This window comes from Streptomyces sp. NPDC058653, from assembly GCF_042716895.1.
Lineage (GTDB): Bacteria > Actinomycetota > Actinomycetes > Streptomycetales > Streptomycetaceae > Streptomyces.
The window spans coordinates 77,738-132,304 of the sequence record NZ_JBHXRM010000019.1 but is presented as its reverse complement, the minus strand read 5'-3'; the positions used below and the strand labels follow the sequence as shown (position 1 = coordinate 132,304).

The 54,567-nt window shown below is 71.1% G+C and carries 53 protein-coding genes and 3 pseudogenes (2 of these 56 only partly in view); 19 read left to right on the top strand and 37 right to left on the bottom strand.

Annotated features, from left to right (window positions below; all coding sequences use genetic code 11):
- The 4 genes and pseudogenes from ACFWU9_RS18550 to ACFWU9_RS18535 all read right to left on the bottom strand — a co-directional run.
- A protein-coding gene (locus tag ACFWU9_RS18550; RefSeq protein WP_384319574.1) for a BTAD domain-containing putative transcriptional regulator crosses the window boundary here: on the bottom strand, positions 1-194 show its beginning. The gene continues 1,792 nt to the left of window position 1, outside the view; 194 of the gene's 1,986 nt are visible here — the first part of the coding sequence; its start codon is at positions 192-194; the stop codon falls past the left edge of the window.
- A gap of 151 nt (positions 195-345) precedes the next feature.
- Positions 346-594: a helix-turn-helix domain-containing protein gene (locus ACFWU9_RS18545; protein WP_384319572.1), complete on the bottom strand. Its 249-nt coding sequence runs from the start codon at positions 592-594 to the stop codon at positions 346-348.
- A gap of 238 nt (positions 595-832) precedes the next feature.
- Positions 833-1,312 (bottom strand): annotated as a pseudogene (locus ACFWU9_RS18540) (AraC family transcriptional regulator); the annotation flags it as partial.
- 186 nt (positions 1,313-1,498) lie between these two features.
- Entirely contained in the window at positions 1,499-2,083 is a 585-nt protein-coding gene (locus ACFWU9_RS18535) for a TetR/AcrR family transcriptional regulator (protein WP_384319570.1), read from the bottom strand.
- A gap of 118 nt (positions 2,084-2,201) precedes the next feature.
- On the opposite strand from ACFWU9_RS18535, the gene ACFWU9_RS18530 reads away from it, so the two are divergent.
- Positions 2,202-2,867, top strand: a complete 666-nt coding sequence (locus ACFWU9_RS18530; protein WP_384319568.1) for an NADPH-dependent F420 reductase — start codon at positions 2,202-2,204, stop codon at positions 2,865-2,867.
- A 24-nt stretch (positions 2,868-2,891) separates the two neighbouring features.
- Here the strand turns inward: ACFWU9_RS18530 and ACFWU9_RS18525 are convergent, their stop codons facing one another.
- Entirely contained in the window at positions 2,892-3,119 is a 228-nt protein-coding gene (locus tag ACFWU9_RS18525) for an alpha-hydroxy-acid oxidizing protein (protein ID WP_384319567.1), read from the bottom strand.
- 197 nt (positions 3,120-3,316) lie between these two features.
- Positions 3,317-4,414, bottom strand: coding sequence for an N-acetylmuramoyl-L-alanine amidase (locus ACFWU9_RS18520; protein WP_384319565.1), 1,098 nt, complete (start codon positions 4,412-4,414; stop codon positions 3,317-3,319).
- Between the two features lie 499 nt (positions 4,415-4,913).
- On the opposite strand from ACFWU9_RS18520, the gene ACFWU9_RS18515 reads away from it, so the two are divergent.
- Together ACFWU9_RS18515 and ACFWU9_RS18510 are read left to right on the top strand one after the other, a co-directional pair.
- On the top strand, positions 4,914-5,861 hold the full coding sequence (locus tag ACFWU9_RS18515) for a hypothetical protein (protein WP_384319593.1): 948 nt from the start codon (positions 4,914-4,916) through the stop codon (positions 5,859-5,861).
- A 101-nt stretch (positions 5,862-5,962) separates the two neighbouring features.
- Positions 5,963-7,216, top strand: a complete 1,254-nt coding sequence (locus tag ACFWU9_RS18510; RefSeq protein ID WP_384319563.1) for a lactonase family protein — start codon at positions 5,963-5,965, stop codon at positions 7,214-7,216.
- Positions 7,217-7,249: 33 nt separating this feature from the next.
- Here the strand turns inward: ACFWU9_RS18510 and ACFWU9_RS18505 are convergent, their stop codons facing one another.
- Both ACFWU9_RS18505 and ACFWU9_RS18500 read right to left on the bottom strand, forming a co-directional pair.
- The gene (locus ACFWU9_RS18505) at positions 7,250-7,582 is read right to left on the bottom strand and encodes a DUF6191 domain-containing protein (RefSeq protein WP_384319561.1); all 333 of its coding nucleotides are present in this window, start codon (positions 7,580-7,582) and stop codon (positions 7,250-7,252) included.
- Between the two features lie 32 nt (positions 7,583-7,614).
- Positions 7,615-8,715 carry an alkene reductase gene (locus tag ACFWU9_RS18500; protein ID WP_384319559.1) on the bottom strand — a complete coding sequence of 367 codons (1,101 nt, stop codon included), beginning with the start codon at positions 8,713-8,715 and terminating at the stop codon, positions 7,615-7,617.
- Positions 8,716-8,797: 82 nt separating this feature from the next.
- Here ACFWU9_RS18500 and ACFWU9_RS18495 point away from each other — a divergent pair.
- Positions 8,798-9,145 (top strand): annotated as a pseudogene (locus tag ACFWU9_RS18495) (MerR family transcriptional regulator); the annotation flags it as partial.
- Between the two features lie 164 nt (positions 9,146-9,309).
- On the opposite strand, the gene ACFWU9_RS18490 reads toward ACFWU9_RS18495, so the two are convergent.
- Together ACFWU9_RS18490 and ACFWU9_RS18485 are read right to left on the bottom strand one after the other, a co-directional pair.
- Positions 9,310-10,614, bottom strand: coding sequence for an aromatic acid exporter family protein (locus ACFWU9_RS18490; RefSeq protein ID WP_384319557.1), 1,305 nt, complete (start codon positions 10,612-10,614; stop codon positions 9,310-9,312).
- Between the two features lie 86 nt (positions 10,615-10,700).
- On the bottom strand, positions 10,701-11,183 hold the full coding sequence (locus ACFWU9_RS18485) for an RrF2 family transcriptional regulator (RefSeq protein WP_384319555.1): 483 nt from the start codon (positions 11,181-11,183) through the stop codon (positions 10,701-10,703).
- Between the two features lie 113 nt (positions 11,184-11,296).
- Here ACFWU9_RS18485 and ACFWU9_RS18480 point away from each other — a divergent pair, with 113 nt between their 5' ends.
- The gene (locus tag ACFWU9_RS18480) at positions 11,297-12,040 is read left to right on the top strand and encodes an SDR family oxidoreductase (RefSeq protein ID WP_384319553.1); all 744 of its coding nucleotides are present in this window, start codon (positions 11,297-11,299) and stop codon (positions 12,038-12,040) included.
- A 93-nt stretch (positions 12,041-12,133) separates the two neighbouring features.
- Here ACFWU9_RS18480 and ACFWU9_RS18475 read toward each other — a convergent pair whose 3' ends face one another.
- The 3 genes from ACFWU9_RS18475 to ACFWU9_RS18465 all read right to left on the bottom strand — a co-directional run bounded on the left by ACFWU9_RS18475 (position 12,134) and on the right by ACFWU9_RS18465 (position 14,860).
- Positions 12,134-13,522, bottom strand: coding sequence for an MFS transporter (locus ACFWU9_RS18475; protein WP_384319551.1), 1,389 nt, complete (start codon positions 13,520-13,522; stop codon positions 12,134-12,136).
- Positions 13,519-14,202, bottom strand: coding sequence for an ArsR/SmtB family transcription factor (locus ACFWU9_RS18470; protein WP_384319549.1), 684 nt, complete (start codon positions 14,200-14,202; stop codon positions 13,519-13,521). Before ACFWU9_RS18470 ends, ACFWU9_RS18475 begins: the two co-directional genes overlap by 4 nt.
- Before the next feature lie 115 nt (positions 14,203-14,317).
- Positions 14,318-14,860, bottom strand: a complete 543-nt coding sequence (locus tag ACFWU9_RS18465) for a MarR family winged helix-turn-helix transcriptional regulator (RefSeq protein WP_384319547.1) — start codon at positions 14,858-14,860, stop codon at positions 14,318-14,320.
- A 40-nt stretch (positions 14,861-14,900) separates the two neighbouring features.
- On the opposite strand from ACFWU9_RS18465, the gene ACFWU9_RS18460 reads away from it, so the two are divergent.
- Positions 14,901-15,839, top strand: a complete 939-nt coding sequence (locus tag ACFWU9_RS18460; RefSeq protein ID WP_384319545.1) for a DMT family transporter — start codon at positions 14,901-14,903, stop codon at positions 15,837-15,839.
- Between the two features lie 44 nt (positions 15,840-15,883).
- Here ACFWU9_RS18460 and ACFWU9_RS18455 read toward each other — a convergent pair whose 3' ends face one another.
- On the bottom strand, positions 15,884-16,663 hold the full coding sequence (locus ACFWU9_RS18455) for an SDR family NAD(P)-dependent oxidoreductase (RefSeq protein WP_384319543.1): 780 nt from the start codon (positions 16,661-16,663) through the stop codon (positions 15,884-15,886).
- Between the two features lie 276 nt (positions 16,664-16,939).
- On the opposite strand from ACFWU9_RS18455, the gene ACFWU9_RS18450 reads away from it, so the two are divergent.
- Positions 16,940-17,620 (top strand): alpha/beta hydrolase, encoded by a 681-nt coding sequence (locus tag ACFWU9_RS18450; protein WP_384319591.1) that lies wholly within the window; start codon positions 16,940-16,942, stop codon positions 17,618-17,620.
- Positions 17,621-17,667: 47 nt separating this feature from the next.
- Here the strand turns inward: ACFWU9_RS18450 and ACFWU9_RS18445 are convergent, their stop codons facing one another.
- From ACFWU9_RS18445 to ACFWU9_RS18435, 3 genes are all read right to left on the bottom strand, one after another.
- On the bottom strand, positions 17,668-18,216 hold the full coding sequence (locus ACFWU9_RS18445; RefSeq protein WP_384319541.1) for an AAA family ATPase: 549 nt from the start codon (positions 18,214-18,216) through the stop codon (positions 17,668-17,670).
- 48 nt (positions 18,217-18,264) lie between these two features.
- Complete coding sequence (locus ACFWU9_RS18440; RefSeq protein WP_384319539.1) at positions 18,265-18,636, bottom strand: VOC family protein; 372 nt, start codon at positions 18,634-18,636, stop codon at positions 18,265-18,267.
- A gap of 193 nt (positions 18,637-18,829) precedes the next feature.
- On the bottom strand, positions 18,830-19,087 hold the full coding sequence (locus ACFWU9_RS18435; protein ID WP_384319537.1) for a type B 50S ribosomal protein L31: 258 nt from the start codon (positions 19,085-19,087) through the stop codon (positions 18,830-18,832).
- Positions 19,088-19,264: 177 nt separating this feature from the next.
- Between ACFWU9_RS18435 and ACFWU9_RS18430 the strand changes: the two genes are divergently transcribed.
- On the top strand, positions 19,265-19,858 hold the full coding sequence (locus ACFWU9_RS18430; protein ID WP_384319535.1) for a GNAT family N-acetyltransferase: 594 nt from the start codon (positions 19,265-19,267) through the stop codon (positions 19,856-19,858).
- Between the two features lie 86 nt (positions 19,859-19,944).
- On the opposite strand, the gene ACFWU9_RS18425 is transcribed toward ACFWU9_RS18430, so the two are convergent.
- Together ACFWU9_RS18425 and ACFWU9_RS18420 are read right to left on the bottom strand one after the other, a co-directional pair.
- Entirely contained in the window at positions 19,945-20,709 is a 765-nt protein-coding gene (locus ACFWU9_RS18425) for a polysaccharide deacetylase family protein (RefSeq protein WP_384319589.1), read from the bottom strand.
- A gap of 212 nt (positions 20,710-20,921) precedes the next feature.
- A complete protein-coding gene (locus tag ACFWU9_RS18420; RefSeq protein WP_384319532.1) occupies positions 20,922-21,737 on the bottom strand; it encodes an SDR family NAD(P)-dependent oxidoreductase in 816 nt (271 codons plus the stop codon).
- 243 nt (positions 21,738-21,980) lie between these two features.
- Between ACFWU9_RS18420 and ACFWU9_RS18415 the strand changes: the two genes are divergently transcribed.
- Together ACFWU9_RS18415 and ACFWU9_RS18410 are read left to right on the top strand one after the other, a co-directional pair.
- Complete coding sequence (locus tag ACFWU9_RS18415) at positions 21,981-23,096, top strand: galactosyldiacylglycerol synthase (protein WP_384319530.1); 1,116 nt, start codon at positions 21,981-21,983, stop codon at positions 23,094-23,096.
- Positions 23,097-23,294: 198 nt separating this feature from the next.
- Positions 23,295-24,425 carry a lectin gene (locus ACFWU9_RS18410; protein WP_384319528.1) on the top strand — a complete coding sequence of 377 codons (1,131 nt, stop codon included), beginning with the start codon at positions 23,295-23,297 and terminating at the stop codon, positions 24,423-24,425.
- A gap of 102 nt (positions 24,426-24,527) precedes the next feature.
- Here ACFWU9_RS18410 and ACFWU9_RS18405 read toward each other — a convergent pair whose 3' ends face one another.
- Positions 24,528-27,833, bottom strand: coding sequence for a LamG-like jellyroll fold domain-containing protein (locus tag ACFWU9_RS18405; RefSeq protein ID WP_384319526.1), 3,306 nt, complete (start codon positions 27,831-27,833; stop codon positions 24,528-24,530).
- A gap of 343 nt (positions 27,834-28,176) precedes the next feature.
- Between ACFWU9_RS18405 and ACFWU9_RS18400 the strand changes: the two are divergent.
- Positions 28,177-29,312, top strand: a pseudogene (locus tag ACFWU9_RS18400) (aminoacyl--tRNA ligase-related protein).
- A gap of 343 nt (positions 29,313-29,655) precedes the next feature.
- On the top strand, positions 29,656-30,531 hold the full coding sequence (locus tag ACFWU9_RS18395; protein WP_384319524.1) for an alpha/beta fold hydrolase: 876 nt from the start codon (positions 29,656-29,658) through the stop codon (positions 30,529-30,531).
- Positions 30,532-30,543: 12 nt separating this feature from the next.
- Here ACFWU9_RS18395 and ACFWU9_RS18390 read toward each other — a convergent pair whose 3' ends face one another.
- Positions 30,544-31,326 (bottom strand): methyltransferase domain-containing protein, encoded by a 783-nt coding sequence (locus ACFWU9_RS18390; protein ID WP_384319522.1) that lies wholly within the window; start codon positions 31,324-31,326, stop codon positions 30,544-30,546.
- 28 nt (positions 31,327-31,354) lie between these two features.
- Between ACFWU9_RS18390 and ACFWU9_RS18385 the strand changes: the two genes are divergently transcribed.
- The 3 genes from ACFWU9_RS18385 (at position 31,355) to nhaA (ending at position 34,677) form a co-directional block, all read left to right on the top strand.
- Entirely contained in the window at positions 31,355-31,807 is a 453-nt protein-coding gene (locus ACFWU9_RS18385) for a MerR family transcriptional regulator (protein WP_384319520.1), read from the top strand.
- 116 nt (positions 31,808-31,923) lie between these two features.
- Positions 31,924-32,658, top strand: a complete 735-nt coding sequence (locus ACFWU9_RS18380; protein ID WP_384319518.1) for a 2OG-Fe(II) oxygenase — start codon at positions 31,924-31,926, stop codon at positions 32,656-32,658.
- Between the two features lie 123 nt (positions 32,659-32,781).
- Positions 32,782-34,677, top strand: coding sequence for a Na+/H+ antiporter NhaA (gene nhaA / locus ACFWU9_RS18375; protein ID WP_384319516.1), 1,896 nt, complete (start codon positions 32,782-32,784; stop codon positions 34,675-34,677).
- Positions 34,678-34,731: 54 nt separating this feature from the next.
- Here the strand turns inward: nhaA and ACFWU9_RS18370 are convergent, their stop codons facing one another.
- From ACFWU9_RS18370 to ACFWU9_RS18360, 3 genes are all read right to left on the bottom strand, one after another.
- A complete protein-coding gene (locus ACFWU9_RS18370) occupies positions 34,732-35,742 on the bottom strand; it encodes a D-cysteine desulfhydrase family protein (protein WP_384319514.1) in 1,011 nt (336 codons plus the stop codon).
- A gap of 87 nt (positions 35,743-35,829) precedes the next feature.
- Entirely contained in the window at positions 35,830-36,321 is a 492-nt protein-coding gene (locus tag ACFWU9_RS18365) for a DNA-binding protein (RefSeq protein ID WP_384319512.1), read from the bottom strand.
- 70 nt (positions 36,322-36,391) lie between these two features.
- Positions 36,392-37,198 (bottom strand): polysaccharide deacetylase family protein, encoded by an 807-nt coding sequence (locus ACFWU9_RS18360; protein ID WP_384319510.1) that lies wholly within the window; start codon positions 37,196-37,198, stop codon positions 36,392-36,394.
- Positions 37,199-37,593: 395 nt separating this feature from the next.
- Here ACFWU9_RS18360 and ACFWU9_RS18355 point away from each other — a divergent pair, with 395 nt between their 5' ends.
- On the top strand, positions 37,594-37,905 hold the full coding sequence (locus ACFWU9_RS18355) for a YkvA family protein (RefSeq protein WP_384319508.1): 312 nt from the start codon (positions 37,594-37,596) through the stop codon (positions 37,903-37,905).
- Between the two features lie 52 nt (positions 37,906-37,957).
- Entirely contained in the window at positions 37,958-38,722 is a 765-nt protein-coding gene (locus ACFWU9_RS18350) for a YqjF family protein (protein WP_384319506.1), read from the top strand.
- Between the two features lie 133 nt (positions 38,723-38,855).
- Here ACFWU9_RS18350 and ACFWU9_RS18345 read toward each other — a convergent pair whose 3' ends face one another.
- The 11 genes from ACFWU9_RS18345 to ACFWU9_RS18295 all read right to left on the bottom strand — a co-directional run bounded on the left by ACFWU9_RS18345 (position 38,856) and on the right by ACFWU9_RS18295 (position 51,056).
- The gene (locus ACFWU9_RS18345) at positions 38,856-39,602 is read right to left on the bottom strand and encodes a carbonic anhydrase (protein ID WP_384319504.1); all 747 of its coding nucleotides are present in this window, start codon (positions 39,600-39,602) and stop codon (positions 38,856-38,858) included.
- A gap of 110 nt (positions 39,603-39,712) precedes the next feature.
- Complete coding sequence (locus tag ACFWU9_RS18340; RefSeq protein WP_384319502.1) at positions 39,713-40,354, bottom strand: alpha-ketoglutarate-dependent dioxygenase AlkB family protein; 642 nt, start codon at positions 40,352-40,354, stop codon at positions 39,713-39,715.
- Positions 40,355-40,598: 244 nt separating this feature from the next.
- The gene (locus ACFWU9_RS18335; protein WP_384319500.1) at positions 40,599-41,543 is read right to left on the bottom strand and encodes an esterase/lipase family protein; all 945 of its coding nucleotides are present in this window, start codon (positions 41,541-41,543) and stop codon (positions 40,599-40,601) included.
- A 191-nt stretch (positions 41,544-41,734) separates the two neighbouring features.
- Positions 41,735-43,033, bottom strand: a complete 1,299-nt coding sequence (locus ACFWU9_RS18330) for an acyl-CoA dehydrogenase (RefSeq protein ID WP_384319498.1) — start codon at positions 43,031-43,033, stop codon at positions 41,735-41,737.
- Positions 43,034-43,174: 141 nt separating this feature from the next.
- A complete protein-coding gene (locus ACFWU9_RS18325; protein ID WP_384319496.1) occupies positions 43,175-43,633 on the bottom strand; it encodes an RrF2 family transcriptional regulator in 459 nt (152 codons plus the stop codon).
- Positions 43,634-43,698: 65 nt separating this feature from the next.
- Positions 43,699-45,057, bottom strand: a complete 1,359-nt coding sequence (locus ACFWU9_RS18320) for an LLM class flavin-dependent oxidoreductase (protein ID WP_384319494.1) — start codon at positions 45,055-45,057, stop codon at positions 43,699-43,701.
- 73 nt (positions 45,058-45,130) lie between these two features.
- Positions 45,131-45,634, bottom strand: a complete 504-nt coding sequence (locus ACFWU9_RS18315; protein ID WP_384319492.1) for a flavin reductase family protein — start codon at positions 45,632-45,634, stop codon at positions 45,131-45,133.
- A gap of 311 nt (positions 45,635-45,945) precedes the next feature.
- The gene (locus ACFWU9_RS18310; protein ID WP_384319490.1) at positions 45,946-47,172 is read right to left on the bottom strand and encodes an ROK family protein; all 1,227 of its coding nucleotides are present in this window, start codon (positions 47,170-47,172) and stop codon (positions 45,946-45,948) included.
- A 202-nt stretch (positions 47,173-47,374) separates the two neighbouring features.
- Positions 47,375-48,181, bottom strand: a complete 807-nt coding sequence (locus tag ACFWU9_RS18305; RefSeq protein ID WP_384319587.1) for a nucleotidyltransferase domain-containing protein — start codon at positions 48,179-48,181, stop codon at positions 47,375-47,377.
- 83 nt (positions 48,182-48,264) lie between these two features.
- The gene (locus ACFWU9_RS18300; RefSeq protein WP_384319488.1) at positions 48,265-49,818 is read right to left on the bottom strand and encodes an SDR family oxidoreductase; all 1,554 of its coding nucleotides are present in this window, start codon (positions 49,816-49,818) and stop codon (positions 48,265-48,267) included.
- Positions 49,819-49,901: 83 nt separating this feature from the next.
- Entirely contained in the window at positions 49,902-51,056 is a 1,155-nt protein-coding gene (locus ACFWU9_RS18295) for a DUF475 domain-containing protein (protein WP_384319486.1), read from the bottom strand.
- A gap of 175 nt (positions 51,057-51,231) precedes the next feature.
- Here ACFWU9_RS18295 and ACFWU9_RS18290 point away from each other — a divergent pair, with 175 nt between their 5' ends.
- Positions 51,232-52,134: a SigB/SigF/SigG family RNA polymerase sigma factor gene (locus ACFWU9_RS18290; RefSeq protein ID WP_384319484.1), complete on the top strand. Its 903-nt coding sequence runs from the start codon at positions 51,232-51,234 to the stop codon at positions 52,132-52,134.
- A gap of 46 nt (positions 52,135-52,180) precedes the next feature.
- Here ACFWU9_RS18290 and ACFWU9_RS18285 read toward each other — a convergent pair whose 3' ends face one another.
- Positions 52,181-53,416: a PP2C family protein-serine/threonine phosphatase gene (locus ACFWU9_RS18285; RefSeq protein ID WP_384319482.1), complete on the bottom strand. Its 1,236-nt coding sequence runs from the start codon at positions 53,414-53,416 to the stop codon at positions 52,181-52,183.
- Positions 53,417-53,532: 116 nt separating this feature from the next.
- Between ACFWU9_RS18285 and ACFWU9_RS18280 the strand changes: the two genes are divergently transcribed.
- The gene (locus ACFWU9_RS18280; RefSeq protein WP_384319480.1) at positions 53,533-54,051 is read left to right on the top strand and encodes a MarR family winged helix-turn-helix transcriptional regulator; all 519 of its coding nucleotides are present in this window, start codon (positions 53,533-53,535) and stop codon (positions 54,049-54,051) included.
- A gap of 126 nt (positions 54,052-54,177) precedes the next feature.
- On the opposite strand, the gene ACFWU9_RS18275 is transcribed toward ACFWU9_RS18280, so the two are convergent.
- Positions 54,178-54,567, bottom strand: the 3' portion of a protein-coding gene (locus tag ACFWU9_RS18275; protein WP_384319478.1) for a response regulator. It continues 60 nt past the right edge of the window; only the last 390 of its 450 coding nucleotides appear in the window; its start codon lies off the right edge, out of view — the gene reads right to left on this strand; the stop codon is at positions 54,178-54,180.

Genomic DNA, 54,567 nt, shown 5'->3' with positions numbered 1-54,567 from the left:
CCTTCGCCGGCGAGTGCCTTACGGAGGCGGGAGACGTATGAATGAAGTGTGGCCTGCGCGGAGTTGGGCGGCGAGGACTCCCATAAGGAACGGATGATCCTGGGAACCGGCACTACTCTGCCGGCATTGATCAGCAGCAGTGCGAACAAGGCGCGCTGCTTGGGCGATCCCAGCTGTCGCGCTTTTCCCCCCATGCTCACCGCCATCTTTCCGAGCACTCTGACCGGGGCGGGGCGCCGGCTGCCAAGAGCAGCCGCAACCATGCGTGGATACATGTTTCGGTTGTTCTCCGTCGATGGATCCAAGCGGAAAATACGGTACGGGACCAGTGCGAACCTCTCCTCCTCACCGCGTGACGCGGTCGCTGTGATCACCAGCCTCGCCCGGCCCGGTGGCCGTCGCATTGCCCGTCCGTGCACGGTTGTTGAACCTGAGCGCCGCGGCGTTGTCCCCGTACGTGGTCTTGAACAATCGGCTGAAGTGGGCGGGATCGGCGGACCCCCAGCGGGCGGCGACGCCGGCGACCGTGCCGCCGGTGCGGGCCAGGTCCGCGTGGGCCCGCTCCAGGCGGCGCCGGCGGATGAGGGCCGACACCGTGAGCGGGCTGGTCCTCGAAGAGCCTGTGCGGACGGCGTACGGACATGTGGTGCGCGGCGGCGACCTTCACCGGGGACAGGTCCCGGTGGGCGAGCCTCACCTCGATGAAAGCGGCGATCCGGGTGCGCGGCACGTCGTCCGGGGCAGGACCGGAGTCGCCCAACTGCGCCGAGAGCGCCACCGCGATCAGTTCGATCACCGCCGCGGCCGACCTGGCCGCCTCGTCGGTACGGAACCCGCTCACCGACCGCGCCATGTCCCGCGCGAGCGAGGACACCGGCGCCGCGGGGCCCCGGTCGCCGGGAATGCGCGCCCCGGCGAGCCGGGCGGCGTCGTTCGGTCCGAGCCGCGGCGGGTGCCGGGGTACCAGCAGGATCACGCTCGTGGTCACGGTGCCGGCGAACCGGACCGGCCGCACGGGGTCGATCAGCACCAGGTCGCCAGGTCCGAGCACCGAGCTGCTGCCGCCCTGGTCGGCGCGTACGTGTCCGCGCGTCACCAGGTCGATCCGCCACAGCTCCTCGTCGGCGGGGCGGGCGGAGCGCGCGTCCCGGAAGCACTCGCCCTCCGGTGTGACCAACTCGGCCAGCCGCAGGGGCCCGAGGTCGCGGGTCACGATGTCGGCGTGGAACTCGTCGCCCTGATGCCGTCCGCCGAGCAGGGGCGGCAGACCGCTGGTCGCGAGGGTCTCCAGACACGCCTCGACACCGTCCATGCCGCCCCGGTACCCCTCCCGTACGTCCGCCACCGTCGTGTCCCTCTGCCCAGAGCGTCAATCGCCCCACGGTATCGAAGCCCGTGCGGGCGCCTCCGTTTCTCCCTGCCCGTCAACACCTGCCCGGCGCCCGGAAGAAGACGCCGCGCGTCCCCTGCGAATGGGGAGACCCTTGGTCGTTCGTGCTCACTTATGCGACTTGATGCCGTCCAGGGCCATGGCGAGCACCCGATCCCGCTGCGCCTCTTGGACGAAGTTCGCCCCGCTGACCCCGTTGACGAGGAAGAGCACGTCGTCGAAGCTCACATCAGCCCGGGCCTTGCCGGCGCGCTGGGCTCGTTCGAGAAGCGGTCGACCGGCGGCGTGGATCATGTCGCGGCCGGTCACGAACATCTCCGCGCGGTGCGCGATGGCATCGTAGATCGCCTTCTTGGTGGTCGCGTAGCTGACGAACTGGCGCAGCCAGCTCTCCAGGTCGTCCCACGGATCAGGGCCGTTCAACTCGGCCGCCATCAGGGCGAGGGCTTCGACCTCGTCCAGATAGACCGCCTCGAACAAGTGCTGACGCGTGGGGAAGTTGCGGTAGAGGGTCGCGATGTTGACCCCTGCCCGCCGGGCGATCCCCTCCAGCGAGGCACCGGACCCCTCTGCCGCGAACACCTCACGAGCGGCGTCGAGCAGGGCGTCGAAGTTGCGGCCTGCGTCCGCACGCGCCGGCCGGGTCACGGTGAAACCCGATTCGGCTCGCCTGCCGGACTCGGTGGGGGCCATCACCCACTCCTCCTCATCTACTCACCTTGCCAAACGAAGGGGTGCCTGCGCTAAAGTCAAGTCATGCCTTCGATTATGCGCAGGCATGCCTTAGCTTATCCCGAACCGGCAGGAGACCATGGCTACCATCGGCTTCATCGGCAGCGGCAACATCGGCAGCACACTGGCCCGCCTCGCGGTCGACGCCGACCACGACGTCGTCCTCAGCAACAGCCGCGGCCCGGAAACCCTGCGAGACCTGGTCGCGCGGCTCGGCCCGCGCGCCCGCGCGGCGACCCCGGCCGAGGCTGCGGCCGTCGGCGACCTCGTCGTGGTGACCATTCCGATCAAGGCCTATCGGCAGGTCCCCACCGAACCCCTCCAGGGCAAGGTCGTCATCGACACGCTCAACTACGACCCCGCCCGCCAGGGTCACGTACCGGAGATCGATGCCCACCCCACCCCGGCCCACCTCCTCCTTCAGACGCATCTGACCGGCTCACACGTCGTCAAGGCGTTCAGCAACATCTTCTTCAAGCACCTCGCCACCCTGGGACGCCCGAGCGGCGCCCCGGACCGCAGCGCCCTGCCCATCGCAGGTGACGACGCCACCGCCAAGAGAGCGGTCGCCGCCCTGATCGATTCGCTCGGCTACGACGCGTACGACGCGGGGCCGCTCGCCGAGAGCCGCCGGTTCGCGCCGGGCACGCCCGCCCATCACGCCTATCTCGACCCGGCCGGAATGTTCGCCGCCCCCGGCCGGCCCGCGTCCGCGGACGACCTGGCCAAGCTCCTCTCGGCGTAGGGAAATCCTGGGCCGGACAAAGGGTCATTGGCGCACACTCGTCGTCAGATTCCGCGCGTCATCGATCGTGTGGCAGCCGGCCAGGCCGAACGCGTCCCGGATCTCCGCGGCGAGAAGGTCGAGCAGCCGGCGGACACCGTCCTCGCCGGAGACCGCCGGCGCCCGGAGCACGGGACGGCCGAGCAGCACCGCGTCAGCGCCCAGGGCGACCGCTCGCAGTACGTCGACACCGGACCGGATGCCGCCGTCCATGAGCAGCTGACAGTCGTCGCCCAGCGCGGCCCGTACCGGCGCGATCAGTGAGTGCGCCTGCGCGCCGACGGTGGCGTCGGCGGCCGGCGGCCCATCGGTCAGCTCGACCGGCTCGACGCGGCAGGAGATGGCTCCTGCCGCCGAAGAGCACCTGGACCACCGGCCTCAAGCCGACATGACCTCACACCGGCGGGACGTCAGGCCAGCAGCCGTTTCCAGTCCGTCGCGGTGAGTACGCCGGCCGAGTGCGCCCGGTCCGCGCCCGCGCGGTGCAGCGTGGTCACCGCGTTCGCGATGTCGGCGTTCTCGCCCGCCCTTACCTTCGGGGTGATCAGCGGCCAGATGTCGGAGCCGAGGTAGCCGGTCTCGTCCGCGCCGCCCCGGACCATGGCCGCGCAGGTGTGCTTCTCGACGTTGTGCGTGTCCGCGAGCTTGACGACGGCGCGCTTGGTGGCCGCTCCGAACACCCCGTCCACCGGTACGTCCGAGAAGCCGCGCGAACGCAGCAGGTACTGCGCGGCACGCACCTGGGGTCCCGCGGCTCCCGGCCTGAGCAGCGGCCAGACGGCGGGCCGGTCCGCCCGCGCGACGCCCAGCGCGCCGGCGACCGCGTCGCGAAGCTCCTGGAGTCTGCCGTAGAGCACGTCGCCGGGGCATTCGGTGGAGTTGAAGTCGCGGTGCCCCATGATGTCGCCGACCGGCCGCCCGTACTGGGTGGCGATCCATGCCACGAGCTGGACGAGGGAGTTCCAGAGCGCGGCCGGTACGTCGACCTCCGTATAGAGGCCCTCGTTCTCGATGCCGATGACTTCGCTGTTCCGGCCGCCCACATTCGCGCCCTGCACATGCTGTGTACCGCCGCGTACGACATCGAGGCTCTGGTGCCGGCCTTCGAGGATGAAACCCCCGCGCGAGTTGGTGAACTGCTGGCCGGAGTCACCCCAACCCTGGCCGTCCATATGGAAGTTCTGGATCGACCGGCAGATCGCCATCGCGTGCTCCAGCGAGTAGTCCTCGCTGTTGCCGGGCTCCGCGGTGTGGTGCACGACGATGTAGGTAGGCACCCGGTCGAGTACGACGATCTGCTGGTTCGGGGGCCGCGCGCCCCATTCCGCCGTGGTGTGGATCCGCGGCTCGGGGGCGGCGAGCGCCGAACCGGCCGCCCGGCGGCCCTCCGTGCGCGCCGGGGCGGCGTTGGCCGGCGCGTTCGTGGCGAATCCGAGGGCGCCGACCGCCGTCGCGGTCAGCCCCCCTCGCAGCACGGTACGACGGCCGGGTCCTGGCTTGGCAACCATGTCGATCTCCTTGGGAAGTGGGGGAAAAATCTCCCGGGTTCAACGACAACAGGCATGTCGCGCAACAGGCGTACGCCGGTCCGGTGGGGCGGAGTTGACGCGCGTCGACGATCCGCGACGCGTCAAGAGAAGCAATTCCGCCATGTCCCCGACAACCCCGTCGGGCAACCTATTTGACGGCTCGTCGGCTCCTTGGAACTACGCGCGTTCACGAATCGCCCGCGAGGTGACCAATCACCCTCCGTCGCCTTTGCTCGCACCAATGACGGAATGACGGAAGGGGTCCCCGAGCCGGCGGGCGGGCCGAGCCGGAAGTCCCGAAGACACGTTTCCGGCGTACGTGTCTGACGCCTTGTTAGGCAGTACGAGGGAATTCTTCGGGTCCACGTCTGATCGCGCATCCCGGGGCGGTCGGATCAGACGATGATCGCGTTTCATGGCGCAGAGAAACGCGGCGGACAAGGTCGGACCGTCTGCCTACACCCACGAAAGGCTCGCCATGCCCCTCCTCCCCCGCGCTCTCCATGTCACCCGAGGCGCCCTGGCACTCACCTCGCTCTGTACGTGTCTGCTCCTGGCCGGATGCGGCGAGCGGGCGCCCGCGCCCACCGCCGACCAGCGGGCGGAGATCCGGGCCCCACGGCCCGGACCGGCCCAGAACAGTGCCGAGGAGAACGGTGAAGGCAGGAGCGGGGAAGGCGGGAGCGGAGAGGACGGGAGCGGGGAGAGCCCGGCCACGGAGAGCAAGTCGGCCGAGGGGGCCGGGCCGGCCGCCGCTCCCCCGCGATGGCCCGCCTCGGCGAACGAGGCGGCGAGCCACGGGCTCGCGGGAAGACCGGTGGAAGCCGCCCTGGTCCGCGAGATCCCCGGTCTCGGTCCGGTCACCCGCTCCCGGATCCCCCTCGCCAGCCGTCAGGCGCTCGTGGTCACCGGCGAGGGCAGGGACTCGTCGAAGTCGGGCGTCGTGCTGTACGAGCGGAGCGCGGACACGGGATGGGAGCCCGTCACCAACCGCTGGCCCGCGCACAACGCGCTGCGCGGCTGGACCTACAACCACCAGGCCGACGACCTGCGTTCACCGATCGGTGTCTTCACGCTCGGGGACGCGGGCGGCCGGCTCCCCGACCCCGGGTCCAGACTCCCGTACGACGAGAGCAGTGACTTCGAGTCGTCGGGCACCGGGTTCCTGGGCGAGCCGCTGGGAGGCTCCTTCGACTACGTCGTGGCCATCGACTACAACAGGTCGCCCGGGAACACGCCGCTGGACAAGACGCGCCCCCTCGGGCTCGCCAGGGGCGGCGGCGTCTGGATCCATGTCGACCACGAGGGACCCACCCAGGGCTGCGTCTCGCTATCGAGGACGCGGATGGTCGACCTGCTGCGGCTGCTGGATCCGGCGAAACGGCCGGTGATCGTGATGGGCGACTCCCTGGCGCTGCGCGACTGACGTGGTGGATGGGGCTCTTGCCGACGGGGGCGCGATGGCGACAGGGTGTCTGCCACAACACCGGCAAGCACTCCCCCCACGAGTCATACGAGGTGCCCGGCATGAGAAGTGACCGCACAGGAACAACGACGGCGACCGGAGAGACCGCACCGGCCGCGAACCTTGCGGGCGGGCCGAGCCGCCGCCAGGTCGTCGGCATACTGGCGGCGGCCGTCGCGACGGTGTCGGTGCCCGCCGCCACGGCCGCCGCCGACCAGTCCCCCCGCCGGCGCGCCAGCCGGAGCGCCGCACCGGCAACGGACCCGGGGCGACAACTCCTCGCCACGGGGCCCCTGTTCATCGGTACGTACACCTCCAGCGGCGGTCCCGGCATCGGGCTCGCCTCGTACGACACGGGTACGGGGCAGATCACCTCCACCGGCACCCTCCGGGGCGTCGGCGACCCCTCGTATCTCGCCGTGCACCCCGACGGGACCACGCTGTACGCGGTCAACGAGCGCCAGGACGGCGGCGTCACCGCGATCGCGCTCGGGGAGGACGGCGGCCACACGGTCCTCGGCACGCGCGGCACCGGCGGCTCGTCGCCCTGCCATCTGTCCGTACACCCCGGCGGGCGCTGGCTCCTGAGCGCGAACTACGGCTCCGGCAACGTCGCCGTCCATCCCATCGAGGCATCGGGCGCGCTGGGCGAGCGCACCGATCTGGTCACCCATTCCGAACCGGCTCCGGGACCGGGACAGAACGGCCCGCACGCGCATCAGATCCTCACCACCCCGGACGGCGGCCATGTCCTCGCCGTCGACCTCGGCACCGACAGCGTCTACACCTACCGTCTCGACGAGACGGCCGGCACACTCACCCGGGTCTCGTACGCGACGCTGCCCGCGGGCGCCGGGCCGCGGCATCTCGTCTTCCATCCGTCCGGCCGATTCGCCTATCTGGCCAACGAGTTGAACAACACCATCGCCGTCTGCGGCTACGACCCGGACAGCGGGTCCCTCACCCCCGGTGAACCGCAGTCCACCGGCGCGGGCGGCGCGGGGAGCAGCTTCCCGTCCCAGCCGGTGATCACCCCCGACGGGGCGTTCGTCTATCTCGCCAACCGTGGGCACAACAGCCTGTCGCGCTTCGCGGTGGAGGACGACGGCGCGGGCCTGCGGCTGCTGGACACGGTGCCGGTCGGCGGCGACTACCCGAGGCAGCTCGCCCTCTCCCCCGACGGGACGCTGCTGTTCGCCGCCAACCAGCGGTCGAACGCCGTCTCGGTCTTCCACGTCGACCAGGACAGCGGCCAACTGACGTCGGCCGGGGCCCCGTTCGCGTCTCCGGTCGCCGTCTGCGTGCTTCCCCTCTGAGACACCGGTCCGCGAGGCCGGCCGACGGTTCGGTCACTCCGTCCGGTCCGGCCGGCCCCGCGGTATCCGTACGACCGCCGTGCCCCCGTCCAGATCCACCGATGTCCGGTGCGGCGGAGCGCCGTCCTCCTCGTCGTCGCGCGTCAGCAGCGCGGACCGGCGTTCCTTCAACTCGCTCTGTTTGCCCGGGGAAAGCGTCGCGTGCAGCAGTTCGAAGCCGGTCGTCGAGACCTGCCCCTGCCGGGCGGAGTTCCGCCAGGGAAGCACCGAGGACCGTCCGGCGCGCAGCAGGAGTTGATCGACGAAGGCCAGACCGGTGAGCAGGATGACGAGTCCCGGCAGAGTCATGAAGACGGCGAATCCCATACGCCAGTATCGCCCGGGCGCTTCCCGTCGGGTCAGGTGCCCGTGGGGAAGAGTTCCTGCCGTAGAGCGGGGTAGTCGGTGTAGCCCTCGGCTCCATGGGTGTAGAGGTGGCGCTCGTCGATGGTGTTGAGGGGCGCGCCGGCCGCGAAGCGCTCGGGAAGGTCGGGGTTGGAGATGAAGGACCGGCCGTACGAGACGAGGTCGGCGAGCCCCGCGGCGAGCACCGCCTCGCCGCCTTCGCGGGTGGTCGGGTCGTGGTTCTCGCCGATGTTCGCGACGAGCGGGCCGTGCCAGCGGGGGCGCAGGTCGGCGAGCGCCGGATAGGTGTCGTTGTCGGTGAGGTGGAGGTAGAGCAGACCGAGGCGGTCGACCGCGCCGAGCAGCGCGCGGTAGACGGGGGCCGGGTCCGCCTCGGCCATGCCGAACTGCGGATTGCCCGGGGAGAGACGCAGCGCCGTACGCCCGGCTCCGATCGCGTCGGCGACCGCGGTGACCAGTTCGACGGGGAAGCGGATGCGGCCTTCGGTCGTACCGCCGTAACCGTCCGTCCGCAGATTGGTGTTGTCGGCGAGGAACTGATGGATCAAGTAGCTGTTGGCGCCGTGCAGTTCGACCCCGTCGAAGCCGGCCGCCATCGCGTTCCGGGCCGCTTGTACGTGGTCGTCGACGGCCTGGCGGATGTCGTCGAGCGTCATCTCGCGCGGCGGCAGGGGATCGGCCTTGGCCCCGTCTCGTACGTGGATGGGGCCCGGCACCTTCACGGAGGAGGGGCCGCTCGGTAGGTCGCCGTCGATCCGGGACAGCGGGTGTCCGTGCCGGCCGCCGTGCATCAGCTGGGCGATGATCCGGCCCCCGGCGGCGTGCACCGCCCGCGTCACGGCCCGCCAGCCCTCGATGTGCGCCGCCGTCTCCAGGCCCGGCAGCCGCCAATCGCTCTGCCCGCGGCTGCTGGGCCAGATCCCCTCGGTGACGATGAGTCCGGCGCCGGCGCGCTGCGCGTAATGCTCTGCGACGACCGGCAGGGGCGTGCCGTCGACGGCCGCGCGGTGGCGGGTCATGGGGGCCATCACCATACGGTTGGGGAGCCGGAGGGGACCGAGGGAATACGGGGCGAGAAGCGTCGTTTTCGTCATGGCGGGACGGTAGGACCTCACACTGGTGTCAGGTTCAATCCCTGCCACCGTCGCGGCGACGGTGCGGACCTCGGGAGGAAGCGTGAAGATCGGCGAACTGGCGCGACGTACGGCTGTCAGTGAACGCTCTCTGCGTTACTACGAGGAGCAGGGCCTCCTCGTCTCGGCGCGTACGCCGTCGGGCCATCGCACGTATCCGGAGCGGGCGGTGGACCGGGTGATCCGGATCCAGGAGCTGTTCGCCGCGGGTCTGTGCAGCGGGAAGATCGCCGAGCTGCTGCCGTGCATGCGGGACGAGGACGGGGGTCCTTCGGAAGCGGCGACGCCGTGGCTCGTCGCCGACCTGACGCGGCAGCGGGCCAGGATCGACGCGCAGATCGCCGAGCTCGTCCGTACGCGGGAGGTGTTGGACGAGGTGATCGTGGCGGCGTCCGGTTATTCGGACGCACCCGGCGCGTCCGGTCCGGCCGGTCCGGCCGGTCAGTCGCGGGCCTCCGGCTCGTCGCGGCCCTCCGGCTCTACGCGCTCGTCCGGCTCGTCGCACCCGTCCGATCCCTCGATCTCTTCCGGCTCGTCGCGCTCGTCCGGTCCCTCCTAGGACTTGTCGCGCCCGCGGCGCCGCCGGAGCTTCGGCCGCCGCAGCTCGGGCCGTTTCAACTCGGGCCGCTTCACCTCTCGCAGCCACGCGGCGAACGCGGTGAGCTGAGGGTGCCGTTCGCGCTGCTCCCGGGTGGATTTGTCCAGCTCCTCCAGCAGGCGCTGGGAGCGGTGGTCGGTGTCGAGCTCGTCGAGCAGTCTGTCGATCTCCGACAGCATCGCGCCGTGCAGCTGCCATTGGCGCGGATGCTGCTGCACTCCTTCCAGCAGCAGATTCGCCGCCCTCTCGCGGGTCGCCGACGCGGCGGCCAGGTCGCCCGTGAGGCGGTCCTCCGCCGCCTCGGCGGCCTGGCTCGTCTGGGTCGTGACCAGCACGGCGAAACTGACGAGCGCGTCGGCGACCTGCCCGAGGAGTTCCTCCAGGGCCGCTCCGACCTGCGGTTCGAAGAGGTCCTCGTCCCGGCGTTCCTTGGCGAGGTCGGTGATCGTGCGGGTGAGGACGCGCAGGACCACCGCGCAGATCTCCAGCGTGTCGAGGCCGGTGCGGAGCACCACCCGGTGCAGCAGCCCCTCCTTGACACGCGGGTTGAGGCGCAGGCTGTCCTCGGCCTGACGGAGCGCGGCGTCCACGTCGGCGATTCCGTGGTCGAGGCGCCGCGCCTCGCTCAGGCGGGCCGCAGCGAGTTCGACCGGGGTGTGGGTGGTCATCTCGTCGCCGACGTCGCGCATCAGCCGGCGCATCTGCCGGGCGAGGCCCTCGATGGAGTCCCCGGCGGCGCCGACGTAGACGGGAGGGACGAACAGTACGTTGAACAGCAGGCCCACCACCGCGCCGATCAGCGTCTCGATGATGCGGTCCCAGGCGGTGTCCGCCGCATGGGTGACGCCGAGGACGAGCATGGCGCTGATCGCGACCTCGGGCACGAACTCGTCGACCCGCACGAGTCTGCCGGCGAGGAGCGAGGCGAGGATGATCAGCGCCAGGCTCCACCACGACAGCCCCACGAGGATGCTGAACGCGACGGCGATCAGCACGCCGGCGACCACCGCGTTCACCCGGCGGACGCTGGTGGTGAGCGTGGAGTAGAGAGTCACCTGGACGACGAGCAGCGCCGTGAGGGGCGCGGTCAGCGGCGCGGGTTCGTCGCTCAGCCAGATCGCGACGAGGTAGGCGAGCGTCGAGGCCACCGTCGAGCGCAGTGTCTGGGTGACGGTCACGTCCTTGCGCAGATCCCACAGAGCGGTCAACGCCCTGTGCACGGAGCCACCCTTGTCGTCGCTGTCCGCGGCCCGCAGTCTCATGAGCAGCACCCTGCACACAGTCGGCGTGCGGAGTCCGTACGACACGCGGCACACGGCGTCGATGTGCGAGCGCCCACCGGCCGGCGCTAGGGCGTCCCGGTCGTCCCGGTCAGGCGCCGACGGGTACGGGAGGGAGCGGACGGCGGCAGTGTGTCGAGGATGTCGGCCAGGGTCACCCCGGCGAGGCTGGCGCGCCACGCCTCGTGCGCGTCCGCCATCTTCTCGGCGAGCACGCAGGTGCGACGGCAGTCCTCGGCGGGCAGCGCGCCCCGACCCCGCTGCCGGATCTCCCGGCATTCGTACGGCGGTGACGTGCCGTCGATGGCCTCGACCACTTGGAGGAGTGTGATCTCGGAGGCGGGCCGGGCGAGCCGGAACCCGCCGCGTGGCCCGGTGCTCGCGGTCAGCACACCGGCCTTGACGAGCGTCTTCAGCTGCTTGGCGAGATAGGGCGCCGGCAGGTCGTAGTAGAGCGCGAGCTGCGCGACCGACGCGCCGGCCCCCGGATCGAGCTGCGCCAGCGACGTGGCGCAGTGCAGAACCCACTCGGTACTCACAGGCAGCTTCACGACACCGAGCTTATCGCAGATATTGTGGACCTCTTTAGTCCATTATTCTGCTACTGTCCGACTGTCGGGACCGGAAGACCCCGAGAGAGCTTCGAGAGAGAAGAGAGAGCATCATGCGAATCGCAGTGGCCGGCGCGACCGGGAACATCGGGACCCTCACCGTCGCCGCACTCGAACGCGGCGGCCACGATGTCGTACGGATCAGCCGCTCGGTGGGTGTGGACCTGTCGACGGGCGAAGGACTCGACACCGCGCTGTCGGGCGTCGAAGCGGTCGTGGACGTCACCAACGGCCCGCCCGCCGACCGGGAGGGGACGGTCGCGTTCTTCGGCACCGCCACCGGCAATCTGCTGGCCGCCGAGGCGCGGGCCGGTGTCCGGCACCATGTGCTGCTCTCGATCGTGGGAGTCGATCGCGTCGAGGGCAACGCGCACTACGCGGGCAAGCGGGAGCAGGAGCGCCTGGTATCGGCGGGGCCGGTGCCGTGGACGATCGTTCCGGCGGCGCAGTTCCACGACTTCGCGGCGATGGTGGCGAGTTGGACCGAGCAGGACGGTGTCGCCACGGTCGCGCCGCTGCTCATGCAGCCCATCGCGCCCGCCGACGTGGCCGACGTCCTCGCCGAGATCGCGACGGGCGAGCCGCACGGACGCTATGTGGATGTCGTGGGACCGGACCCGCAGGACCTGGTGGACATGGCCCGACGCACGAACGAGGCACGCGGACACAGCGTGAAGCTCGTACCGACCTGGTCGTCCCTCTTCGGCACGGAGATGGCGGGGAACGTCATGCTGGCGGGCGAGGGGGCCCGCATCGCACCGACCACGTTCGACCAGTGGCTGGCGGAACAGCGGTAGGCGGGGCGGGCGGAGGGCGGGGGGCGGGGGCTGCCGGGCGCCCGTTGCCCAAGTCCCCGTACGGGGCGATGCCGGGGTCGTCGCCCCGCCCCCTTACCCGACCCGGTGCGCCGGTTCCGGATTCGATTCGGGCGTCTGACGGGGCAGCGGTACGACCCGGTCGTCGGGTGCGCGGCCCTTGCCGCGTAGGCGGTCCATCTCCCGCCATTCCGGGCGCAGTCCGGTGAGATTCGTGGTGAGGAAGTACGCCGCCCCTCCCACCAGCAGCACCGGCGCCAGTCCGATCCCGGCCACCGCGGCTCCTCCGATCAGACCGCCGAGCGGCATCCCGGACCAGGAGAGGGCGCCGCTGAGCGCCTTGACCCGGCCCAGCAGCCGGCGTGGCACCCGTTCGTAACTCACCGCCGCCAGAATGGGGTTGAGGAAGCCCGCGCCGAAGCCACCGACCGCGAACACCGTCACCACGACCCACAGGGGTGCGGGTGAGGCGAGGATCAGCCAGCGCGGCGCGCCCGCCAGCAGGAACCCGGCGAAGAACACCACGCGCCGTCGCATCCGGTGCGCGACACCGGCCGCTATCAGGCTGCCGCCGATCGCGGCGAGTCCGCCCGCGCCCGCGCAGAGGCCGATGGCGCTCGGCCCGTTGCCCGACTCCTTGGCCCAGACGGGCAGCAGCACCGCGTTGAAGGCCGCGTCCAGGAAGTTGGTGACCATCACCATCACGACGATCGCGAGGAGCAGCGGCTCGCTGCGCAGGAAGGTGAAGCCCTGACCGAACCGCCGCCAGTAGCCCGGCTCCGCAGGAGTGCCTGCGGTGTCCTCCGGCGACGGCACAGGTGCGACCGGACGGCCCATGCCACGTGGCAGCACCAGCCCGATGATCACCGAACCGAGCGCGAAACAGGCCGCGTTGACGGTCAGCCCGGTCAGCGGACCGAGCAGGGCGATCAGGGCGCCGCCCGCAGCCGGGCCGACGGTGGAGGCGAGCCGTTCGGTCACGCCGGCGAAACCGGTGGCCCGCTCCAGAGGCACGCGGCCGTGGTCGGCCGCCTCGGGGACCATGACGTCCTTCGCCAGATCGCCGGGCCCCCGCGCCGCGCCGATCAGCGCGACCAGCCCGAGCAGCAGCGGGAACGAGAGCAGGTCGGCAGCGTGCAGTACGGGTACGGCGAGGGCAGCGCCGGAGCTGACCAGGTCGGTGGTCCAGGAGATGGTCCGGGGTCCTGCCCGGTCCACCAGCGGTCCGGTGAACGCCTTCACCACCACGTACGGCGCCATCTCGCAGAAGGCCACCACACCGGTCTTCGTGGCACTGCCGGTGGTGACGAGGACGAACCAGGGCAGTGCGATGGCCGAAACCCGCGTACCGGTCAACGAGACGGCCATCGCGGTGAGTACGCCGACGAGCGGCAGCAGCGTACGCCGCTCCCCCGCGCCGTCGGAGCCCTTCGCCCCCGGCCCGCCTCCCCCGCGCGTCATCATCGGGACTCCATCCCCCGCCGCCGGGGAGCCGGGTCGCCTTCGGGGCCGTCCGGGTCGGGGGCGTCCGCGTCGGGGGCGTCCAGCTCGGGGAGGATCTGTGAGATGAGGGAGACCCGCTCGGCGCCCTCCGGCGCATCGGCCGCCGTCTCGGGGGTGTCCGGACGGTAGCGGGCGAGGAGCGCGTACAGCTCCTGCCGCAGGTTCACCGTCTCCTCGGGGGTCAGCCGCAGCGGCCAGTCGCTGATGTCGAACGTGCCGCGCCAGCGGTCGGGCATCGTCTGGAGCTCGCTGAGGGCCCGTTGGGTGCGCAGGGTGTACGCGGCGGCGACCGACTGGAGGTAGGCCAGGGCAGCCTCCGGCTCCCGTTCGGCGAGTGAGGGCTCGCTGAACCAGGTCGACTGGTGGACCGCGCGCCACCAGCGCTCCCGCGCGTTGCCGCGCTCCGTGTCCTCCTCGACGAACCCCGCGTCCCCGAGCTGGCGCAGGTGGTAACTGGCCGTGCCGGAGTTGACCCCCAGCCGCTCGGCCAGACGCGTCGCGGTCGACGGGCCGAACTTCCTGAGCAGTCCGACCAGTTGGACCCGTACCGGATGCGCGAGGGCGCGCAGTCCCTTGGCGTCCAGGATGACCGTGTTCGACTCGTGCTTCGGACCGCGCGGGGCGTCGTTCGATTCCGTCATACCGAGCAGCCTAGACCACCAACAACTCTTTGCGAAGACTTCTTCGCGAACAGTTATTCGCGAAGAAGTCTTCGCGGATACCTCCTCGTGAGCCCCTGAAGGGTCTTCGTCCAGGTCAGTCGCTCGCCCCCTCGGTCGCCGCCAGCCACTTGGTCAGGATGAATTCGAGCTGATCGGCCTCCTCGTCGGTCAGCGCGTCGAGCAGGCGGCGCTCGTTGGCCATGTGTTCCGAGAAGGCACGGTCGATGAGCGCGCGGCCCGGTGGGGTCAGCGCGACGACCCTCCCGCGCCCGTCGCTCTCGCTGACCCGCCGGGAGACGAGCCCCGCCTGTTCGAGCCGGTCGACGCGTTTGGTCATCGCGCCCGTGGTGACCATGGTGTGCTCGGCCAGTTCGCCGGGGGCGCGTTCGTACGGCGCGCCCGCCCGCCGCAGGGACGCGAGGACGTCGAAGTCGCCCTCCCCCAGCCCGTACTTCCGGTACACGACGCACAACTCCTCGGTGAGACGGGCGCCGAGACGGTGCAGCCGTCCGATCACGCCCTGCGGGCGTACGTCGACATCGGGGCGCTCTCGGGCCCATTCGCGCTGGATACGGGCCACACGGTCATCCGCGTCGACAGCGCCGACGCGGTCGAGAAGGTCAAGGGATTCGGCCATACAGGAAACGATACCTTCCTCGGAAGATATTATCGTCACCATGGAATCCACCGCCCGCTGGTCGCTCGTCACCGCCCTCGCGCCCGTCGCGTGGGGCACGACGTACTACGTCACGCAGCGCTATCTGCCGGCCGACCACCCGCTGTACGGGGCGGTGTTCCGGGCCCTGCCCGCCGGGATCCTGCTGCTGGCGCTCGGCCGGCGACTGCCGCGAGGGGCGCTGTGGTGGAAGGCGCTGGTGCTGGGCACCCTGAACATGGGCGCGTTCTTCGCCCTCGTCTATATGGCCGCCCAGCTCCTGCCGACCAGCATCGCCTCGACGGTCATGGCCACGGCGCCGGTGGTGATGATGCTGCTCGCCTGGCCGCTGCTCGCGGAGCGCCCGCACATACTGCCGGTGATCGGCGCCGGCATCGGGATCGCGGGCGTCTGCGTCATGCTCCTCACGAACGCGACCGGGATCGATCCCCTCGGCGTACTCGCGTCCGTCGCGGCCATGACGATGTCGTCGGTCGGCTTCATACTCACCAAGAAGTGGTGCCCGGACGTCGACGTACTCGCGCTCACCTCCTGGCAACTCATCGCCGGAGGAGCGGTCCTCCTACCGGTCGCGGTCGCCGTGGAAGGGGCCCCGCCGGCCCTGAACGGCGGGTCGGCGCTCGGTTTCATCTATCTGTCCGGCGTGACGACCGCCCTGGCCTTCACCGCGTGGTTCAACGGGCTGCGGCATCTGAGCGCGGGCACGGTGGGGCTGATCGGCCTTCTCAACCCGGTCACCGGCGTGCTGCTCGGCACGCTCGTCGCCGGAGACACTCTCACCGCACGCCAGTGCGCGGGGCTGGTGCTGGTGTTCCTCGGCATCGTGCTGGGACAGCCGGGCGTCACACGCGCCGTACGGGCCCGGCGTGCCCGCCGCTCGGCGGATCGGGCGGGCGGAGCGGAGTCACCGGAACAACATCGGCCGCGTCAACAGGCCTGAGCCCGGGGGAAGTTGAGGGCGCGTGACGCGAGGACCCCGGGCACTCAGTGGACGTGGAACCCGCCGTCCACGAAGACCGACTGCCCGGTGACATACGCGGAAGCCCGGCTCGCCAGGAACACGGCCGCGCCCGCGAAGTCCTCCGCCACCCCGTTGCGCCCCGTCATCGTGCGCGCGGCGAGCGCGGCCACCCGCTCGGGGTCGGACGACAGCCGTGCGTTGAGCGGTGTCATCACGAAGCCCGGCACGAGCGTGTTGCAGGTGACCCCGTACGGCGACCACGCCTCGGCCTGCGAGCGGGTCAGCGACTCCAACGCGCCCTTGGACACCCCGTAGACACCGCTCTGGACGAAGGCCCGGTGCGCCTGCTGGGAGGTGACATGGATGATCCGGCCGAAACCGCGCTCGGCCATGCCGGGCCCGAACCGCTGTCCCAGCAGATAGGGCGCCTCCAGATTCACGGCCATCGTCGCGTCCCACACGTCGTCGCCGGTCTCTCCCATCGGCGGCCGGAGGTTGATCCCGGCGCAGTTGACGAGGGTGTCGGGTTCTCCGAAGATCTCCGCCGCCTCGTCGGCCGCCGTCCGTACGCCCCCACGTGAACCGAGGGCACCGGCCACCCAGGCCGCGCGGCAACCACGGTCCGTCAACTCCTTGACGGTGGCGGCCAGTTCGGCCTCCCGGCGGGCCACGACCACCACGCTCGCCCCGGCGCGGGCGAGGGCCTCGGCTATGCCCCTGCCGATGCCGGAACTTCCCCCCGTGACCACGGCGACGCGGCCCTCCAGGGAGAACAGTTCGGAGAGGTACGGCTGCGAGTCCATGCCCCGCAGATTAGACGTCGGGCCGTGCTCCCGGCCTGGTGGGGGGCGTGCCCGGCCGGGCAGCCGACGGCCGGGTCGGAGGGTGCGGTACGCCGGTACTGACGAGGAGGGTGCGGTACGCCGGTACCGACGCCGATGACCGTCCCGGTCCCGGCGGCGGCCAGGGACCCGAATACTTCTGGGGTGGGCGGAGCCCCGCCCACCCCCGAGGACAGCAGAGAGGCCAGGCACCACGTGCCCGACAGCCATCCCCCCGCCCCGCTCCCGCCCGCGCTCCTGGTCGACCGCGCGGTCCCGAGGCCGCGCGGCGCCGTGCTCCTGCTGCACGGCGGACGTGCGCAGGGCATGGAGCCGCCACCCCGTCTGAATCTGACCGCTGTGCGGATGCGCCCGTTCACCCGGGCGGTGCTGCGCGCCACCGAGGGGCACGACGTCCTCGTGGGCCGGGTGCGCTACAGGCACCGGGGATGGAACGGCACACGTGCGGACCCCGCGGTGGACGCGCGCCGGGCGCTCGACGAGCTGGAGCGGCTCGCCGGTTCTCCCCGGGTGGTGCTGGTCGGTCATTCGATGGGCGGGCGGGCCGCGCTCGCCGTGGCCGGGCACCCGCTGGTGCGCGGCGTGGTGGGGCTGGCCCCTTGGTGCCCTACCGGCGAGCCGGTGAAGCAACTGGCGGACCGGCAGGTCGTTCTCGTGCACGGCGACCGGGACCGTACGACCGACCCGGCGGGCAGCCGCGACCTCGCGCGCCGCGCACGCGCCGCGGGCGCCGACACGTGCACGGTCCTGATGTCCGGTGGCGACCACGCCCTGCTGCGACGGGCGGACGAGTGGCACGCCCTGACCACCGAGCTGGTCTCGGGTCTTCTCGGCCTCGGTCCCCTGCCGGGTCCGGTGCGGCGGGCGTTCGAGAAGGGGCGGGACTCCGCGTCGAGCGACTGGGACGACAAGCGGTAGAGGAAGATGCTCGTCATTCCCGGGGCCCCGGCCGGCCGGTCCTCGCGTCAGCCTCTCGTGACGAGCGCGGCCGGGAGGTCGGCGAGGATCGCGGAGACCGTCTCCTGCGGTGTCTGCCCGGTGGTGTCGAGCCAGAGGCCGATGCGTTCGGTCTCCGCGCGCAGCCCGTGGTCGAGTGCCTCCACCGTCCAGAGGCCGTATCCGGTCTTCGGACGCGCCTCCTCCCTGCTCCGTACGGCATCGGGGGAGGGCGCGAGCACGACGACGTACAGCGGACGCGTACGGACCCTCGTGACGAACCGGCTCAGGTCCGGGCCGATGACGATGTCCTGGACGATCGCCGTCCATCCGTCGCGCGCGTACTCGTCGGCCACCATCGCGGAAAGCCGCTGACGCAGGTCGAGTTGGGCCGTGGCCTCTTCCGTCGCCTCCGGAAGCATCTCCTCACGGCCGGAGACGATCATGCGGCGGAAGGTGTCGCCTCGGACATGGGCGGCACGCGGCAGCCGTTCGGCAAGGAGGCCGGCGACGGTGGACTTGCCGGCGGCCATCACACCGGTGATCAGGACGACGGCGGAACGGAGTTCGGTGCTCACGGGGACCTGTCTGTCGGGGGCAGGGCTCGGACGAGGCGCGGCGAGGGCTCAGTCGTGAGCGGTGTCGATGACACAGAAGCGGTTGCCCTCCGTGTCGGCGAGGACGATGAAGTCGGCGTCGTCGGGGTAGCTGTCCCAGTCGACCCGTTCGGCGCCCAGCGAGACCAGACGCTCCACCTCCGCGGTCTGCTCGGCGGCGTCCCGCGCGTAGAGGTCGAGGTGGACCCGGGGGTGTTCCTGCACGGGTGTCACGCTGAGTCCGAGTGACAGGCCCGGCCCCGGGCCGTGCGCGGGTACGAGGACGACCCAGTCGTCCTCGACCACGCCGTCGCGCGGAACGTAGTCCAGTGCCCGGGTCCAGAATTCGGCGGCGCGGCGGACGTCGGCGGCGCCCATCACGATCGTCCCGACAGTGATCATTCGACGATGGTCCCAGAGCACTTCGGCGCTGATCAATCCTCGGCGGTGATCAATTCGATTCGCCGATGCGGGCGCTGGAACGGAGCCCCACGCGCGAAGGCGATGGAACGGGAGAACCCCGGTGACGCGATCTTCCGATCACGCTACCGGGGTTCAAGGTCTCCGTTGTCGCGCCGACGCTTCCCGGCGCCGCTCATCCGCGTTTCGAGGCGTCGCCGTAACGGCGCTCGAATCGCTCCACACGGCCCGCGGTGTCAAGAACCTGCGAGTTGCCGGTGTAGAAGGGGTGGCTCGCCGAAGATGTCTCGACGTCGATGACGGGGTACCTCTTCCCGTCCTCCCACTCAATGGTCTTCTCGGACTCGGCGGTCGACCGCGTCAGGAACGCGAAGTCGGCGGCACGGTCCCGGAATACCACCGGACGGGACACGGGGTGTATACGAGACTTCATACGAGATCCTCCTATCGCCGACCACCTGAGGCCTCTTCTCCCCCAGGTATTTGGTAGAACGGCGTGGGGCGGCCGGGTATTCCACTGATTTCACGTGGCCGATCCATGGCCCGGGAAGTGCAAGTTGAGCCGCTCCCACCCCCGGCTGACCAGGTCGTCCGGTGATATTCTCTTTATATGGCTGACCGAATACATCGGGTCACTGTCGAAGGTTCCCGGATCATCACTCCGCGGCTCGCCCTCCGACCATGGGCGGCGGGCGACGCGGAGGCGGCCCTGCCTGTCTATGGCGTCGACAAGGTGTCCCGATGGCTCGCGCCGGCCCTGGAGCCGGTGTCGGATCTGGCGGCCATGGAACGCCTCATCGAACGGTGGATGGCCGAGTCGAGCACCCTCGAACCTCCTCAGGGCCGATGGGCCATCTCGCTGCGCGAGACCGGCGAGTTGATCGGAGGGGTGGCTCTGCTGCCGCTCCCCCCGTTCGGCAGCGATCTGGAGATCGGCTGGCAGCTGGCCCCGGATCTCTGGGGTCAGGGCCTGGCCGCGGAGGCGGGGCATGCCGTGGCGCACCAGGCCTTCGAGTCGGAGGCCGGCGTGGAGGAACTGTTCGCGGTGGTACGGCCCCGGAACACGCGCGGCGCGGCGACAGCCCGTCGGGTGGGGATGGAGTGGGTCGGCGAGACGGAGAAGTACTACAACCTGTCATTGCAGGTCTACCGTCTGCGCAAAGGCGATCTCGACGCGAGCGGCCCCACGGCGATCATGCGCTGAGTACGGCGGAAGAGCCCGGGCGGCCTCCGTGCCGTACACGGTGAGCAACCGAACGCGGCCGAGCACGCGGATCGTGCCAACACGCCCTACGGGAGCGGTAGTTGCTCCGGCGCCGATTCGGCGTGATCGTCCGTGGCGTCTGTGTCGTCCGTCAGGCTCCAGTGTTCCGCCAGCGGTCCCACGTCCATCCCCTCCGACCGGCAGCCGTCCACAAGATCGGGCAGTGCCTCCAGCGCCGCGTGCCAGCAGCCGGGTGCCGAGGTCCGGTCGGAGTCGTGGAGAAGGACCGTGCCGCCGCGCCGCAGATCGCGCCGCACGTTCGTCAGTACCGACGCGGCGGTGGCATCGGCGGTCCAGTCCTTGCCCCAGGCCGACCAGAGGATCGGGCGCAGGCCCGCCCGCCGGGCGGCGAGCAGCCGACCGCCGGTCAGGATTCCGTACGGCGGTCTGTACCAGAGCGGTGGTGCTCCGCAGGCGGCGCGGACCACCCGCGCCGCGCGGGTGAGTTCATGGACGTCCCGCACCGGGTTGGGCAGCCAGGGGCGGTTGTGCGTCCAGCCGTGGACCGCCACCTCGTGACCCCTGCGTGTGATCTCGCGGCCGAGCCGCGGATATCGCAGCAGCGCGGAGCCGATCACGAAGAACGTCGCGTGGGCGTGGAGTTCGTCGAGCCGGTCGAGGAAGAGCGGGGTGGATCGCGGATCGGGACCGTCGTCGAAGGTGAGCGCCACATGGTCGACGCGGCCGATGCCGGCGAGGCCCGGGAAGAACGCCCTTCGCGGTCCCGGGAGCCACGTACCGGCCGGGACTATGTGGGCGGCGAGCGCCAGCGCCGGGGCGGTCGTCAGCAGCCGGTTGCCCGGGTCGGCCGGGCCGGGGAACGGGCCGCGCGGCACCGCTCGACGTTCCCCCACAGTCCCGGAACGAACGTCCATCCCGCCTCGTCCTCCGACAGACAGCGTGGTCACCACGACCACGTCCGCGGCCCCCACGAGCCGCTTCCTCTCCGCATCTCAAGTATCCCCACCCCCGCCACCGGGGGCGACTCACGGGTATGAAGGGGTCAGCCGAAGCGGGAGGCGAGGCGCCGGAAGATCCCCGGCGCCATGCCCCGCAGCCGACGGGGCAGCCCGAGCCAGCGCGGTACGAAGATCTCTTCCCGGCCGTGGATCACGGCGTCCCACAGCGCGTCGGCGACCCTCTCCGGCGCCTGCGGCCGGGGCACGGCCCTGGTGTAGGGGGTCCCGCGCCGTTCGAAGAACGGTGTGTCCACGGCCGCCGGTACGACATGCAGGACCCGGACACCGGTGTCGCGCAGCTCGTAGCGGAGCGAGTCCGCGAGGGCCTCGACGCCTGCCTTCGCGGCCGAGTAGACGACTTCGTCGCGCACCCCGTAGGTGCCCGCCGTCGAACCCACCAGCACGATCTGACCCCGTCGGGCTTCGAGCATGCCCGGGAGGACGAGCCGCAGGAGATGGGCCGTGGCTGTCAGGTTGACCGTGAGCACCTCGTCGACGGCGGCCGACGGCATCAACGGGAGCGGGCCGGCCCAGCCGAGTCCGGCGGCCGACACGACGAGGTCGATGTGTCCGACGGCGTCGAGGGCGTCGCTCACCAGGCGCTCGATTCCGGCGGACGTGGCGAGGTCCGCGCGCAGGGCGACGGCTGAGGTCAGCTCGGCGATCTCGTCCAGACGCGCTGGGTCCCGGCCGCTGACCACGAGCCGCCAGCCGGGCTCGGCTCCGATCCGCCTGGCCACCGCCGCGCCGATGCCGGACGTGGCGCCCGTGACCAGGGCGGTACGCGGGGGCGGCCGAGCCGGTCCGGACGGGTCGGGGGCGGTGGCGGCCTGATCGGGGCCGGAAAGGCCGGGTGCCATGGCTGCCCCTGTGTCGACGCTGTGGCCGGCCGTCGGCGAGGTGCGGACGGCGCGGACGGAAAGACGCTTGACCTGCGAAATGGAGTCGTCGGGATATGACCGTTCGGCCGGCCGCGCAACCCTTCGTGCCCGACTTTCACACCAAGGGCCGCCGCTCGCACGGGCCGGAGGAGTGTTCCGTTTGAGATCGGGCGGAGCCCGGTACATCGGGATGGGCAAGAGTGAACTCGATGCGGAGCCGACATGGATCCCTCGGCCGGGAACGACGGAAAGACATCCGCGGGCAGGCGTTTCCTGATCGTGAGCGCGAGCATGGGGTCGGGCCACGCGGCGGTGGCGGCGGAGCTGATCAGGAGGCTGGAGGGCGCGGGGCACACCACGGCCGATGTGGACGTCCTGGAACTGCTGCCTCCGGGCGTCGGTCGCGGAGTGCGGGAGTTCTACCGGGGGGCCGTCTGCCATGTGCCCGCCGTGTACGCGGCTGTGTACGCGGTGTTCCTGCGGCCCGGCAGAGGTCCGCGCCCGGGTAACGGACCGATGGTCGCGCTGGCCGAGAAGCGGTTCCTGCGTCTGGTCGAGGAGTGGGAGCCGGATGTGGTCGTTCCGGTGTTCCATCTCGCGGCCCAGCTCACGGGCAGGCTTCGCGCCCGGGGGGCTCTGAGCGCGCCCAGCGCCGTGGTGATCACGGACTTCGCGGTCCACCGGCAGTGGCTGCATCCGGGCAACGACCTCGATCTCTGCCTCACCTCCGGTATCGCCGACGAGGTCCGGCTCGCCCTGGGCCGCTCCGCCGCGGTCTCGGGCCCCCTGGTGGCCGAGCGCTTCCACTCACCGTCCGTGGCCCCGGACCGGACACGCGTCCTCGGGGGTACGAGGCGGGGCCCCGTGCTGATCTCCACAGGTGCCTGGGGGGCCGGGACCCATGTGCTGGAGACCGCAGGGCTCGTCGCCGACGCGGGTTTTCTGCCGGTCGTCCTCTGCGGCAGGAACACGCGGCTGCGCTCGCGGGTGGCCAGGACGACCGGTGTCGCCGCCCTGGGGTGGGTGACGGACATGCCGGGGCTGCTGGCCTCGTCCCACGCGCTCATCGACAACGCCGCGGGCCAGACCGCTCTGGAGGCGCTGGCGGCGGGCCTTCCGGTGATCGGCTACCGGCCCATCCCGGGCCATGGCAAGGACGGGGTCCGGCGGATGGCCGACGAGGGCCTGACGGCCCGTGCGACCGGTCCGGCGTCCCTGCTCCGGGCCCTGGACGAGGTGTCGGTGCCGGGTCCGGTACGTGAGGGGCGGGCCGCCGCGGCCCGGCATCTGTTCGCCGCTGACGCGCTGCCATATCTGGAGGATCTGGCGGGGGCGTGAGTCGGACGGATTCCGCGCGGGCCGGCGGCCGTACGCGTCGCCGTGGGATCAACAGGCCAGCTTCGCCATGCACTTGACAAGGTCTAGACCTTCCCATTCAATCCAATCGACACACCTCCCGCACATCTCCTCCTTGGCGCTGTCGCATCGCCGGCAGGGCTCCGTGCGCCGTTGGCGCGAAGGGAAAAACATTCAGAGATGTTGAGCAAATCCGGCAGAGGCCTCTCCCTCCTGCGCTCCGCGATCCTCGTCGCGGTCGCGGCCCTCATCGCCACTCTCTTCACCGCCCCGGCCGCCCAGGCGGCCGACGGCCAGATCACCGGCCTGGCCGGCAAATGCGTCGACGTCGCCGGTGCGAACAGCGCCAACGGCACGCCCGTACAGATCTACGACTGCAACGGCAGCAACGCCCAGCGGTGGTCGAACCCGGGTGACGGCACCCTGCGCGCTCTCGGCAAGTGCCTGGACGTCTCCGGCAACAGCACCGCCGACGGCGCCCTCGTCCACCTGTGGGACTGCACCGGCGGCGCGAACCAGCGCTGGGCAATCTCGGGCGCCAACGACATCGTCAACCCCCAGGCGGACAAGTGCCTGGACATCCAGAACCGCAGCACCGCGAACGGCACCCGGCTCCAGATCTGGACCTGTACGGGCCAGTCGAACCAGAAGTGGAACGCGCCCAGTGGCGGTGGCGGCAACCCTCCGACGGGTGGCTTCGTCGTCAGTGAGTCGCAGTTCAACCAGATGTTCCCGGGCCGCAACGGCTTCTACAGCTACGGCGGTCTCACCGCCGCGCTGAGCGCCTACCCCGGCTTCGCCAACACGGGCAGCGACACCGTCAAGAAGCAGGAGGCCGCGGCGTTCCTCGCGAACGTGAGCCACGAGACCGGCGGTCTGGTGCATGTCGTGGAGCAGAACACGGCCAACTACCCGCACTACTGCGACACGTCGCAGTCGTACGGCTGCCCGGCGGGCCAGGCCGCGTACTACGGCCGCGGTCCGATCCAGCTCAGCTGGAACTTCAACTACAAGGCGGCCGGTGACGCGCTCGGCATCAACCTGCTCGCCGACCCGTGGCGGGTCCAGAACGACTCGGCCGTCGCCTGGAAGACCGGTCTCTGGTACTGGAACACCCAGAACGGTCCCGGTTCGATGACCCCGCACAACGCGATGGTCAACCAGGCCGGCTTCGGTCAGACGATCCGTTCCATCAACGGCTCGCTGGAGTGCGACGGACGCAACCCCGCGCAGGTCCAGAGCCGGATCGACAACTACCAGCGCTTCACCCAGATCCTGGGTGTCTCGCCGGGCGGCAACCTGTACTGCTGATTCACCTCGGCGGGACCGTGACACCGTGTGGCCCCGGGGATCCCTCCCCGGGGCCACATCCCGTCCGGCCGACCGGCCCACCGGCGGCCGTACGGCTGTCGGTCACCGTCGGCGCGGGAGTTCCTCCTCGTGCAGCTCCTTGACCTGACTGCCCGTCAGAGACCTGTCGTAGACGCGCACCTGGTCGATCGAACCGTTCCAGAAGTCGCCCCTGGCTCCGTCGTACTTGGCGCGGCCCACCGACAGTGGCCCGGTACTCACCTCGGCAGGACCGGCCGCGACGGTCGTGGCCGGCACACCGTCGACGTACAGCGTGATGGAGTCGGACGCCGAGTCACGGACCCCGACGAGGTGGTACCAGCGGCCCGTCTCCGGCTCCGTCACCAGACGCGCGCGGTTGCCGCCCGGGGTGCTGAAGGCGAACGCGCCCTGGCCGTACTGGAGATAGAACGGATTCTCCGTGCGCCGGCCGTCCTGGCTGACCGCCGTCGCGTAGTTGCCGGGGAGCGCGTCGAGAGTGACCCACGCCGACACGGAGTAGCTCTTGGTCGTGTCGACGACCGGTCCCTCGGTCTGCGCGTACTGGCCCTTTCCGTCGAAGTCGAGTGCGGAGCCGCTGACACCGGGCGTCCAGGCGGGGCCGCCGAGGAGGCTCAGCGGCTTGCCGTTCGGGCCCTCGTCCCGGGAGGTGGCGCCCTTCCCCTCGTCCAGCGGCCAGTGCCCGCCGCCGCTCAGCTCGTCACGCTCGCCCGCCTCCGCGCCGGCCTTGATGACCTTCAGATTGACGGCCCGCACACGGGCCGGGTCGACCTTGATCTGCCGGCGGTCGTAGGTGTAGAAGCCGTTGAGCTCGTTCTCCAGATCGCTGACCTGGGTGTAGACCGAGCCGGACAGCTCCGCGTTCGCCGCTTCGAGATAGAACTCGGTGGTGTTCTCGACGTACTTCGCGGTGAGCGCGTCCTTGTCCGCCACCCCGCTGTAGATCGCGGCGGGCGGACCGGGCCACATGTGCCCGGGGGTGCGGAGTGTGAAGCCTCCGTGTTCCCCGTCCATCGCGGCGCGGTGGTCGGGGAACGGGGCGTCGTTGTTCAGGTAGTCGTGGTGGTCGATGATCTCGCCCTTGCCCGAATCCCCCTTGGACGAGCAGCAGTTGACGCCACTGTGCGCGTTGACCACGCGTGAGGGATCGGCCTGCTTCACCGATTCGGCGATCCGGCCGGTCTCCTCACGGTTCCACTCGCCCCAGCCCTCGTTGAAGACGATCCAGCCGATGACGGACGGCGAGTTGTGGAGCTGCCGCATCATCTGCCTGCCCTCGTCGAGGAAGGTCCGCTGCCCGGCCTCGTTGGTGATGTCGCTGGAGACGAAGTCCTGCCAGACGAGCAGACCGAGTCGGTCGGCGTGGTGGTAGAAGCGGGCCGACTCGACCTTGATGTGCTTGCGTACGGCGTTGAAGCCCAGCTTCTTCTGGGCTTCGAGGTCGAAGGCGAGCGCCTCGTCGCTGGGCTGGGTGTAGAGGCCGTCGGGCCAGAATCCCTGGTCCAGCATGGCGAGGGAGAAGACGGGCTTCCCGTTGAGCACGAGCTTCCGGTAGCCGCCGACCTCCTCGACGCCGATGGACCGCATACCGAAGTAGCTGTCGACGGTGTCGACGGAACGGCCGTCGGTGAGGGTCACGTCGAGGTCGTAGAGGTACGGGTCGTCCGGCGTCCAGAGCCGCTGGTTCTTGATCGGGAGGCGCAGTTCGGTGCCGGGCCGGCCACTGACCGTCGAGACGATCCTTCCCCTGGCGTCGCGTGCGACCGCCCTGACCTTGGCGTCGGCCGAGGCCTTGGCGGAGTTGACGGTGACCGCCAGGCTGCGGGACTCGATGTCGGGCGTGGTGACGAGCTCGTCGACGGCCGCCGTCGCGACCGGCTCCATCCAGACCGTCTGCCAGATGCCGGACGACTGGGTGTAGACGATGCCGCCGGGGTCGGTGGACTGCTTGCCCATCGGCTGGTTGGGGCCGTTGGTGTCGGTGACGGCGACGACGATCTCCTGCGGGCCCCTGCCGCCGTTCTTGAGCGCGTCGGTGATGTCGGCGCCGAACGCCGTGTAACCGCCGGTGTGTTCGGTGACCTGGGTCCCGTTGACCCAGACGCGGGTGGCGTAGTCGACGGCGTCGAAGTTGAGCTTCAGCCGCTTGCCGTCGCCGACCTGCCAGTTCTTGGGGACCTCCACGAGCCTGCGGTAGAACATGTGGTCCTCGTGGCGTTCGAGACCGGAGAGCTGGGACTCGACCGGGAACGGCACGGTGATCCTCTCGTCCAGGTCCTGGCCGAAGACGGGCAGTTCGCCCTTCTCCGCGCCGGCGAACTGCCAGGGCCCGTTGAGGTTCTTCCAGTTGTCGCGCACCTGCTGCGGACGGGGGTACTCGGGCAGCGGGTTGTCCCGGTCGAGCCGGTCGCCCCACTCGGTGGTCAGCCGGTGCGTGGACTCGTTGGCCGCCGTACGCATGATCTCCGGCACCGTCCCGCCGCCGACTTCGAGGCCGCCGCGGCCGTCGTAACGGAAGCCGACCCGCTGGTCCTTCTGGACCGGGGCCTGGAGCGTGATGTCCAGGGAGTTGGCGTCACCGGGTGTGCGGGTGACGGAGGAGACCGGCATCGGGGTCGTGTCGACCTCGATCTTCAGATGATCCTTGACCGCGGCGATCGTGCCGCCGGCCTCGGACCCGAAGGTCGCGCGGAGCCGGCGGCCGTCCTTCCCGACGGTCAGCGAGACCGGGTAGATCTCGAAGTCGGCGGGCGGGGTGAACGCGGACTCGGGGACGATCTGCTTCTCGACGCCGGCGCCCGACCAGCGCAGGAACATGTTCGCGCCGCCGGTGTCCTGGAACATCTCGACGCGGATCTCCTGCGGCTCACCGGCGGTGAGCGTCACCGGTTCGCTGGTCTGCTCCTTGTCCCAGTCCGGCTCCCAGTGGTCGATCACCGTCCGGTCGCCGATCCACACCCTGAAGCCGTTGTCGCCGGTCGCGTAGAAGGTGTAGTCGCCGGTCGTGGGCGCCTCGACACGGCCCGTCCAGCGTGCGGTGGTGTGCTCCGTACGGCCGGTCAGGGACTCGAACGTCGTGGCCAGGCCGGGGAATTCGATCTGCGGGTCGAGGGCCACTCCCCCGAGGTCCGCGAAGTCGCGCGCGCCGGGCGCGGACATGCTGAAGTACTCGCCCTTGAGCCCGTGCACCTCGTCCCCCGGCGCGTCGGCCGACGCCATGACCGGGGACGTGCTGTCGGCGGAGGAGGCCGTCGCGGCGGGGGCGAGGCCGCTCGTCGGCAGCAGCAGGGCGACGGCGAGCAGCAGCGAGCGCAGCAGGGGGCGGGAGCGGAGCGGCGGGCGGGGGCGGGTGGCGGGCTTTCGTCTCATGGAAGTCCTCGATGTCCTCGCGCGGGCGGGGGCGGAAGGGGGTTTCGTCCCGGGCATTACAACGTTGGAAAGAGTCCGCAGCGGAATGACAGCACGCGCGCTCGGCGGGTGTCCAGAGCTAGGACGCAAGGTGTTGCTGGGCGCCGTCGGCCGGCGGTGGAGAAATGACGTTGCCCCGGCCTGGGGTCCGGCTCTAACCTCTCCGCCATGAAGCGTGCCGCGATGACGACGACGCCGGAGAGTGTCCCGGCGCGCTGACTGCTGACCCAGTTCGAAGCCCCGGGGCGAGTGCCCCGGGGCTTCGTCACGTGGTCACTCGCCCGGCACCAGCGAGGAGACCACCATGAACGACCACCGCAAGCTCGGCCGTGAGTTGGGCCTGTTCGACACCGACCCGCTGATCGGCGCGGGCCTGCCGTACTGGCTGCCGGACGGCGCGACCGTACGGCACGTCCTGGAGGAGTACATCCGCGGTGTGGAACGCCGCGCGGGGTATCGCCATGTGTACTCACCGGTGCTGGGGAAGCGGGAGCTGTACGAGATCTCCGGGCACTGGTCGCACTACAGCGACGACATGTTCCCGCCGATGGAGCTGGGCGGTGAGCAGTTCGTCCTGCGGCCGAGCCTCTGTCCGCACCATGCGCTGATCTACCGTTCCCGCTCCCACAGCTACCGTGAACTGCCGCTCCGGATGGCGGAGTTGGGCGGTATGTACCGCTCGGAGCTGTCCGGGGTGCTGGGCGGACTCACCCGCGTACGGTCGATCCAGCTCAACGACGCGCATGTCTTCTGCACCCCGGACCAGGTGGCGGACGAGGCGCGGGCGGCACTGGAGCTGATCCGGCGGGCGTACGACGCGCTCGGCATCCGGCCCGCGCGCTTCCGGCTCTCGCTGCCGGGGCCCGGCGGGAAGTATGTCGCCGATCCGGCGCTGTGGGAGCGGTCGGCGGCGCTGCTGACCGATGTTCTCGACAGCTCCGGCGTCGCGTACGAGGCGGTGGAGGGCGAGGCGGCGTTCTACGGACCGAAGATCGACGTCCAGATCGCGGACGGGGCGGGGCGCGAGTCGACCCTGTCGACCGTCCAGGTCGACTTCCACCAGCCGGAGCGGTTCGATCTGTCGTACATCGGCACGGGGGCGCTTTTCCCGGCTGGCTCGCGCCGACCCAGGTCGTGGTGCTGCCCCTCTCCGGCTCCGAACTGCCGCGGGCCGCCGAGCTCGTGGAGCGGTGTGCGGAGCGAGGGCTGCGGGCGGAGGTCTCGGGGCCGGAGAACGGCACCCTGGGGGCCCGTGTCAGGGCGGCGAGGCTGGTGCCGTACCAAGCGGTGATCGGGGCGCGTGAGGCGGCCGGGGACTCGGTGGCGCTGCGGCTGCGGGACGGGCGGCGTGTGGACGCCCTGCCGGCCGCCGAGCTGCTGGACCGGGTCGGCGCGCTGGTCGGCGCGTTCGGCACCGAGCTCTGGGACGAGTCCGCATGATCGGCCCCGGTCGACAGCGATCAGGTCGCACACTACCGTCGACCATATGGGGGTGTTTCAGGATTACACCTATGATCCTCCCCTTGCGACAGCGGCTCGACCGCGGGGAGAGTTCCCGCCGGTCGAGCACCTGATCACGGTCCGGGCCGGCCGGGGCGGCTACCCGGCACTACCGCGCCGCGCCCGCCGGCGGCCGTCACAACGGGTGACAGAGACCCCCGCGTACGCGCCCCCCGGCCCTCGTCGGAGTGGAACGGGACCGGCACGCGGACCCGTGGGGAAGTCGCCGAGGGCACCACGTCCGCGCGGGTCCTGTCGCACATCGCGGAGGAAGGAGTCCGTCATGGTCCATGTCCATCACCGCTACGCCACCGTGCAGGGCCGGGAGCTGTTCTACCGGGAGGCCGGCCCGCCCGAGGCCCCTGCGGTCGTGCTGCTGCACGGCTTTCCCACCAGCTCGTTCATGTTCCGCCATCTCATCCCCGAGCTGGCGGAGGACTATCACGTCATCGCCCCCGACCATCTGGGCTTCGGTCTCTCCGACGCGCCGCCCGTCGGGGATTTCGACTACAGCTTCGACGCTCTCGCCGACCTCACGGCGCAGCTGCTCGCCGGCATCGGGGTGACGCGGTACGCCATGTACGTCCAAGACTACGGCGCCCCGATCGGCTGGCGCCTGCTGCTCAAGGACCCGGCCGCGATCACGGCGATCATCAGCCAGAGCGGGAACGGCTACGAGGAGGGCTTCGTCGAGAGTTTCTGGGGAACCGCCCGCGCCTACTGGCGTGAGCAGAACCCCGAGACGATCGCCGCCATCCGCCAGGCCTTCAGTCTGGACATGATCAAGTGGCAGTATCTGAACGGTGTGCCGGACCCGAGCCTGGTCAGCCCCGACACCTGGCAGCACGATCACGCCCTTGTGTCGCGTCCCGGCAACGACCGGGTGCAGTTGAAGCTGCTGCTCGACTACGCGAGCAATCTCCCTCTCTATCCGCGCCTGCACGCCCAACTGCGGGAGAGCAGGCCGCCGTTGCTCGCCGTGTGGGGCAAGGGCGACGAGATCTTCGGCTCGGCGGGTGCCGGCGCGTTCGCCAGGGATGTGCCCGACGCCCAGGTGCACCTGCTCAGCGGCGGCCATTTCCTGCTCGAAAGCGCGCTGGACGAGGTCGCCGAGCTGGTCCGCACGTTCCTCGCGAAGGCGGAACTGCCCGCCGGATGAGTGGCCGGCCGTTCAGGGGCGGGTCCCGGTGGCCAGGAACATCGGAACGGCCACGAACGCCCGCCCCGCCAGGGCCCGTTCGCGCTGGTCGCCGAGCCAGGCGTCGGCGTCCGAACGGCTGATCCGTCCCGCCGCGTGGCCCGCCTCCGCCAGGCCCGTGAGCATCGGCGGCACGGCGTCGTCGGTGAAGACCGCCGTACGCACCTCCACCTCCACATCGTGGAAGCCCCCGTCGAGGAGGAGGGCGCGGAAGCCCCGGGCGGAGCGCGGGGCGGCGACTCGGTCGGCGCGCGCGTGGACGAGGGTACGGGTCGGCTCCGCGCCGGCGGCGTCGATGACGATCGTGTCCCAGTCCTGTCCGATCAGCGCGATCCGCCCGCCCGGCACCAGGACGCGGCGGGCCTCGGCGACCGCGGCCGCCGGGTTCGCGAGATTGTGGAGCACCTTGTCGGCGCGGCAGGCGTCCATGGACGCGTCCGGGTACGGCAGCCGGCGGGCGTCCCCTCCGTCGAACCGGGCCTCTGGCACACGCCGGCGCGCCAGGGCGATCATGCCTTCGTCGATGTCGACGCCACGCGCGTCGGCACCGATCCTGATGGCCTCCGCCACGGCGCGGCCGGCGCCGCATCCGATGTCGAGCAGTCTCGTTCCGGCCGCGATGCCGAGCAACTCGTAGGAGCGGGCGCGCAGTTGGGCCGCGCAGGGTGCCTCGTCGGCGGCGTCGAGCGCCGCGAGAAGGGGTGGGAGCGAGGTCGGACCGTCGGGTACGGCGTCAGCCGTGGGGTCGTTGGACATGCCCGCCAGCCTGGGACTTAATGTCGACATGAAGTCAAGCGCGGCGCGTACGGTGCCGGCCACCGCCCATGTCTCGACCCCGAGGATGTCCACCCAGACGATCCCGACCCTGACGATCGGCGAGTTGGCCGACCGGTTCGGCATGGCGACCCATGTGCTGCGGCACTGGGAGACGGTGGGGCTGCTGACGCCGGCGCGGGACGGCAACGGACGGCGCCGTTACGGCGCCGACGACGTGGTCCGGGTGACCGTCGTCCTGCGGGCCAAGGCGGCGGGGCTGAGCCTGGAGGCCATTCGCGAGATGCTGGCCCCGGACAGCCCCCGGGCACGCCGCGACCGGCTGGAGCGGCATCGCGACGCGCTGCTGCTGCGCATCGCGGAGGCGCGGGCCTCGCTCGATCTGATCGAGTGCGCGCTGGGGTGCGACCACGACGACTTCACGACGTGCCCGCACTTCAGGGAACTGATCGCCGACATGTGAGCCATACGTCGGCGCCTCCAGTGCGATGTCCGAATCCCGCCAGCAGGGGCGATCTCCCGGCGGCACTCTCGGGAGTGCGACGAGAGCGACCGCAGAAGCGGGGAGACGGAGAGACGATGAAGACCACCGACCGCACGGCCGAGGGGATCGGAGAACGGGTCGCGGCACAGGACTGGGACGCGATCGCCGGTGATCTCGACGCGTACGGCAACGCCCTCACCGGGCAGCCGCTCCTCTCCCCCGCCGAGTGCCGCGCGCTCACGGCGCTGTACGAGGACGGCGAACGGTTCCGTACGACGGTCGACATGGCCCGGCACCGGTTCGGGTCGGGGCAGTACCGCTACTTCACCCATGAACTCCCCGATGTGGTATCGGAGTTGCGTGCCGCGTTCTACCCGTCTCTGCTGCCGATCGCGCGCGACTGGGCCGGGAGGCTGGGCCGCCCGGCGCCCTGGCCGGACACGCTGGACGAGTGGCTGACGATGTGTCACGAGGCGGGGCAGGCCAAGTCGGCGCAGATCCTGCTCCGTTACGGCCCCGGCGACTGGAACGCCCTGCACCGGGACGTCTTCGGCGAGATGGTCTTCCCGCTTCAGGTCGTCATCGGCCTGGACTCGCCGGGAGAGGACTTCACCGGGGGTGAGTTCATCATGACCGAGCAGCGCCCGCGCGCGCAGTCGCGGGGCTCGTCGGCCACGATCCCGCAGGGCCACGGGCTGGTCTTCACCACCCGGGACAGGCCCGTACGCTCCGCGCGGGGCTGGTCGAACGCGCCCATGCGGCACGGCGTGAGCACGGTGCGCTCCGGCGGCCGGCACACCCTCGGTCTCGTCTTCCACGACGCCGCCTGATCCACGTCGTCCCCGGGACCGGGGGGCCGTGTCCGGGCAATCCGCCGCGGGGACCGGCAAGTGCCCCGGCCGACACACTGCCCGTTGCCGGTCCCGACCGGCGTACGAGTGGAGAATCCAGAAATGACGGATTCCTCACCAGATGCCGGATACAGCGGGCAGACGCAGTGCGGGGGCCCCAGACGCACCCCCTTGCGGTCCTTCCTGCGCACCGAGACGGGCAGCGCGGCGGTGCTGCTGGCCGCCGTGGTGGCCGCGCTCGCCTGGGCGAACGCCGACGTCTCGTCGTACGACCGTTTCTGGCGGACGCATGTGGCGCTGTCGTTCGGCTCGCGGAGTCTCTCCCTCGAACTGCGCGACTGGGTCAACAGCGGTCTGATGGCCGTGTTCTTCTTCGTCGTCGGCCTCGAGGCGCGCCGCGAGCGGGACCTGGGCGAGTTGCGCGACGCCCGGCGTATCGCGCTGCCCGTGTTCGTCGGCGTCAGCGGCATGCTCGTGCCCGTATCGATCTATCTGCTCATCAACGCCGGGGACGGCGAGCTCCACGGCTGGGGCGCCGCGATGTCCACGGACACGGCGTTCGCCCTGGGCATGCTGGCGCTGCTGGGCAAGCGCCTGCCCACGGGGCTGCGTACGTTCATCCTGGCCGTGACCGTCGTCGACGACTTCGTGGCTCTCGGAGTCATCACCTTCGGCTACAGCGAGAGTCTCGCGCCCGTCGCGCTGCTCGTGGCCGTGGCCATCCTCGGTGTGATCCTGCTGCTGCGCCACGAGGGCGTACGCCAGGGCGGCTGGTACGCGGTGCTGGCGATCGGCGCGTGGATCGCGCTGTGGGAGTCCGGGGTCGACCCCATCGTCATCGGGCTGGTCATGGGCCTGCTCACGTTCGCGTACCCGGCCGCCCGAGGGGATCTGGAACGCGCGAGCGGTCTCTTCCGCCGGTTCAGGGAGCAGCCGACACCGGAGCTCGAACGCTCGGCCCGGATCGGTCTCGCGGCGGCGATCTCGCCCAACGACCGGCTGCTGCGGATGTACCACCCGTGGTCCAGCTATGTGATCGTGCCGGTCTTCGCGCTGGCCAACGCCGGGATCCAGATCAGTGGCCACGAGCTGTCGCAGGCCTTCACCTCCCCCGTCACGCTGGGCATCATCTGCGCCTTTGTCGCGGGCAAGCCGATCGCGGTCCTCAGCGCCGCGTGGCTGGCCTCGCACTTCAGCCACGGCCGGCTGCGCCCGCCCGTCGGGTGGGGAGCCGTCGCCGCGGGCGGAACGATCGCGGGTGCCGGATTCACGGTGTCGCTGCTGATCGCCACCCTCGCCTTCGACGGCGAGCAGCTGGAGAACGCGAAGATCGGCACGCTCACGGCGCTGCTGTCCTCGTTCGCGCTGACCTGGGCCGTCAGCGCCGTGATCGGGCTGCTGCCCAGGGCGCGCCGTAACAGGGCGCTGCTCGGCACGGCCGAGTCGATCATCGACCTCGCGGTCCCCGTCGATCCCGAACTCGACAAGATCCGGGGCCCGTTGGACGCGCCGGTCACGGTCGTGGAGTACGGCGACTTCGACTGCCCCTACTGCGGGATGGCGGAGCCGGTCATCCGGGAGCTGCTGGCCGACTTCGGAGACGTCCGCTACGTATGGCGGCACATGCCGCTGACCGATGTGCACCCGGGCGCGATGCTCGGCGCCGAGGCGTCGGAGGCCGCCCACGACCAGGGCGCGTTCTGGGAGATGCACGATCTCCTGCTGGCGCGTGAGGGCACGCTCCGGCTCGCCGAGGCGCTCCGCCTCGCGGGTGACCTCGACCTGGACACGGAGCGCTTCGAGCAGTACCTGCACCGGCACAAGGGCGCGGCACGGATCGACGACGACGTGGACTCCGCCGATCTGAGCGGGGTGTCCGGGACGCCGACGTTCTTCATCAACGGGCGCCGCCACCACGGGGCGTACGACATCGGGCACCTCTCGGCGGCGGTGCGCACCGCCCGGAAGCGGGCGGCGCTCGCCGAGCCGGACTCGTGAGACGGGGGTGCGCGGCCGGGGCGGCCGTGGTTGCCGTTGCTGTCGGTGCCGGTGTCAGGTCCTCAACGGGTCGCCGTCGACGGCCAGTTCCTCCGCCGCCCGTCTGAGGGCCTCGCGGTGCCCGAAGAGGCCGGGCACTCCGCCCGAGTGCAGGAAGACCGTACGCCGGCCCGGCGTGATCTCTCCGGACTCGACCGCGGCCGTGAGCCCGGCCATCGCGCGGCCGGTGTAGATCGGGTCGAGCACCATGCCCTCGGTGCGGGCGGCCAGGGTGAGGGCGGTCATGGACGCCTCGGTCAGTGTGGAGTAGCCGGCTCCGACCTGGTCGTGACGGACACGCAGTGACTCCGCGGGGTGGTGCGTACCGGAGAGACCGGAGGCCAGGTCCGACACGACGCGGGCCGGATCGTCGAGCGCCCCGCAGTCGACGCCCAGTACCCGCTCGGCGCCCAGCGCCTCGACCAGTCCGGCCATCGTGCCCCCGGAGCCGAGCGCGAGCACGACACACGCCAGGTCCGGTGCCTGGTCGAGGAGTTCCTGTCCGCACTCGACGTAGCCACGGGCGCCGAGCACGCTGGAGCCGCCGAAGGGGATCAGCGCGGGGACGGCGCCCCGGTCCCGGAGCGCGCCGGCCACATGCCGGGCGGTGGAGGCGAGTTCCTCCTTGCCGCCGGCGCCGGCCCACACCACCCGCGCGCCGAAGAGACCGTCGAGCGTGAGGTTGCCGGACTCGGAGTCGCCGGACTCGCCGGAGAGTACGAGGACGACTTCGACGCCCAGGCGGGCGCCGGCGGCCGCGGTGAGGCGCGCGTGGTTGCTCTGCGGCGAGCCCGTCGTCACCAGGACCGTGGCGCCGTCGGCGAGCGCCGTCCCGCAGGTCCATTCCAGTTTGCGTACCTTGTTGCCGCCGCCGCCGAGACCGATGAGGTCGTCGCGTTTGACCCACAGGTCGTCGGCGCCGAGGCCGAGCGCGCGGGCCAGTCGGGGCACCGGTTCGAGCGGGGTGGGATAACTGCCGAGCGTGGCGCGGGGCTGCTGCCCGTCGCCCATGGACGTGGTCACCATGGCTCTACTCTGCATGCCCGCTTCCCGACTCGCCGGACGGGGCGCCCCGGCCCGCGCGGCGTCGGAACTCCGGCGCGGCCGATCGGCCTACTCGGCGTCGCCGCCCCGGCCGCCGCCCCCTCCGGTGTCGTCGTCCGGGGTCCGGTCGGCGGCCGTACGCCCGACCAGCCGTTCGTAGCGCTGGCGGGCCGCCTGCGGGGTGCCGAGACCGAGGCCGAAGGCGATCTCCTGCCAGGTCAGCCCCCGGCCCCGGGCCATCTGGAGAAGTCCCGCTTCCAGTTCGTCCATGTCCCCGCGGGCGCGCGGTACGAGGCTGAGGGCCGCGGTGATGTCGGCGTGATCCACCTCCGGCTCGTCCGGCTCCCGCTTCGCGGCCCCGCTCAGCAGGAAGGACACGAGCCGGACGGCCTCGTGCGGCGCGATGACGGTCGGATGCCTCTGTCTGCTCCGCTGCTCGTCGGTCGCGGCGTGCCGCTCCGCGATACGGAACAGGGACGCGTGCACCCGGTGTGCGCGGGCCTCGTCGGGACGGGGTGCGGTGAAGGGGTCGGAGACCTGCGGGTCGGGCGTCGATGTCATACGGCAAGCATGCGTCGGCACACATGTTGATGTCAACCAACCGTGTTGAACACTCTGTTCATCTAAGGCCTCAGGGGCGGTAGACCTCGCCCGGCTCGGGGACCGCCGGCGCGAAGAGCTGCGGCACGGTCACGAAGGTGAAGCCGCGCTTCTTCAACCGTTCGATGATCCCGGGCACGGCCGGGACCGTGCCGTCGTAGATGTCGTGGAGCAGGATGATCCCGTCGGCGGACGCGTCGTCGACGATGCGGCGCTCTATGAGGGCGGAGTCGGTCGTGGAGTAGTCCTTGGCCGTGGCGCTCCAGAGGACCTGGGAGAGCCCGAGTTCGCGGGAGACGGCCGTGACGTCGCCGTCGGTACGGCCCTGGGGCGGGCGCATCAGGGTGGGCCTGCGGCCGGTGATCTCCTCAATGGCGTCCTGGGTGCGGCCGAGTTCGTCACGTATCGCGTCCCGGTCGAGATCGGTCAGGACGCGGTGGCTCCAGGTGTGGTTGGCGACCTCGTGCCCCTCCGCGGCGATACGGCGGACGGTGTCCGGATGGGCGAGCACATGGTTCTTGCCCAGCAGGAAGAAGGTGGCGGGCACCTTCTCCTCCTTGAGGATGTCGAGCAGCCGGGGCGTGTCCTCGCCGGGTCCGGCGTCGAAGGTGAGGGCGATGCAGGTGGCCTCGGCGCAGTCGACGGAGCCGTACCGCCCCTTGCCGTCACCTCCCGAATCCCCTCTGACCGAGGCGGGCGAGACAGTCTGCGTGCCGCAGCCGGTGAGGGTCAGGGCGAGGGCCGCGACGGTGGCGAGCGCGACGACGCCCGTACGGCGTGCCGCACGCACCGCCCGCGTCCTGCGTCGCGGGGGCGCGAACGGGCCGATTTCAGGCATGGCGGAGCCAGGTGTGGCGGTTCGGGGCATGACGGAGCTCTCTCTGTGTTCTCGCGCTCCGCGTTCTCGCGGCGCTCCGGGAGGGGCCCCTCGGGGGCGAGTACTTACATCCGGTTTCCGTCACCGCGAAGGGGCGCGGAGCCGGCCGGACAGGTCCGGGCATGGCGGAACAGGCCAGGCCAGGAGGGGTCCCATGACATGCGAGTCACTATACACACGATGTATACGCTGGGTTTATAGAGGTCCGGAAGCCGCCCCTCGGCGGGCGCCGACACGGTGAATCCGCCCAATGCGCAGGTGGAACCGTGCAGTTACGGGAACACGGTCGGGGACAGGCAGGGAACCGATCCGAAGGACAGGCCCCTTGGCCCTCGTCCGAGGAGGCCACGGAAACGATGGACGTCAACTTCACGCTGGTCCTGGCGGTCGCCGCCGTCGCGTGCGTCGCGATGCTCGTCGCGACGATCGTTCTCTTCGTCAAGGTCTTCCGGACCCGCGCGATGCTGCGCGAGGCCGGGCTGCCGCTGAGCAACCGCGCCGCGTACTGGGGCGCCCTGATCTATGTGGTGAGCCCGGTCGATCTGCTGCCCGACCCCATCTACCTCGACGACATCGGCGTCCTGCTGCTCACCCTGCGTTCCCTGCACGCCGCGTCGGCCAAGGCGGGCGGCCTCCGGCGCACGACGCGGCAGCGCACCGACGCGTGAGCCACCCGGGACCGGTCGCCGTACGGCACGCCGGCTCTGCGATCCTGGCCGCATGGCGTTCACCTCGTCGGTCCCGGCACCGATCTCGGCGGATCCGCCCACCGCGTCGAACGGGCTCCTGCTCACGCAGTCCTGGCTCGACCTGGCCTTTCTGCACTGGGCGGCCGACCCCGCCGATGTGGCGCCGCTCCTGCCGCCGGGCACCGCCCCGGACACCCTGCACGGCACGACCTACATCGGGCTGGTCGCGTTCCGGATGCACCGGGTGGGCTGGTTCCGGCTCCCCGGCATTCCGTATCTCGGGACCTTCCCCGAGACGAACGTCCGCCTCTACTCGGTCGACGGGCACGGACGCCGCGGCGTGGTCTTCCGGTCGCTCGACGCGTCGCGGCTGATACCGGTGGCGGTCGCGCGAGCCGCTTTCCGGCTGCCGTATCTCTGGTCGCGTATGAGCGTCGAGCGGACGGGCGACACCTTCACGTACACGAGCAGACGGCGCTGGCCCGGCCCCCGGGGCGCGAGCAGCCGCATTCACCTGCGGGTCGGCGCGCTCCTGGAGGAGCCGAGCGAGCTGGAGCACTTCCTGACGGCCCGCTGGGGCATGCACAGCACGTTCTTCGGCCGGCAGATGTATCTGCCCAACGCGCATCCGCGCTGGGCGTTGCACCGCGCGGATCTCCTGGAGTGCACGGAGGATCTGGTGACGGCGGCGGGGCTGCCCGCGCCGACGGGGGACCCGGTCAGCGTGCTGTACTCGCCGGGCGTCCCGGTGAGTTTCGGACGTCCGGCGCGGCCCGGCGGCATCCCGACCCCCTGACGCGTCCGGCGTCGCTGTCGCGGGTCCGCGCGCACCGGCTCGCAGGGCCCCGAAAACGAAGGATCGCGGACGGGCCGTGCCCGTCCGCGATCCTCGTTCACCGTGAAGGGGGCTCCGCCGAACCCCGGTTCGGTCAGCTGATCCGGTGGACCAGCTGGGTGTTCAGCTCGTAGCGCGCGCCGGCTATCTGCAGTTCGCCCGCGGCCACCTTGGCGGCGAGGTCGGGCTCCGCCGCCAGACGCGAACGGACCAGGTTCACCTGGGCGCTGACCGTGGCGTCCACCCGCGCGTCACCCTCCTGCGAGTGGTCGATCGCGGGCTTGATCTGGTCGGCTATGTACTGGATGTGAGCGGGCAGGGACTCCCCTGTCTCCTCCGCGTGCACGGCGGCGGCGACGGCGCCGCACGACTGGTGCCCGAGGACCAGGACCAGCGGGATGCCGAGTTCCAGGACGCCGTAGGCGACGCTGCCGAGTACGGCCTCGTCGAGGACCTCACCGGCGGAGCGGACGGTCATGAGGTCGCCGAGCCCCTGGTCGAAGACCAGCTCCGGCGGGACACGGGAGTCGATGCAGCCGAGTATCAGGGCGAAGGGGGCCTGGCCGGAGACCAGTTCGTGTCGCACCGCCCTCGACTCGTTCGGGTGCTGCTGGTTGAAGGTGCGCCACCGGCGGTTGCCGGCGGAGAGTTCGGCCAGCGCGGCGGCGGGCGTGGTGGGCCTCTTGGTGCGCGAGGTGGCGGTGGTGGCAGCCGCCGACCCCGCGCCGGCGATGAGTGCGCTTCCGGCGACGGTCGAGACCGCCGCGGTGGCAACGGAGGCACGGAGCAGCGCGCGGCGGCTGGTCGCCACCGGCGTCTGAGCATGTGGGGTGATTTTCACGTACGGACGCTAACGTCCGTAATATTAAAGGACTTTCATGCATGCCAATTCTTGGTGGTCCTTTGAACATCCCTTGGCTATATGTGATCCGAGCGTGACCATTCGCATCGTCAGCTCACGCCCCGCGGCCGAAACTGGATGCTGATGCGCGCTCCCACGGCGCGCGCCGTCTTGGGAATCGCGTGCTCCCAGGTGCGTTGACAGGAGCCGCCCATCACGATGAGGTCGCCGTGCCCGAGAGGCTTGCGGACGACGGAGTCGTGGCGGTGGCGGGGCCGTAGCACCAGATCGCGAGGGGCGCCCACGGAGAGGATCGCGACCATGGTGTCCTCGCGGGAGCCCCGGCCGTTCCGGTCGCCGTGCCAGGCCACCCCGTCGTGGCCGTCCCGGTAGTAGCAGAGTCCGGCGCTCACGAACGGCTCGCCCAACTCGTCGGCGTAGTACGCGCTCAACGCCTCGCGCGCCTGCGCCAGGACCGGGTGCGGCAGCTCCTCCCGCCGTCCGTCCCGCTCTCCGTAGAAGGCGAGCAGCCTCGGCACGGCCACCACCCGCTCGTACATCTGCCGGCGCTCGGCGCGCCAGGGCACACCGGAGGCCAGTTCCTCGTGCAGCGCGTCGGCTCCGGTGAGCCAGCCTGGGAGCAGGTCGATCCACGCGCCGTCGCCGAGCTCGGTCCGCCGGGCGTCCGTGAGCGGACCGAGCCGGATCTCGTCGGTCTGGTCGAAGAGCGAACCCTGCGCGTGCGCTGCCATACGTTCAGCATAACCACACACTCGAACGTACGAGCGATTAGGACGTCCCGGTGCGTCCGGCCGCCCCCCGCGAGCGCCTCAAGGCTCCGGCGGGCGGCGTCGCGAGTGGTCGGGGTCGAGGGTGCCGGGTCGGGAGTGGTGCGGGGCCGGTCCGGAAGTCGCGTCGATGGCGTCATGCACGCCATGGTGTCGCGGGGCCTCCGGCCGTACCTCCCCTTTACGACCGTCGGGGCCGGTGACCGGGTCAGCCGAGGCAGCTCGCCGGGCGGGCGTTCGCCGGATCGAGGGCGTTGAGCACCAGCCGGTACATCACCTCGCTGTAGGCGATGCCGAGGTGCGCGCTCATGTCGATCGGGCACGCGTCCTGGAGGTCCAGGTTCTCCACCGGGGCGTCGGGGCCCGGGGCCAAATACTGCTGGCGGTAGGGGGTGACCACCTCGTCGGTGCGCGTGACGACGGTCGTGTAGCGCACACCCGGCACGGTGTCGCCACCGGCGTCGAGACGCGCGTTGACGTCCGAACCGATCGTCTGGTCCTTCGCCGCCTGACCGGCCATCTGCGCCGTGGTGTCCAGCACCCGGAGCGACTTGGCGAGGGTCGCCATGCCGGAGGCGGTCGTTCCGTGGTTGCTGGGCGCGACACCCACGAGCCGGTGGGTCTTGGCGGCGCCCCCCTCGAACTTCAGGTACCAGCGCGGCAGCAGCCCGCCGCCCTGGGAGTGCCCGACCAGGTCGGCCGTCTGCGCGCCGGTGGCGTCCAGCACCCTGTCGACGAAGGCGGACACCTCCTTGGCGGACTCGGGGACATGGCCCCTCCCCTTGAACACGTCGCCTTCGGGCGCCCCGTAGTTGAGGGCGTAGACGCAGTAGCCGGCCTTCTTCAGTACGGGCGAGAGTCCCGACCAGTTGGCGTAGGCGTTCTCCCAGGTGCCGTGGATCAGCACGACGGGGCGCGGGTGCGCGGCGGTGGGCCGGCAGGTCCAGTCGTTGGCGCCGGCCGGTGACATCTCGGGGGCCGCCTGCGACAGCGTGAAGGCCGCGGAGAACTTCGCCAGCCCGGTGTTGGGGGCGAGCGCCGAGGCGCGGGCCGAGCCCGAGGGGATGGAGGGGGACGAGGACGAGGGCGCCGCGGCCGCGACGGCGATCAGCGCGGATCCGACCAGCGCGGCGGCGGCATGTCTGAGCTTCAACGGGGCTCCCGTGCGTGAGGCCCCCGCTCGGCCCCGTACCTGATCCCGGCCGCGGGGCGCAGGGATACGGCGCCGGAGGAGGGGCGTCTTTCGATGACGCCCGCCATCCGACCCCATGCGGTTTCCACCGAGCGGGATTGCCCCATCGGTGGGCGCGGAGCGCCTCTGCGGCGCCGGAGGGCCGGGGGGCGTCAGGAGCGGGCGGTGAAGGGCGGGTGCGTGCCGTTGAGGTAGTGGTCGCCGATGTCGCGGAGCCGGTGGGTGGGTGAGCTCCACGCGGTCAGCGCGCGGGCGTTGCGCCAGAAGCGATCGAGCGCGGCGCCGCCGTCGAAGGAGGCGGCAGCCTGGGTGAGTTCGAGGATGCGGGTGGTGATGTCGACAGCGGACCGGCCGGTGACGGCCTCGGCCGCGGCGACCAGCACGGCGATCTCGGCGCGCTCGTCCATCCCGATGTCCCGTCCGGTGCGGAGCCCCTGCTCCAGAGCGTCCGTCGCGCGTTCCACGACGGCGGCGGCGGTGTGGGCGGCGGTCGCCAACTCCCCGTACGCGAGGAGGAGATACGGGTCACCGCTGGGGCGTACGGCGTACGTGGCGGAATCGTCGTGCGTCTCGGCGCGGGGAGCGCGGCGTACGGCCCGGCTGACGTCGCGGGCCTCGGCGAGAGCGCCCTCCGCGATGCCCAGGGCGACATGGCTGAGGACGAGTCGCAGGGCGAGCGGCGCGAGGGCGGTGTACGCGGAGACCGCGTGCTCGTCGCGCGGCATCGCGCCGAGGACATGGCCGGCGCCCACCGGCACGTTGTCGAACTCGACACCGCCGGCGCCGGTGAGCCGCTGGCCGAGGCGGTCGTTGTCGGTGGTGACGAGTACACCGGCGTGTGACGGGTTCACGAGCGCGATCAGCAGCTCGCCGGTACGCGTGGACGCAGCGCCCACGACGAGGCGGTCGGCGACGGTGACGCCCGCGGCGAAGGTCCTGCTTCCGTTGAGCAGATGGCCCGACGCGGTCGGCGTGAGGGTGAGGCCGGGGCCGCTCTCCGGGTCCGGGAGGTCGGTGGCGCCGCCGAGGAGCAGGCCCCGGTCGACGGCGGGCGGCCCGTCCCCGGTGGGCAGGTCCTGGGTGCCGAAGAAGTGGCCGCTCCACGCGAGCACGTAGTGGCGGGCGATGAGTTCGCCGATGGAGCCGTCGGCCGCCGCGATCTCGCGGATCACGGCGGTGGCGGTGCGCCAGTCGGCGCCACTGTGCCGGTCGGGTCCCCCGTGACCGGCCCCGTCCCGGTCGTGGAGCGGAGGTGGCGTCAGGAGGGCGGGCAGACCGGCTTCGCGCAGCCGCGCGACCTCGTCGTACGGCGGCTTGCCCGCCCGGTCGCGGGCGATCGCGTCGGAGGCGAGATCGTCGGCCACCTCCCGTGTCACGCGCGGCCACATCGCGTCGTCCGGCCCGGCGGGCTTGCGCAGGGCGGCGGTTCGGACCACCGGTCTCGTCGGCACGGGCCGGCCACCTCCAACATCCCTAGTTTTCCCACTGGATTAGTAGGAATACTGGCACGGAGTCCCCACTCCCCCAAGTGCGCGTTCATATGGTGGACTCGCGTTCCGGTCGGCGGACCCGGGCGTCGGCCGGCGCCCGGGTCAGGGGTTGGTCCAGGCCTCCGGGTCCGCCGCGAGCGCGGACACGTCGTCCGGCAGCCCGGCCGAGGCCACGTCCGCCAGGGTCACCACGTCCAGGATCTGGCGGACATTGGCCCTCACGGCGATCCACAGGGGCAGCAGGGACTCGGCGGGGCCGGTGTAGGAGAGTTCGGGCGGACGGACCCCCCTGACCGAGACGAGAGGCCCGTCCACCGCGCGGATGACATCCGCGACAGTGATGGTGCCGGCGGCCCTCGCCAGCCGGTAGCCGCCGTTGCCGCCCCGCCGGCTCACCACGAGCCCGCCCCGGCGCATGTCGTTGAGGATGCCTTCGAGGAACTTGTGCGGGATGTCCTGGGCCGCGGCGATCGCCTCCGCCTTCAGCGGGGCCTGGTCTCCGGACGTCGCGAGCTCCAGCGCGGCACGTACCGCATAGTCCGCTCTGGCTGAAATGCGCATGCGCGCAGTATCGCGTACGGCCCCGCTCCCGGCCCTCCTGTCCCGAATTGTCGGCCGGGCGGGCGTCAGCCCGTACGGGCGGAGCTCCCCACCGTGTCGAACAGCCGGTTGGCCGGGCGCGGCAGCCCGTAGTGCTCGCGCAGCGTGGTCCCCGTGTACTCGGTACGGAAGAGGCCCCGCTCCTGGAGGATCGGCACCACCCCGTCGACGAACGCCTCGAGACCGGACGGGAGCAGCGCCGGCATGATGTTGAAGCCGTCGGCCGCGCCGCTGTCGTACCAGTGCTCGATGGTGTCGGCCACCTGCTCGGCGGTGCCGGCGAAGGTGCGGTGCCCGCGGCCCCCGCCCAGCCTGCCGATGAGCTGACGTACCGTCAGGTGCTCCCGTCGGCCCAGCTCCACGACCAGGGTGAAGCGGCTCTTGGCTCCTTCGATCTCGTCCTCGGTGGGGATGTCGTCGGGCAGCTCCTCGTCCAGCACCAGCCGCTCGTCGGGGACGCCGAGGAGACGGGCCAGCTGCCGCCGCGCGTACTCGGGCACGATGTGCCGGTCCAGCTCCGTGTCGAGTTCGAGCGCCTCGGCCTCCGTGTCGCCGATGACGGGCACGATCCCCGGCAGGATCTTGATGCCGTCCGGGTCGCGCCCGAAGGTCTCGGCACGCCGCTTGACGTCCTTGTAGAAGGCGACGCCCTCCTCCAGGGTCTGCTGGGCGGTGAACACCGCCTCGGCGTGGCGGGCCGCGAAGTCCTTGCCGTCCTCGCTCGATCCGGCCTGGACGAGGAGGGGGTGACCCTGGGGCGAGCGCCGCACGTTGAGCGCTCCCTCGACGCGGAAGTGGGGTCCGCGGTGCCCGATGGGGCGGACGCGTCCGGCGAGCGCGTGGACGCCGCTCTGCTTGTCGGCCACCACCGCGTCGTCGGCCCAGCTGTCCCACAGCTTCGTGGCCACGTCGAGGAACTCGGCCGCCCGGAGATAGCGCTCGCGGTGCGGCGGGGTGTCGTCCAGACCGAAGTTGCGGGCGGCGTCGGCGCCGGCCGTGGTGACGATGTTCCAGCCCGCGCGACCGCCCGAGACATGGTCGAGGGAGGCGAATCTGCGGGCCAGGTTGTACGGCTCGTTGTAGCTGGTCGACGCCGTGGCGATGAGACCGATCCTGCTGGTGACACCGGCGAGGGCGGTCAGCAGGACGGTGGGCTCCAGGATGCTGGAGGGCCGGCGGCCCGGGTCGCCGTGCAGGACGGGGCTGTCGGCGAGGAAAAGGGAGTCGAGTCTGCCGCGCTCGGCGATACGGGCCAGATTCTTGTAGTGCTCGACGTCGGTGCCGTCGGCGGGGCTGCCCGGGAGCCGCCAGGCGGCCTCGTGATGGCCGGCGGTCATCAGGAAGGCGTTGAGGTGCAGGGGCTTGCGCTCCGGATCGCGTGACATGGGCCTTCTTCTCCTTGGGGGCGGGGCTACGGGGTTACGGGCGCGGCCCCGGCGTTACGGGATCCGCCACGGCTCACAGCGCGAGATAGCGGCCGTCGTGGAAGAGCAGCGGGCGGCGGCTCTCGTCGTGTTCGGCGTCCTCGACACGGCCCACGACGATCCGGTGGTCGCCGGCCGGGACGAGCTGCTGGATGCTCAGCCGCAGCCAGCCGGCCACGTCGTCGAGCACGGGATCGCCCTCCGGCAGTCGGTGCCAGGCGGTCGGTTCGGCGAACCGGTCGGCACCGCTGGTCGCGAACGTCCTCGCCAGCGGCTCCTGTTCGGCGGCGACGAAGTTCACGACGGCCGACGACGCGCGCTCGATCGTCGGCCAGGAGGAGCCCGAGAGGGCGATCCCGAACGAGACGAGCGGCGGGTCGATGGACAGGGAGGTGAGCGAGGTGGCGGTGAATCCGACCGGGCCGTGGCCGGCGTCGGCGGTGATGACGACCACGCCCGCCGGATATCGGCGGAAGGATTTCCTGAAGCGGTCAGGGGCGATGCCCGCGGAGCGGTGCGACGACACGGTGAGAGTCAACGTCTCCCCCAGGAAGAGAGGTGGGCCGGTGAAAAGGGGCAGGCGGCGGCCAGGCGGGTGACTGGCACGCGCACGCGTGGGACCAGGCGATTCGGGGCGCGCCAAGGGGGCGGGAGGCCGTTTCGCCGGTGAATCGGGAAGTGACCGTGGCGCGAGGAGAATTCAGGCGCGGAAGGAATTCAGGCGCGACAACAGAGGCAGGGCACGTACCGCGGAATCCGCTGCCGAATGGTCATGAATTCATTGTCGGTGCCGTCTTCGGGCCCGGTCAACAATGCAACTCTCTGAATTAAGTCGGCCCGTCCGGCGGTTCACGACACGGCCGTCAGTGTGGGCCAGGGGCCGAGCGGGTCCGCGTACAGGGCGCTCAGCGCCACCGCCGCGCCCGCCGTGGAGAGCACACTGCCGGTGAAGCTGCTTGCCACGACGGCCTGTTCGGGGTTCTCGCAGACGACGGAGCGCAGGGCCACCTCCGCCCGTAGATCGGCCAGACAGTGCGGAAGCATCCCCGTGCCCGGTTCGACCACCACCAGAACCTCGGGGTCGAGCATGTCCAGCAGCAGCGCCGCCGCACGGCCGACGAGCCTGGCCCTGCGGCGGAAGAGCTCCACTGCCCACCCCTCCCCCGCCAGGGCCCGGTCCAGCAGGGCGGGAAACGACCGTACGGCGCGGCCCTGTCCGGCCGCGAGCCGCACCATGGCCTCCTCGGAGACCTCCGATTCGAGGCTGCCACCGCCGTCGACCGGCAGACGCGCGATGCTTCCGGCGCCGTTCCGGGGCCCGAGGTGCACCTCCCCGGCGGTGGCGAACGCGGCGTCCACGACCGCGCCGACGAAGAGCAGTACCGCGCTCCCGCGCGTCGACGCCTCGCCGAACAGCTGCTCGGCCCGCGCCAACGCCCGTGCGTGGCTGTCCACATGGACCGGCAGCCCGGTCGCGTCGGCCAGGTGATCCCGTACGGCCACGTCCCGCCAGCCGAGTTGCGGATGCAGCCTGATCACCCCGGCGCCGGGGTCCACCCGGTGGCCGGTGGCCACACCGAGGGCCAGCAGTGAACGGCCGTCGGAGTGGGCGGACATGAGCCGCGGCAGCCGCCCGGCCAGCGAGTCCAGTACATGGCGCGGGTGCGGCCGGGTGTCCTGGTGCGGCTGCCGGTCCTCGGCCACGATCCGGCCGCGCAGATCCATCAGGGACAGGGTCGAGTTGGTGACGGCGATGTGCGCGCCCGCCACGAGGTAGCGGCCGGTGTCGATGTCCACGGGGACGTGGGGGCGGCCGAGGCCGCGCGGTCCGGTGGTCTCCGGGCTCTCCCGGATCAGTCCACGCGCCAGCAGTTGGGCGGTGTGTCCGGTGACGGAGGCGGGCGAGAGACCGGTCAGACGGGCGACGGTACTGCGGGCGACGGGGCCGTGGTCGAGGACGGCGTTCAGCACGGTCCTCGTGCCGGCGGGGCGACGGGGTGGCGGTACGACCCGCGGGATGTCCGCGCGGCGCAGCTGGGTGGGTGGTCGGCGGGCGGGCACCGGCGGCTGTCTCACGGGTGTCTTCCAGGGGCTCGAAGGCAGCGGCGGCGACCTCGGGACGCGTCGCGTCGAGGGTCGTCCGGACCGCTTGGGCGCTGTGTCGTCAGCCCTGGTGACACGCCGCCGAGCAGACACGCTTGAGATCGATATGACCCCGAGTCGTCAGGCGCGCGGATCGCTGCATGGTCGGCAACGTAACCGCGGCGGCCGAACCGGGTCAATCACCGGCCGTATCGTGGACCGCGGTGATCACCTCGGCGGCGAGCCTCTCGGCGTCGTCGAGCGCGGCCGGCGCGGGGCCGAGCGCGGAGAAGAGAGCGTGCGCGCGTGCGGCGAACTCGGTCGGGGCGACGGCGAGTTCTCCCGCGGCCCGTACCGCTCCCTTCTCGTTGAGCACCCACTGTCCGTCATGGGCATGGAGGGCGTGTACGAGGACTCCGACCGCGCGGAAGAGACAGCCGGCGACATGGAACGAGTCGCCGCGTGCCGCCCCCTTGCGGGCGCCGGTCAGGATGAACGGCGCCTCCCAGCGCGCGTTGTCGACGAGCGCCCGGCGCAGCGGCTCCGGATAGTGGGCGGTCCGCTCCCGCAGCGTCCGGAGCTCGCCGCCGGGGTCGGCGAGGACGCGCCCGACGGCCAGTTCACCGGCGTAGGAGTGGGAGTACACCCCGAGCGGATGGCCGGGCTGGGCGCCGATCTCGAACCGCCCGGCCAGGCACTGCTCCCAGACGCGGTGCACCCGGTCCAGGTCGCGGTAGATCCAGTCGACGCGGTGGCCGTCGACGGTGAGCCAGGCTCCGCCGTCCACCCAGGGTCCCCAGCCGCCCGGCTCGGTCACCTCCACCGGCTCACCGGTCAGTTCGGCGGCGAGGAGCCGCAGGGCCCCGATGTCCAGCGGGGGCCGGTAGTACAGGCCCAGGTCGTAGTCGGAATCGGGGCTGTGCGCTCCTCTCGCGCGGCTGCCTCCGAGGCACACCCCGACGACACCGCCCACGTCGGCCAGCCGGTCCGCGATCTCCACCATGCGATCCACGTCCGACAGTGTGCACAGTCGGACGGGTCTCGGCGACCGAGTTCTCCGGTGTCCCTGTGCGCGCCGTGCGGGGCTCAGACGTCGAGCGCGGGAGCCGGCGCGTCCTTGCCCGCCGCCCGGGCGATGTTGCGCGCCATCCCACCGAAGACGACGGTGTGGAACGGCGCAATGCTCCACCAGTACGCGTGGCCGAGCAGCCCGCGCGGGTGGAAGACGGCGCGCTGCCGGTAGCGCGTACGGCCGGGCTCGTCGCGCTCGACGCGCATCTCCAGCCAGGCGAGTCCCGGCAGCCGCATCTCCGCGCGCAGCCGCAGCAGCCGGCCCGGTTCGATCTCCTCCACGCGCCAGAAGTCGAGCGAGTCACCGACCCTCAGCCGTGCGGCGTCACGGCGTCCCCTGCGCAGCCCTACACCGCCGACGAGCCGGTCGAGCCAGCCCCGTACGGCCCAGGCCAGCGGGAAGGAGTACCAGCCGTTGTCACCGCCGATTCCTTCGACCACCCGCCACAGGGCGTCGGGGCCGACGTCCACGGTCAGTTCGCGGTGGTCGGTGTAGAGGCTGCCGCCCGCCCAGTCGGGGTCCGTCGGCAGGGGGTCGCTCGGTGCGCCCGGGACGGAGGCGGAGGACCACCGCGTGGCCACCTGGGCGTCCTGGATCCGGCGCAGTGCCAGGGTGAGCGCGTTCTCGAAGCCGAGTGGCCGGCCGGGTCCGTCGGGGACGTACCGCGCGATGTCGTGCTCCTGGCAGACGACTTCGTGGCGCAGGGACTCGGCGAGCGGCCGGGCGATCGAGGAGGGTACGGGGGTGACGAGGCCGATCCAGTGGCTGGAGAGGGTCGGTGTGAGCACCGGAACTGGCATGATCAGCCGGCGCCGCAGTCCGGCGACACCGGCGTAGGTGTGCATCATGTCGAGGTAGGTGAGGACGTCGGGGCCGCCGATGTCGAAGGCGCGGCTGACGTCGGAGGGCATCCGCGCGCTGCCGACGAGATAGCGCAGCACGTCGCGTACGGCGATGGGCTGGATCCGGCTCCGTACCCAGCTCGGTGTGACCATCACCGGAAGGCGTTCGGTGAGATACCGCAGCATCTCGAAGGACGCCGAGCCGGAACCGATGATGACGGCGGCGCGCAGCACGGTGGTGGGGACGTGCGAGTCGAGCAGGATGTGCCCGACCTCGGTGCGGGAGCGCAGATGGGGCGAGAGGTCGTGCTCCGGTACGCCGGCGGGGGCCAGACCACCCAGATAGACGATGCGCCGGACGCCCGCCGCCCGGGCCTGTTCGGCGAAGATCCGGGCGGCCTCGCGGTCGGTCCGCTCGAAGCCGGGGCCGGTGCCGAGCGAGTGGACCAGGTAGTACGCGACGTCGATGCCCCGCATGGCCTCGCCCACCGACTCCCGGTCGGTGACATCGCCGCGTACGGTCTCGGCCCGGCCGGCCCACACCTGGTCGCGGAGCTTCTCGGGTGTACGGGCGAGGCAGCGCACCCGGTGTCCGGCGTCCAGCAGCTCGGGAACGAGCCTGCCGCCGATGTAGCCGGTGGCGCCGGTCACCAGGCAGTGGAGCGACGGCTGCGCGGCGGGGTCGGGTGCGGCATCGGTGTCGGGGTCGGGTGCGGGGTCCGTCATGGTGCCCTCCGTCGGCCGGGTGCGGTCGAGTCCACCTTCTCCCGGTCCGCGCACTCTCGCCCGGTCTGTTAGGCGGGTGCCGCTCAGGCCATGTCGGACGGGCGGGCCTGGCCGGCCGCGATCCGCCGGTTGCGCCGCACCGACGACCAGAAGGACCAGCCGATCAGGACGACCCCGATGAGGCCGGTGACGATCTCGCTGATCTGGTACTGGATGGTGATGATCAGGATGACGGCGAGCGCGCCGATCGCGTAGTGCGCGCCGTGCTCCAGATAGACGTAGTCGTCGAGGGTGCCCTGGCGGACGAGATAGACCGTGAGGGACCTGACATACAGCGCGCCGATTCCCAGACCGAGCGCCATCAGCACGATGTCGTTGGTGATGGCGAACGCGCCGATCACTCCGTCGAAGGAGAAGGAGGCGTCGATGACCTCGAGGTAGAGGAACATGAAGAACGCGGCCTTGCCGGTGACCGCCGCGATCGAGGGTCCGCCGTTGCCGCGCCGACCGGACGCCTCCTCCTTGTCCGGGTCGCGCTGCGGGATGACCTGGGCGTCGGCCTCGGTGTCCGCCTCCTCGGCGAGTCTGCTCTCGAAGAAGCTGGAGAGCCCGCCGACGAGCAGATAGGTGATGAGGCCGGCGAGTCCGGAGGTGAGGACGGTCTGGGCCTTGTCGGCGTGCTCGCCGCCGTGCTGGTGCGCGTTGGTCGCGACGGTCATGGAGGAGATGAGCAGCACGATCAGCGCGAGGCAGACGGACAGCATCTCGAACTGTCCGAGCTTGGCGAGCGGGCGTTCGACCCAGCCGAGCCATTTGATGTCGCGTTCCTCGAAGATGAAGCTGAGGAAGATCATCAGCAGGAACATCCCGCCGAAGGCGGCGATCGACGGGTGGGCGTCGGTGACGAGTTGCTGGTACCGGTCCTTGTCGTCGACCGCCAGCTGCACCGCCTTGACGGGGCTGAGCTTGGCGGTGACCGCGACGATGATGACGGGGAAGGCGAGTCTCATGCCGAACACGGCGATGAGGACACCGATCGTGAGGAAGATCTTCTGCCAGAAGGCGCTCATCCTCTTCAGGATTCCGGCGTTGATGACCGCGTTGTCGAAGGAGAGCGACACTTCGAGCACGGTCAGGATCGCCACGACCCCGAGCGCGGCCCATCCGTCGTAGAACACCGCCGCCATGAGGCCGAGAGCGGTGAATCCGAACGCCCAGCCGAATGTTTTCAGTACCACGACTCACCATGCCTTCCGCGGACATGCTAGGCGATCTTCGGCCAGGCATCGCGTTAGAAGGGCCGCTTCGCGGCAATACTTGCCAGGCGGCAACTATTAGGCCACGGTGGGAGCGGACGGGCTCCCTCAGTCAGTGGCATCGCGACAGTGCGTCCACATCAGCGGAGGCGATGACATGACGACGAGTACGTATTCCCCCGCCGCTCCGGCCCCTGCGGGCACCGGAGCGGCCAGCACCGCCACGGACTCGCCCGGCGGCGAGCTTCCCTGGATCGAGGACACGGGGAAGGTCTCCCCACGGGACGCGCGGAAGCTGTCGAAGCTCTTCTTCGACCGGCTCCAGGTCCTCGAAGAAGGCACACGCGAGTACCAGTACGCCAGAAACACACTGATCGAGATGAACCAGTCCCTGGTCAGATTCGCCGCACGGCGCTTCCGGAATCTCGGCAGCGGTGACATGGAGGATGTCCTCCAGGTCGGCACGATCGGTCTGATCAAGGCCATCGACCGGTTCGACCTCTCCCGTGAGGTGGAGTTCAGCTCCTTCGCCGTGCCGTACATCCACGGCGAGATCAAGCGGTTCTTCCGGGACACCACCTGGGCCGTGCATGTGCCGCGCAGACTCCAGGAGTTGCGTACGGACCTGGTCAAGGCACAGGACCTGCTGACCGACAGATTCGGCCGCGCGCCGACGGTGGCCGAGCTGGCGGAACATCTGGAGCTGACCGAGGAAGAGGTCATCGACGGGCGTGTCGCCGCCAACGGCTACACGGCCGGATCGCTCGATCTCCCGGGCGAGAGCGGGGACGACGGACCGGAAAGTACCGCCGGGCGCGCCTTCGCCGACACGCTCGGCGCGTGCGATCCGGCCATGGAGCTGGTCGAGGACTTCCAGGCGCTGGCCCCGCTGCTGGGGGAGCTCGACGAACGGCAACGCGGAATCGTCGAGATGCGGTTCGGGCGCGAGATGACACAGGCCCAGATCGGGGCCGAGCTGGGGGTGTCGCAGATGCATGTGTCCCGGCTGCTCTCCGGCATCCTGAGCACCTTGCGCACGGGCATGCTCGCCGAGGAGTGAGCCTCCGGGGAGTTGGGGGTGCGGGTGCGCACCCCCAACCTCCCGCTCAGCCCTCGGCCGACGGCGTCCGCCCGGCGTCCGGAGCGGGGGGTCCCGGCTCCGCGCCCTGTCCGGTGTCCTGCCGGCCGGACCAGTCGAGACAGAGGGCGAGCGCGTCGTCCGTCGTGTCCGCCTTGCGGAAGTCGCTCAGCGCGCGCAGCACGGCACGCGGCACCGTCGCCGCCGGGAGCAGGCTGGTGGAGTGGATGGCACGGGCCAGCGCCCGTTCGCCGTACAGCTCCCCGTCCGGCGACAGCGCCTCGTACACGCCGTCGCTCACCATCAGCAGCCGGTCGCCCGGCAGTACGTGGAAATCCTGGGCCTCGTAGTGGGACTCCTCGAACATGCCGAGCGGAAGCTGTGCCTCCAGGGGGACGCGCTCGACCGTCCTGCCGCGCTGGCGCCACAGCTGCGGCGAGCCCGCGTCCACGACCTCCACGCGGCCGGTCGCCAGTTCGAAGCGCATCAGAAGGGTCGACACGTACGAGGCGCCCCGGTGCTGCTGGTAGAGCGCCTGGTCGGCGAGGGCGGCCTGGCCCGCGATGTCGAGGCCCGAGCGACGCGCGTTGCGCAGGGCGTTGACGGCGAGATTGCTGAGCAGGGACGCCTGGATGCCTTCGCCCATGCCGTTGGTGACGGCGACGGTGAGCTGCTCGTCGTCGGCGGCCCAGTCGAAGTTGTCGCCGTGAATGGCGTAGGCCGGCTCCAGATGGGCGCCGATGGCGAACTCCTCGGCGCTGCACGCGCGCGCCGGGAGGAGCTGCCACTGCATCTCGGCCGCGAGCGTGAGCCGGGTGACCCGGCGGGCGCGCTGGTAGGCGTCGGTGTCCCGCTCGGCGACCATGATCTCGTGCCCGAGCAGGGCGGCGACCTGCGTCAGCTCGTCCACCGCCTCCGGGGTGGACCGGTCGCCGGGCAGCCGCACGGAGAGGATGCCGGTGCGTTCGCCGCGGACGGTCACCGGCAGATGGTGATCGACGGCGTCGCCGTGCCGGACCTGCTGCTCGCGCGGTTCCTGGCTGCCGAAGGCGCGGCCCTCGGGGCTGTTGTAGAGGGAGAGCGGCTGCTCCTTGCCGGGGAGGGGGTCGTACGGGGTGAGGACCGTGAAGCCGTAGTCGGCGAGGAAGAGCTGTACGCGCGTCGCGCCGTGCGAGGCGGCGAGCGCGTCGCGCACCTTGTCCACGAGCGCGTACGGGGCGGCTGCCCGCACCGATCTTCCGAGTTCATCGTCGCGTTGCGTCACGGTCTCTCAGACATTCTTGGTAGGGGGACGGGGGCGGGCCCGCGGACGGCCCGGTGGGCGGCCTCGTGGGCGGGGCAGAGCTGACAGAGGTCGGCGTCGGGTGACAGAGTGGACGGATGTCCCCCCTCACCGGTCAACCGCGTCAGCGCGAGAAGATGTCCGAGGCCGCTCGTGCCGCCTCGGAGCTGCTCGAGGTGTTGTGGGGGCGCGGCCAGGAGGCGGCGCCGTCGGGGACGGTGTCGCCCTCGCAGCTCAGGGCCCTGCTCGTGCTGGAGAAGTACGACGGGACGAATCTTCGCTCGCTCGGCCAGGCGCTCGGCTCGCGCCCTCCGTCGGTCAGCCGGCTGTGCGACCGGATGGAGGCGCTGGGCCTGGTGGAGCGGCGTACGAGTACGACCAGCCGCCGTGAGGTGGAGCTGCGGCTGAGCCCGCGCGGACGCAAGGTGCTGGACGAGTACCGGGCGATACGGGCCCGGGAGGTCAGCGCCGTACTGGACGGCATGGACCCCGCGGCGGTGGCCGCGCTCACGGAGGGGCTGACCGCGTTCCACGCGGCGGCGTCCGCCCGGCTCGACGCCGCGGCGCAGGCCCGTTCCACGGACGACGACCAGGGCACTGCGGCGGACAGCGCCTGACGTCATCGCGCCCCATTTCCGCGTACGAGTGGTGGATGGTGCGGGGTCGGAGTGCGGTCCCGCCGAGACTATTGCCGCAGGGAAACAATCCCTGTCGGTGCAGCTTAACAGCGCGTTAGGCCGGGCTCAGAACAGGCGCGGCAGCTTGACCACGGTCACGAAGAAGTCGTCGATCTGCTGGATCGCCTTGATGAACTGGTCGAGGTCGACGGGCTTGGTGACGTAGGCGTTGGCGTGGAGCTTGTAGCTGCGCAGGATGTCCTCCTCGGCCGCCGACGTGGTGAGGACCACCACCGGGATATGGCTGAGGTCGGGGTCCGACTTGACCTTCTCCAGCACCTGCCGGCCGTCGTACTTGGGCAGATTCAGATCCAGCAGGATGAGATCGGGGCGGGGGGCCTCGGTGTGCTCGCCCCGCTGGTACAGGAAGTCCAGGGCTTCCAGACCGTCCCGTACGACATGCAGCGTGTTGCCGATCTTGTTGTCCTCGAACGCCTCCCGTGTCATGAGTTCGTC

What these genes read in the sequence shown, in the direction of transcription:
- ACFWU9_RS18535 (WP_384319570.1), bottom strand. Translation starts at nt 2,083, where the DNA reads ATGGCCCCCACCGAGTCCGGCAGGCGAGCCGAATCGGGTTTCACCGTG.
- ACFWU9_RS18530 (WP_384319568.1), top strand. Translation starts at nt 2,202, where the DNA reads ATGGCTACCATCGGCTTCATCGGCAGCGGCAACATCGGCAGCACACTG.
- ACFWU9_RS18525 (WP_384319567.1), bottom strand. Translation starts at nt 3,119, where the DNA reads ATGGACGGCGGCATCCGGTCCGGTGTCGACGTACTGCGAGCGGTCGCC.
- ACFWU9_RS18520 (WP_384319565.1), bottom strand. Translation starts at nt 4,414, where the DNA reads ATGGTTGCCAAGCCAGGACCCGGCCGTCGTACCGTGCTGCGAGGGGGG.
- ACFWU9_RS18515 (WP_384319593.1), top strand. Translation starts at nt 4,914, where the DNA reads ATGCCCCTCCTCCCCCGCGCTCTCCATGTCACCCGAGGCGCCCTGGCA.
- ACFWU9_RS18510 (WP_384319563.1), top strand. Translation starts at nt 5,963, where the DNA reads ATGAGAAGTGACCGCACAGGAACAACGACGGCGACCGGAGAGACCGCA.
- ACFWU9_RS18505 (WP_384319561.1), bottom strand. Translation starts at nt 7,582, where the DNA reads ATGGGATTCGCCGTCTTCATGACTCTGCCGGGACTCGTCATCCTGCTC.
- ACFWU9_RS18500 (WP_384319559.1), bottom strand. Translation starts at nt 8,715, where the DNA reads ATGACGAAAACGACGCTTCTCGCCCCGTATTCCCTCGGTCCCCTCCGG.
- ACFWU9_RS18490 (WP_384319557.1), bottom strand. Translation starts at nt 10,614, where the DNA reads ATGAGACTGCGGGCCGCGGACAGCGACGACAAGGGTGGCTCCGTGCAC.
- ACFWU9_RS18480 (WP_384319553.1), top strand. Translation starts at nt 11,297, where the DNA reads ATGCGAATCGCAGTGGCCGGCGCGACCGGGAACATCGGGACCCTCACC.
- ACFWU9_RS18475 (WP_384319551.1), bottom strand. Translation starts at nt 13,522, where the DNA reads ATGATGACGCGCGGGGGAGGCGGGCCGGGGGCGAAGGGCTCCGACGGC.
- ACFWU9_RS18470 (WP_384319549.1), bottom strand. Translation starts at nt 14,202, where the DNA reads ATGACGGAATCGAACGACGCCCCGCGCGGTCCGAAGCACGAGTCGAAC.
- ACFWU9_RS18465 (WP_384319547.1), bottom strand. Translation starts at nt 14,860, where the DNA reads ATGGCCGAATCCCTTGACCTTCTCGACCGCGTCGGCGCTGTCGACGCG.
- ACFWU9_RS18460 (WP_384319545.1), top strand. Translation starts at nt 14,901, where the DNA reads ATGGAATCCACCGCCCGCTGGTCGCTCGTCACCGCCCTCGCGCCCGTC.
- ACFWU9_RS18455 (WP_384319543.1), bottom strand. Translation starts at nt 16,663, where the DNA reads ATGGACTCGCAGCCGTACCTCTCCGAACTGTTCTCCCTGGAGGGCCGC.
- ACFWU9_RS18440 (WP_384319539.1), bottom strand. Translation starts at nt 18,636, where the DNA reads ATGATCACTGTCGGGACGATCGTGATGGGCGCCGCCGACGTCCGCCGC.
- ACFWU9_RS18435 (WP_384319537.1), bottom strand. Translation starts at nt 19,087, where the DNA reads ATGAAGTCTCGTATACACCCCGTGTCCCGTCCGGTGGTATTCCGGGAC.
- ACFWU9_RS18430 (WP_384319535.1), top strand. Translation starts at nt 19,265, where the DNA reads ATGGCTGACCGAATACATCGGGTCACTGTCGAAGGTTCCCGGATCATC.
- ACFWU9_RS18420 (WP_384319532.1), bottom strand. Translation starts at nt 21,737, where the DNA reads ATGGCACCCGGCCTTTCCGGCCCCGATCAGGCCGCCACCGCCCCCGAC.
- ACFWU9_RS18415 (WP_384319530.1), top strand. Translation starts at nt 21,981, where the DNA reads ATGGATCCCTCGGCCGGGAACGACGGAAAGACATCCGCGGGCAGGCGT.
- ACFWU9_RS18410 (WP_384319528.1), top strand. Translation starts at nt 23,295, where the DNA reads ATGTTGAGCAAATCCGGCAGAGGCCTCTCCCTCCTGCGCTCCGCGATC.
- ACFWU9_RS18405 (WP_384319526.1), bottom strand. Translation starts at nt 27,833, where the DNA reads ATGAGACGAAAGCCCGCCACCCGCCCCCGCCCGCCGCTCCGCTCCCGC.
- ACFWU9_RS18395 (WP_384319524.1), top strand. Translation starts at nt 29,656, where the DNA reads ATGGTCCATGTCCATCACCGCTACGCCACCGTGCAGGGCCGGGAGCTG.
- ACFWU9_RS18390 (WP_384319522.1), bottom strand. Translation starts at nt 31,326, where the DNA reads ATGTCCAACGACCCCACGGCTGACGCCGTACCCGACGGTCCGACCTCG.
- ACFWU9_RS18385 (WP_384319520.1), top strand. Translation starts at nt 31,355, where the DNA reads ATGAAGTCAAGCGCGGCGCGTACGGTGCCGGCCACCGCCCATGTCTCG.
- ACFWU9_RS18380 (WP_384319518.1), top strand. Translation starts at nt 31,924, where the DNA reads ATGAAGACCACCGACCGCACGGCCGAGGGGATCGGAGAACGGGTCGCG.
- nhaA (WP_384319516.1), top strand. Translation starts at nt 32,782, where the DNA reads ATGACGGATTCCTCACCAGATGCCGGATACAGCGGGCAGACGCAGTGC.
- ACFWU9_RS18370 (WP_384319514.1), bottom strand. Translation starts at nt 35,742, where the DNA reads ATGGTGACCACGTCCATGGGCGACGGGCAGCAGCCCCGCGCCACGCTC.
- ACFWU9_RS18365 (WP_384319512.1), bottom strand. Translation starts at nt 36,321, where the DNA reads ATGACATCGACGCCCGACCCGCAGGTCTCCGACCCCTTCACCGCACCC.
- ACFWU9_RS18360 (WP_384319510.1), bottom strand. Translation starts at nt 37,198, where the DNA reads ATGCCTGAAATCGGCCCGTTCGCGCCCCCGCGACGCAGGACGCGGGCG.
- ACFWU9_RS18355 (WP_384319508.1), top strand. Translation starts at nt 37,594, where the DNA reads ATGGACGTCAACTTCACGCTGGTCCTGGCGGTCGCCGCCGTCGCGTGC.
- ACFWU9_RS18350 (WP_384319506.1), top strand. Translation starts at nt 37,958, where the DNA reads ATGGCGTTCACCTCGTCGGTCCCGGCACCGATCTCGGCGGATCCGCCC.
- ACFWU9_RS18340 (WP_384319502.1), bottom strand. Translation starts at nt 40,354, where the DNA reads ATGGCAGCGCACGCGCAGGGTTCGCTCTTCGACCAGACCGACGAGATC.
- ACFWU9_RS18325 (WP_384319496.1), bottom strand. Translation starts at nt 43,633, where the DNA reads ATGCGCATTTCAGCCAGAGCGGACTATGCGGTACGTGCCGCGCTGGAG.
- ACFWU9_RS18320 (WP_384319494.1), bottom strand. Translation starts at nt 45,057, where the DNA reads ATGTCACGCGATCCGGAGCGCAAGCCCCTGCACCTCAACGCCTTCCTG.
- ACFWU9_RS18305 (WP_384319587.1), bottom strand. Translation starts at nt 48,181, where the DNA reads ATGGTGGAGATCGCGGACCGGCTGGCCGACGTGGGCGGTGTCGTCGGG.
- ACFWU9_RS18300 (WP_384319488.1), bottom strand. Translation starts at nt 49,818, where the DNA reads ATGACGGACCCCGCACCCGACCCCGACACCGATGCCGCACCCGACCCC.
- ACFWU9_RS18290 (WP_384319484.1), top strand. Translation starts at nt 51,232, where the DNA reads ATGACGACGAGTACGTATTCCCCCGCCGCTCCGGCCCCTGCGGGCACC.
- ACFWU9_RS18280 (WP_384319480.1), top strand. Translation starts at nt 53,533, where the DNA reads ATGTCCCCCCTCACCGGTCAACCGCGTCAGCGCGAGAAGATGTCCGAG.